This is a genomic window from Bradyrhizobium sp. JR4.3, assembly GCF_040547695.1.
Taxonomy (GTDB): Bacteria; Pseudomonadota; Alphaproteobacteria; order Rhizobiales; family Xanthobacteraceae; genus Bradyrhizobium; species Bradyrhizobium canariense.
In genome coordinates this window covers 1-56,544 of the sequence record NZ_JBEPQF010000003.1, presented here as the reverse complement: position 1 = coordinate 56,544, position 56,544 = coordinate 1, and the positions used below count along the sequence as shown (strand labels likewise).

General features: G+C 64.3%; 52 protein-coding genes and 1 pseudogene (1 of these 53 only partly in view). 21 read left to right on the top strand and 32 right to left on the bottom strand.

Annotation, left to right across the window (positions count from 1 at the left end):
* Positions 1–75 carry the 3' portion of a potassium transporter Kup gene (locus ABIB91_RS06150; protein WP_051058391.1) on the top strand. Its footprint begins 1,779 nt before the window's first position, so 75 of the gene's 1,854 nt are visible here — the last part of the coding sequence; its start codon lies off the left edge, out of view; its stop codon occupies positions 73–75.
* A 137-nt stretch (positions 76–212) separates the two neighbouring features.
* Here ABIB91_RS06150 and gyrA read toward each other — a convergent pair whose 3' ends face one another.
* Both gyrA and ABIB91_RS06140 read right to left on the bottom strand, forming a co-directional pair.
* Positions 213–2,957, bottom strand: a complete 2,745-nt coding sequence (gyrA, locus tag ABIB91_RS06145; protein WP_354160895.1) for a DNA gyrase subunit A — start codon at positions 2,955–2,957, stop codon at positions 213–215.
* Between the two features lie 372 nt (positions 2,958–3,329).
* Positions 3,330–3,827: a single-stranded DNA-binding protein gene (locus ABIB91_RS06140; protein ID WP_354160897.1), complete on the bottom strand. Its 498-nt coding sequence runs from the start codon at positions 3,825–3,827 to the stop codon at positions 3,330–3,332.
* 459 nt (positions 3,828–4,286) lie between these two features.
* Between ABIB91_RS06140 and ABIB91_RS06135 the strand changes: the two genes are divergently transcribed.
* From ABIB91_RS06135 to ABIB91_RS06115, 5 genes are all read left to right on the top strand, one after another.
* The gene (locus ABIB91_RS06135; protein WP_007590725.1) at positions 4,287–5,069 is read left to right on the top strand and encodes an outer membrane protein; all 783 of its coding nucleotides are present in this window, start codon (positions 4,287–4,289) and stop codon (positions 5,067–5,069) included.
* A gap of 227 nt (positions 5,070–5,296) precedes the next feature.
* The gene (locus tag ABIB91_RS06130) at positions 5,297–5,986 is read left to right on the top strand and encodes an outer membrane protein (protein ID WP_035992628.1); all 690 of its coding nucleotides are present in this window, start codon (positions 5,297–5,299) and stop codon (positions 5,984–5,986) included.
* A 278-nt stretch (positions 5,987–6,264) separates the two neighbouring features.
* Entirely contained in the window at positions 6,265–9,246 is a 2,982-nt protein-coding gene (gene uvrA, locus ABIB91_RS06125) for an excinuclease ABC subunit UvrA (RefSeq protein WP_354160900.1), read from the top strand.
* 47 nt (positions 9,247–9,293) lie between these two features.
* Positions 9,294–9,857 (top strand): DinB family protein, encoded by a 564-nt coding sequence (locus tag ABIB91_RS06120; protein ID WP_354160901.1) that lies wholly within the window; start codon positions 9,294–9,296, stop codon positions 9,855–9,857.
* Between the two features lie 18 nt (positions 9,858–9,875).
* Positions 9,876–10,550, top strand: coding sequence for an HAD-IA family hydrolase (locus ABIB91_RS06115; protein WP_354160903.1), 675 nt, complete (start codon positions 9,876–9,878; stop codon positions 10,548–10,550).
* A 48-nt stretch (positions 10,551–10,598) separates the two neighbouring features.
* On the opposite strand, the gene ABIB91_RS06110 is transcribed toward ABIB91_RS06115, so the two are convergent.
* Entirely contained in the window at positions 10,599–11,552 is a 954-nt protein-coding gene (locus ABIB91_RS06110; protein WP_354160904.1) for a YVTN family beta-propeller repeat protein, read from the bottom strand.
* 2 nt (positions 11,553–11,554) lie between these two features.
* Positions 11,555–12,136 (bottom strand): SRPBCC family protein, encoded by a 582-nt coding sequence (locus ABIB91_RS06105; RefSeq protein ID WP_354160906.1) that lies wholly within the window; start codon positions 12,134–12,136, stop codon positions 11,555–11,557.
* A gap of 1,158 nt (positions 12,137–13,294) precedes the next feature.
* Between ABIB91_RS06105 and ABIB91_RS06100 the strand changes: the two genes are divergently transcribed.
* Complete coding sequence (locus ABIB91_RS06100) at positions 13,295–15,367, top strand: DUF1217 domain-containing protein (RefSeq protein WP_354160908.1); 2,073 nt, start codon at positions 13,295–13,297, stop codon at positions 15,365–15,367.
* Between the two features lie 15 nt (positions 15,368–15,382).
* Here the strand turns inward: ABIB91_RS06100 and ABIB91_RS06095 are convergent, their stop codons facing one another.
* Both ABIB91_RS06095 and ABIB91_RS06090 read right to left on the bottom strand, forming a co-directional pair.
* Positions 15,383–16,243 carry a PCC domain-containing protein gene (locus ABIB91_RS06095; RefSeq protein ID WP_354160909.1) on the bottom strand — a complete coding sequence of 287 codons (861 nt, stop codon included), beginning with the start codon at positions 16,241–16,243 and terminating at the stop codon, positions 15,383–15,385.
* Positions 16,244–16,252: 9 nt separating this feature from the next.
* Positions 16,253–17,860 carry an acyl-CoA synthetase gene (locus ABIB91_RS06090; protein ID WP_354160911.1) on the bottom strand — a complete coding sequence of 536 codons (1,608 nt, stop codon included), beginning with the start codon at positions 17,858–17,860 and terminating at the stop codon, positions 16,253–16,255.
* A 179-nt stretch (positions 17,861–18,039) separates the two neighbouring features.
* Here ABIB91_RS06090 and ABIB91_RS06085 point away from each other — a divergent pair, with 179 nt between their 5' ends.
* Positions 18,040–18,396, top strand: a complete 357-nt coding sequence (locus ABIB91_RS06085) for a hypothetical protein (protein ID WP_007590711.1) — start codon at positions 18,040–18,042, stop codon at positions 18,394–18,396.
* 63 nt (positions 18,397–18,459) lie between these two features.
* Here the strand turns inward: ABIB91_RS06085 and ABIB91_RS06080 are convergent, their stop codons facing one another.
* On the bottom strand, positions 18,460–18,675 hold the full coding sequence (locus ABIB91_RS06080; protein ID WP_354160913.1) for a tetratricopeptide repeat protein: 216 nt from the start codon (positions 18,673–18,675) through the stop codon (positions 18,460–18,462).
* Positions 18,676–18,778: 103 nt separating this feature from the next.
* Between ABIB91_RS06080 and ABIB91_RS06075 the strand changes: the two genes are divergently transcribed.
* Complete coding sequence (locus ABIB91_RS06075) at positions 18,779–19,054, top strand: GNAT family N-acetyltransferase (RefSeq protein WP_354160915.1); 276 nt, start codon at positions 18,779–18,781, stop codon at positions 19,052–19,054.
* A gap of 53 nt (positions 19,055–19,107) precedes the next feature.
* Here the strand turns inward: ABIB91_RS06075 and ABIB91_RS06070 are convergent, their stop codons facing one another.
* Complete coding sequence (locus tag ABIB91_RS06070) at positions 19,108–19,497, bottom strand: DUF3597 domain-containing protein (protein ID WP_007590704.1); 390 nt, start codon at positions 19,495–19,497, stop codon at positions 19,108–19,110.
* Positions 19,498–19,830: 333 nt separating this feature from the next.
* Here ABIB91_RS06070 and ABIB91_RS06065 point away from each other — a divergent pair, with 333 nt between their 5' ends.
* The 8 genes from ABIB91_RS06065 (at position 19,831) to ABIB91_RS06030 (ending at position 27,349) form a co-directional block, all read left to right on the top strand.
* Complete coding sequence (locus ABIB91_RS06065; RefSeq protein WP_219685498.1) at positions 19,831–20,739, top strand: DUF2189 domain-containing protein; 909 nt, start codon at positions 19,831–19,833, stop codon at positions 20,737–20,739.
* A gap of 130 nt (positions 20,740–20,869) precedes the next feature.
* Positions 20,870–21,694 carry a lytic murein transglycosylase gene (locus ABIB91_RS06060; RefSeq protein WP_354128846.1) on the top strand — a complete coding sequence of 275 codons (825 nt, stop codon included), beginning with the start codon at positions 20,870–20,872 and terminating at the stop codon, positions 21,692–21,694.
* Between the two features lie 471 nt (positions 21,695–22,165).
* A complete protein-coding gene (locus tag ABIB91_RS06055; protein ID WP_007590701.1) occupies positions 22,166–22,318 on the top strand; it encodes a DUF1127 domain-containing protein in 153 nt (50 codons plus the stop codon).
* A 125-nt stretch (positions 22,319–22,443) separates the two neighbouring features.
* Positions 22,444–23,871, top strand: coding sequence for a methylenetetrahydrofolate--tRNA-(uracil(54)-C(5))-methyltransferase (FADH(2)-oxidizing) TrmFO (gene trmFO, locus ABIB91_RS06050; RefSeq protein ID WP_354160919.1), 1,428 nt, complete (start codon positions 22,444–22,446; stop codon positions 23,869–23,871).
* A gap of 7 nt (positions 23,872–23,878) precedes the next feature.
* A complete protein-coding gene (locus ABIB91_RS06045) occupies positions 23,879–24,973 on the top strand; it encodes a serine/threonine protein kinase (protein ID WP_354160921.1) in 1,095 nt (364 codons plus the stop codon).
* Between the two features lie 104 nt (positions 24,974–25,077).
* The gene (locus tag ABIB91_RS06040) at positions 25,078–25,635 is read left to right on the top strand and encodes a CAP domain-containing protein (RefSeq protein WP_354128849.1); all 558 of its coding nucleotides are present in this window, start codon (positions 25,078–25,080) and stop codon (positions 25,633–25,635) included.
* 92 nt (positions 25,636–25,727) lie between these two features.
* Entirely contained in the window at positions 25,728–26,141 is a 414-nt protein-coding gene (locus tag ABIB91_RS06035) for a GFA family protein (RefSeq protein WP_007590685.1), read from the top strand.
* 29 nt (positions 26,142–26,170) lie between these two features.
* Complete coding sequence (locus ABIB91_RS06030; RefSeq protein WP_354160924.1) at positions 26,171–27,349, top strand: aminotransferase class V-fold PLP-dependent enzyme; 1,179 nt, start codon at positions 26,171–26,173, stop codon at positions 27,347–27,349.
* A gap of 17 nt (positions 27,350–27,366) precedes the next feature.
* Here ABIB91_RS06030 and ABIB91_RS06025 read toward each other — a convergent pair whose 3' ends face one another.
* From ABIB91_RS06025 to yajC, 6 genes are read right to left on the bottom strand one after another with little or no spacing between them, the layout of a single operon-like run.
* Positions 27,367–28,611, bottom strand: a complete 1,245-nt coding sequence (locus tag ABIB91_RS06025) for a threonine ammonia-lyase (protein WP_354160925.1) — start codon at positions 28,609–28,611, stop codon at positions 27,367–27,369.
* A 45-nt stretch (positions 28,612–28,656) separates the two neighbouring features.
* Positions 28,657–29,520 (bottom strand): phytoene/squalene synthase family protein, encoded by an 864-nt coding sequence (locus tag ABIB91_RS06020; protein ID WP_354160927.1) that lies wholly within the window; start codon positions 29,518–29,520, stop codon positions 28,657–28,659.
* Positions 29,517–29,900: an Mth938-like domain-containing protein gene (locus ABIB91_RS06015; protein WP_007590678.1), complete on the bottom strand. Its 384-nt coding sequence runs from the start codon at positions 29,898–29,900 to the stop codon at positions 29,517–29,519. The genes ABIB91_RS06020 and ABIB91_RS06015 overlap by 4 nt, the downstream gene beginning before the upstream one ends.
* 60 nt (positions 29,901–29,960) lie before the next feature.
* On the bottom strand, positions 29,961–30,986 hold the full coding sequence (gene secF, locus ABIB91_RS06010; RefSeq protein ID WP_354160929.1) for a protein translocase subunit SecF: 1,026 nt from the start codon (positions 30,984–30,986) through the stop codon (positions 29,961–29,963).
* Between the two features lie 16 nt (positions 30,987–31,002).
* Entirely contained in the window at positions 31,003–32,607 is a 1,605-nt protein-coding gene (secD, locus tag ABIB91_RS06005; RefSeq protein WP_007590675.1) for a protein translocase subunit SecD, read from the bottom strand.
* Between the two features lie 59 nt (positions 32,608–32,666).
* A complete protein-coding gene (gene yajC / locus ABIB91_RS06000) occupies positions 32,667–33,032 on the bottom strand; it encodes a preprotein translocase subunit YajC (RefSeq protein WP_007590674.1) in 366 nt (121 codons plus the stop codon).
* A 180-nt stretch (positions 33,033–33,212) separates the two neighbouring features.
* On the opposite strand from yajC, the gene ABIB91_RS05995 reads away from it, so the two are divergent.
* Positions 33,213–34,241 (top strand): ATP-binding protein, encoded by a 1,029-nt coding sequence (locus ABIB91_RS05995; protein WP_354160932.1) that lies wholly within the window; start codon positions 33,213–33,215, stop codon positions 34,239–34,241.
* 155 nt (positions 34,242–34,396) lie between these two features.
* Here the strand turns inward: ABIB91_RS05995 and ABIB91_RS05990 are convergent, their stop codons facing one another.
* Both ABIB91_RS05990 and ABIB91_RS05985 read right to left on the bottom strand, forming a co-directional pair.
* On the bottom strand, positions 34,397–35,785 hold the full coding sequence (locus tag ABIB91_RS05990) for a LysM peptidoglycan-binding domain-containing M23 family metallopeptidase (RefSeq protein WP_007590672.1): 1,389 nt from the start codon (positions 35,783–35,785) through the stop codon (positions 34,397–34,399).
* Positions 35,786–35,894: 109 nt separating this feature from the next.
* Positions 35,895–36,545 carry a protein-L-isoaspartate(D-aspartate) O-methyltransferase gene (locus tag ABIB91_RS05985; protein ID WP_354160934.1) on the bottom strand — a complete coding sequence of 217 codons (651 nt, stop codon included), beginning with the start codon at positions 36,543–36,545 and terminating at the stop codon, positions 35,895–35,897.
* 225 nt (positions 36,546–36,770) lie between these two features.
* On the opposite strand from ABIB91_RS05985, the gene ABIB91_RS05980 reads away from it, so the two are divergent.
* Positions 36,771–37,142: a response regulator gene (locus ABIB91_RS05980; RefSeq protein ID WP_007590670.1), complete on the top strand. Its 372-nt coding sequence runs from the start codon at positions 36,771–36,773 to the stop codon at positions 37,140–37,142.
* A gap of 35 nt (positions 37,143–37,177) precedes the next feature.
* On the opposite strand, the gene surE is transcribed toward ABIB91_RS05980, so the two are convergent.
* The 12 genes from surE to ABIB91_RS05920 all read right to left on the bottom strand — a co-directional run bounded on the left by surE (position 37,178) and on the right by ABIB91_RS05920 (position 49,365).
* On the bottom strand, positions 37,178–37,945 hold the full coding sequence (gene surE / locus ABIB91_RS05975) for a 5'/3'-nucleotidase SurE (protein WP_007590669.1): 768 nt from the start codon (positions 37,943–37,945) through the stop codon (positions 37,178–37,180).
* Positions 37,946–38,048: 103 nt separating this feature from the next.
* Positions 38,049–38,411, bottom strand: coding sequence for a hypothetical protein (locus tag ABIB91_RS05970; protein ID WP_354160937.1), 363 nt, complete (start codon positions 38,409–38,411; stop codon positions 38,049–38,051).
* A 93-nt stretch (positions 38,412–38,504) separates the two neighbouring features.
* Entirely contained in the window at positions 38,505–39,836 is a 1,332-nt protein-coding gene (gene serS, locus ABIB91_RS05965; RefSeq protein WP_354160939.1) for a serine--tRNA ligase, read from the bottom strand.
* A gap of 216 nt (positions 39,837–40,052) precedes the next feature.
* Positions 40,053–40,865 carry a twin-arginine translocase subunit TatC gene (gene tatC / locus ABIB91_RS05960; protein WP_247397669.1) on the bottom strand — a complete coding sequence of 271 codons (813 nt, stop codon included), beginning with the start codon at positions 40,863–40,865 and terminating at the stop codon, positions 40,053–40,055.
* Positions 40,862–41,479: a Sec-independent protein translocase protein TatB gene (gene tatB, locus ABIB91_RS05955; RefSeq protein ID WP_354160941.1), complete on the bottom strand. Its 618-nt coding sequence runs from the start codon at positions 41,477–41,479 to the stop codon at positions 40,862–40,864. The genes tatC and tatB overlap by 4 nt, the downstream gene beginning before the upstream one ends.
* Positions 41,480–41,567: 88 nt before the next feature.
* On the bottom strand, positions 41,568–41,804 hold the full coding sequence (locus ABIB91_RS05950; protein ID WP_007610722.1) for a twin-arginine translocase TatA/TatE family subunit: 237 nt from the start codon (positions 41,802–41,804) through the stop codon (positions 41,568–41,570).
* Between the two features lie 166 nt (positions 41,805–41,970).
* Positions 41,971–42,723 carry an SMC-Scp complex subunit ScpB gene (gene scpB, locus ABIB91_RS05945; RefSeq protein ID WP_007590655.1) on the bottom strand — a complete coding sequence of 251 codons (753 nt, stop codon included), beginning with the start codon at positions 42,721–42,723 and terminating at the stop codon, positions 41,971–41,973.
* A gap of 21 nt (positions 42,724–42,744) precedes the next feature.
* A complete protein-coding gene (locus ABIB91_RS05940) occupies positions 42,745–43,584 on the bottom strand; it encodes a segregation and condensation protein A (protein ID WP_007590654.1) in 840 nt (279 codons plus the stop codon).
* Positions 43,581–44,609, bottom strand: a complete 1,029-nt coding sequence (gene nagZ, locus ABIB91_RS05935) for a beta-N-acetylhexosaminidase (protein ID WP_354160944.1) — start codon at positions 44,607–44,609, stop codon at positions 43,581–43,583. The genes ABIB91_RS05940 and nagZ overlap by 4 nt, the downstream gene beginning before the upstream one ends.
* 45 nt (positions 44,610–44,654) lie before the next feature.
* Positions 44,655–46,229: an SPOR domain-containing protein gene (locus tag ABIB91_RS05930; protein WP_354160965.1), complete on the bottom strand. Its 1,575-nt coding sequence runs from the start codon at positions 46,227–46,229 to the stop codon at positions 44,655–44,657.
* Between the two features lie 139 nt (positions 46,230–46,368).
* Complete coding sequence (argS, locus tag ABIB91_RS05925; protein ID WP_354160946.1) at positions 46,369–48,159, bottom strand: arginine--tRNA ligase; 1,791 nt, start codon at positions 48,157–48,159, stop codon at positions 46,369–46,371.
* A 9-nt stretch (positions 48,160–48,168) separates the two neighbouring features.
* Positions 48,169–49,365, bottom strand: coding sequence for a deoxyguanosinetriphosphate triphosphohydrolase (locus tag ABIB91_RS05920; RefSeq protein WP_246649028.1), 1,197 nt, complete (start codon positions 49,363–49,365; stop codon positions 48,169–48,171).
* 146 nt (positions 49,366–49,511) lie between these two features.
* On the opposite strand from ABIB91_RS05920, the gene erpA reads away from it, so the two are divergent.
* Entirely contained in the window at positions 49,512–49,841 is a 330-nt protein-coding gene (gene erpA / locus ABIB91_RS05915; protein WP_007610737.1) for an iron-sulfur cluster insertion protein ErpA, read from the top strand.
* A 6-nt stretch (positions 49,842–49,847) separates the two neighbouring features.
* Here the strand turns inward: erpA and ABIB91_RS05910 are convergent, their stop codons facing one another.
* A complete protein-coding gene (locus ABIB91_RS05910; RefSeq protein WP_354160949.1) occupies positions 49,848–52,178 on the bottom strand; it encodes a hybrid sensor histidine kinase/response regulator in 2,331 nt (776 codons plus the stop codon).
* A 134-nt stretch (positions 52,179–52,312) separates the two neighbouring features.
* Here ABIB91_RS05910 and xth point away from each other — a divergent pair, with 134 nt between their 5' ends.
* Positions 52,313–53,110: an exodeoxyribonuclease III gene (gene xth, locus ABIB91_RS05905; RefSeq protein WP_007590647.1), complete on the top strand. Its 798-nt coding sequence runs from the start codon at positions 52,313–52,315 to the stop codon at positions 53,108–53,110.
* A 15-nt stretch (positions 53,111–53,125) separates the two neighbouring features.
* On the opposite strand, the gene ABIB91_RS05900 is transcribed toward xth, so the two are convergent.
* From ABIB91_RS05900 to ABIB91_RS05890, 3 genes and pseudogenes are all read right to left on the bottom strand, one after another.
* A complete protein-coding gene (locus tag ABIB91_RS05900) occupies positions 53,126–53,947 on the bottom strand; it encodes a tetratricopeptide repeat protein (protein ID WP_007590646.1) in 822 nt (273 codons plus the stop codon).
* Entirely contained in the window at positions 53,934–55,658 is a 1,725-nt protein-coding gene (ilvD, locus tag ABIB91_RS05895; protein WP_354160951.1) for a dihydroxy-acid dehydratase, read from the bottom strand. The genes ABIB91_RS05900 and ilvD overlap by 14 nt, the downstream gene beginning before the upstream one ends.
* Positions 55,659–56,179: 521 nt before the next feature.
* Positions 56,180–56,449, bottom strand: a pseudogene (locus tag ABIB91_RS05890) (IS3 family transposase); the annotation flags it as partial.
* Between the last annotated feature and the right edge of the window lie 95 nt (positions 56,450–56,544).

Genomic DNA, 56,544 nt, shown 5'->3' with positions numbered 1-56,544 from the left:
GCCGAACGCTCCGCCGCGTTCTTCGGCGTGCCGACCAAGCAGGTGGTGGAGTTCGGCACGGAGCTGGAGATTTAGCGCAATTCGTAGCCCGGATGGAGCGACTTGTCCGCCGTAGCTCGGAGAGCGAAGGCGGAAGTGCAATCCGGGACAGCCGTTCGAATGAAGAACCCGGATTTCGCTTGCGCTCCATCCGGGCTACGAGGGGTGACGCATCACTCCCCGTTCGACTCCCCATTCGCCCCGTTTCCGCTCTCGGCCTCTTCCGTGATGTGCTCGACCGAGACGACGTGTTCGTCCTCGGCGGTGTCGAACACGATCACGCCCTGGGTTGAGCGGCCGGCCACGCGGATGCCTTCGACCGGGCAGCGGATCAGCTGGCCCTTGTCGGTGACCAGCATGATTTGATCGGCGTCTTCCACGGGGAACGACGCCACCAGGTTGCCGTTGCGGTTGTTGACGCTCATGGCCACGATGCCTTTGCCGCCGCGGCCCGTGGTGCGGTACTCGTAGGACGAGGTCCGCTTGCCGTAGCCGTTGACGGAGACGGTCAGCACGACCTGCTCGGCCGCCGACATTTCGACATAGCGCTCCTGAGCCAGCTGGAAGCTGCCGGAGGTCTCCTCGGCCTCGGCGTCCGCCGCCGGCTCCTCGGCCGCAGCTTCGCCGGCAACCGCACGACGCATCTTCAGATACGCCGAGCGCTCGTCGGACGTCGTCTCGACGTGGCGCAGGATCGCCAGCGAAATCACCTTGTCGCCCTCGGCAAGCGCAATGCCGCGCACGCCCATCGAGGTGCGCCCGGTGAACACGCGCACGTCGGTGACGGGGAAGCGGATGCACTGGCCGCCGGCGCCGGTCAAAAGCACGTCGTCGTGCTCGGTGCAGATCTGCACGTCGACGATAGCTTCGTTGTCGTCGAGCTTCATCGCGATGATGCCGGAGCGGCGGACGTCGACGAAGTCGGACAGCTTGTTGCGCCGGACGTTGCCGCCTGTCGTGGCGAACATCACGTCGAGATTGCCCCAGGTGGACTCGTCCTCCGGCAGCGGCATGATGGTGGTGATGCGCTCGCCCTGCTCCAGCGGCAGGATGTTGATCAGCGCCTTGCCGCGCGCGTTCGGCGCGGCCATCGGCAGGCGCCAGACCTTGATCTTGTAGACCTGGCCGCGCGAGGAGAAGAACAGCATCGGAGTATGCGTGGACGCCACGAACAGCCGGCTGACAAAATCCTCGTCGCGGGTCTGCATGCCGGCGCGGCCCTTGCCGCCGCGGCGCTGGGCCCGGTAGGCCGACAGCGGCACGCGCTTGACGTAGCCGGCGTGCGAGACGGTGACGACCATGTCCTCGCGCTGGATCAGGTCCTCGTCCTCGACCTCGCCTTCCTGCTCGATGATGACGGTGCGGCGCGGGGTCGCGAACTCGGCCTTCACCTCGGCGAGCTCGGACTTGATGATTTCAAGCACGCGGTCGCGCGAGCGCAGGATGTCGAGATAGTCGGCGATTTCGCCGGCGAGCTTGTCGAGTTCCTCGCGGATTTCGTCACGGCCGAGTGCGGTGAGGCGTTGCAGGCGCAAATCGAGAATGGCCCTCGCCTGCTCCATCGACAGCCGGATCGTACCGTTCTCGCTGATGCGGTGGCGCGGATCGTCGATCAGCGTCAGCATGTCCTCGACGTCCCGGGCAGGCCAGTCGCGCGACATCAGGGTGTCGCGGGCGGTGGTCGGGTCGGGCGAGGTCCGGATGACGCGGATCATCTCGTCGATATTGGCGACCGCGATCGCCAGACCGACCAGGATATGGGCGCGATCACGGGCCTTGGCGAGCAGGAACTTGGTGCGCCGCGTGACGACGCGCTCGCGGAAGTCGACGAAGATCGCCAGCAGGTCCTTCAGATGCATGATCCGCGGACGGCCGCTGTCGAGCGCCACCATGTTGACGCCGAAGCTCGTCTGCAGCGGCGTGAACCTGTAGAGCTGATTCAGCACCACATCCGGCACGGCATCGCGCTTCAATTCGATGACGACGCGGTAGCCGTCGCGATCGGATTCATCGCGCAGGTCGCCGATGCCTTCGATTTTCTTTTCCTTGACCAGCTCGGCGATGCGCTCGACCATCGTCGCCTTGTTCACCTGGTAGGGAATCTCGGTGATGATGATCGCCTCGCGCTCCTTGCGGATGGTCTCGATCGCGACCTTGCCGCGCATCATGACTGAGCCGCGGCCGAGGTGATAGGCGGCGCGGATGCCCTGCCGTCCGAGGATGACGCCGCCGGTCGGGAAATCCGGTCCCGGCACGATGTTGATGAGCTCGTCGATGGTAAGCGCGGGGTTGTCGATCAGCGCAACGCAGGCGTCGATGACCTCACCGAGATTGTGCGGCGGGATGTTGGTCGCCATGCCGACCGCGATGCCGCCGGCGCCGTTGACGAGAAGGTTCGGGAACTTGGCCGGCAAGACCGACGGTTCGGTCTCGTTGTTGTCGTAGTTCGGCTGGAAGTCGACCGTGTCCTTGTCGATGTCGGCCAGCAGAGCCAGCGCCACCTTCGTCAATCGGGCTTCGGTATAACGATAGGCAGCCGGAGGATCGCCGTCGACCGAGCCGAAATTGCCCTGGCCGTCGATCAGCGGCACGCGCATGGAGAAGTCCTGCGCCATCCGGACCATGGCGTCGTAGATCGACTGGTCGCCATGCGGATGATATTTACCGATGACGTCACCGACCACGCGGGCGGACTTGACGTACTTCTTGTCCGGCGTGTGCCCCTGCTCGTTCATCGAGTACAGGATGCGGCGATGCACCGGCTTCAGACCGTCGCGGGCGTCAGGCAGTGCCCGCGCCACGATCACGCTCATGGCGTAGTCGAGATAGGACTTCTTCATCTCCTCAAAGATGGAGACGGGGCGAATATCCGAGGGTTGCGCCGGCTGGTCGCCGGGCTTGTCGTCGTCGTCAGCCAAGGGGAAATCCGATGAGGTTTTATCTGGGAATCATATAGCGCATCCAGCCTCTGATAACCACCCTCGCGGCGATCTGGGAAGCGCTTTTTCTACCTATTTTTCCAACAACTTAAGCCCTTGCGAGCGCTGTCTCGGACAGCCCCCGCACCGACCTCGCAAAATCGCCGCTCGCCCGTGGAAAACCGCGCGGCGAGCTTGCCCCGTCAGCGCGTTTGCCAAGCCGCAATCCGAGCTCACCCCAAACATGAAGCGGGCCCGGAAATCCCGAGCCCGTCCTGCCGATTAGTGGGATTTTTTGACACGAGATGAGAAGCGCCGCCCACGCGGCCGGCGCCTCCGCATCGATATGCCTCGTTCTCAGAACGGAATCGCTCAGAACGGGATGTCGTCGTCCATGTCGCTGTTGCGGCCACCGCCGCCGGCGGCAACGGGTCGCCGCGGCGCGTTGCTGACGGGACCGGAGGAGCCGAAATCGCCGCCCGGCTCGTCGCCGAAGCTGCCGCCTCCCCCGCCGCCGCTACGACCGTCCAGCATCGTCAGGGTGGAGTTGAAGCCCTGCAGCACGACTTCGGTCGAGTACTTTTCGACGCCGCTCTGGTCGGTCCATTTGCGGGTCTGGAGCGCACCCTCGACGTAAATCTTGGCGCCCTTCTTCAGATACTGTTCGGCGACCTTGCAGAGCCCTTCATTGAAGATCACGACGCGGTGCCACTCGGTCTTTTCCTTGCGCTCGCCGGTCGCCTTGTCGCGCCAGGTCTCCGAGGTGGCGACGCTCAGATTGGCGATCGGCCGCCCGTCCTGGGTGCGGCGGATTTCAGGATCCTTGCCGAGATTTCCAACCAGAATGACCTTGTTGACGCTTCCCGCCATCTCCGCTCTCCGCTCCGAATGCCACTGAATTCAAGAAGGCCGGTCCGCTCCCCGCGCTCCACCGTGCCTGTTGAGGCGACCCTATACGCTCGCCGAACGCTTGCGGACGACGATCAGTCCGTCGCCCCTCCGGTTATCCCCACATATAGCATCGACCTCCGGCTTGTTCCAGATTTGTTCTTGGCGAACTTCAGCATCGAATATGTGGCGTCGATCGGCCAATGTACTGCGGGAAGGCACGCGTCGATTGGAACCTTTGTAGGTTCCCAAAAGCGAAGGAAAGAGCTTAACATTCAGCAAGTTATGGGTCCTCGCACGGCCCCGTTCTTGTTGCATTTCGGAGACGGACTTTGCCGCTCCGTAGAGCTACGGTTTCCTCGGACTTAAATCATATGGGCCCTCGTGCCTGATCAACCGCTTCGGGGAAGAAAGAAGCGGACGAACCTGGGGAGACTGGCAATGAATAAGCTTCTTATTGGTGCAATCAGTGCAGTGGCGATGGGCCTGTCGGCTCCCGCGAGCGCGGCGGATCTTGCCGCGCGTCCCTACACCAAGGCTCCGGCGCCGGCGATTGCCACCATCTACGATTGGAGCGGCTTCTACATCGGCATCAACGGCGGCGGTGGCTCGAGCCACACGTGCTGGGACTTCGTCACGCCCGCGACCGGCGTTTTGGTCGGGGAAGGCTGCCATAACGCGGTCGGCGGCACGGTCGGTGGCCAGATCGGCTATCGCTGGCAGTCCACCAATTGGGTGTTCGGCCTCGAAGGCCAAGGCAACTGGGCCGACTTCCGGGGCGACAACGTGAGCACACTTTTCCCCGGCACCGCCCTGGTCACGGGTGATCGCAACCGTTCCCGCATCGACTCTTTCGGGCTCATCACCGGTCAGATCGGTTACGCCTGGAACAACGTGCTGCTTTACGTGAAGGGCGGCGCCGCCGTCGTCGGCGACAAGTACGACATCTACGCTGCGGCGGGCACGCCCGGCGCGGGCGCGCTGCTGGCCTCGGCGCGGGAGACTCGCTGGGGTGGCACGGTTGGTGCCGGTCTGGAGTTCGGCTTCGCTCCAAACTGGTCGCTGGGCTTTGAATACGACCACATCTTCCTTGGCGATCGCACGATCGGCTTCACAACGCCCGCGGGTGCGGTTTTCGGCAGCGACCGGATTCGCCAGGACGTCGATATGGGCCTCGTCCGCTTGAACTATCGCTGGGGCGGTCCGGTCATCGCAAAGTACTGATCGCGCTGGAATAGAGCACTTCGAAGGCCGGCCTCGTGCCGGCCTTTTGCTGTGCGGTTCTGCGATATCAATAGGTCAATAGCCGTTCCGTTTTCCGATCGCTGTTGCTTTTCAGTGACACAACTTGCGGCTTCACCGGTGTATGGACGATATCAGTTGGACCACGGCGTCCGATGCTCTTCCGGAACAGGGAGGGACAACAGAAACTGGGACTGGGATTACTGAAGATGAAAAAGATTTGGTTGGCTTCGGCCTGTTTGTTCGCACTCGCTGCCCCGGCTTCGGCCGCTGATCTGGCGGCGCGCCCCTACACCAAGGCTCCGGTGGCCATGGCTTCGGTCTACAACTGGACCGGCTTCTACCTCGGTATCGTCGGTGGCGGCGCCTGGGAAAATTCCTCGACCGACCCGAAGATGAAGGGCGGCTTCGTCGGCGGTACTGCCGGCTACAACTGGCAGACCGGCAATGTCGTGTTCGGCATCGAGGCCGATGGTTCCTGGGCTGACGTCAGCGCGTCGGTCACCGGCCCCGTTGCCGTCCCCGGCTTCGGCCTCGTCAGCACCACCCTCAGCTCGAAGACCGATGCGATGGGCACCGTGCGCGGCCGCATCGGCTACGCCGTCAACAACGTCCTGTTCTACGGCACCGGTGGTTACGCCTGGATCGACAACAAGCTCAGCATCAGCGCGCTCGGCGTGACCGCTTCCGACAGCAAGTGGCACTCCGGCTGGACCGTCGGTGCGGGCGTCGAAGCGTTCTTCGCTCCGCAGTGGTCGGTCAAGGGCGAGTACCTCTTTCGCAGCCTCGGCGGCGAGACCTACTTCTCGGGCGCCCTGCCCACCGGCACGCTCGAGTTTCACACCGTGCAGGTCGGCGTGAACTATCACTTCGGGGGCCCGATCGTCGCGAAGTACTGATCTTCGCTATCGACGCCATCGTGTTACGAAAGGCCGGCCTCGCGCCGGCCTTTTTGTTTGAACGGGACCGGTCACGCGCAGTTCCGCAAGCCGTGCTCCTGCCAGATGCCGCCAGCGCGCCAACAATCCGTTGACGATTCGCAAACGCCACTGGAAATCCGTCCCTGTTCTTCCTACGTTCGCTTACTTACCCATCGGCGCCGATCCCGGTTCCGGGCGATGCGCGCCTGTCAAGTTGGCGCGATCGCGCGCTTTTGGATTCCCTGAGGACCACCAGGATGGATGAAGTGATCAAGGCGAAGCGCCAACAACAGAACGCGGGAGCACACCTGCGCGCGATTACGATCCGTGGCGCGCGCGAGCACAACCTCAAGAACGTCGACGTCGAAATTCCGCGCGACAAGCTCGTCGTGTTCACGGGGCTGTCAGGCTCCGGCAAATCCTCCCTCGCGTTCGACACCATCTATGCCGAGGGCCAGCGCCGCTACGTCGAATCGCTATCGGCCTATGCCCGCCAGTTCCTGGAGATGATGCAGAAGCCCGACGTCGACCAGATCGACGGCCTGTCGCCGGCGATCTCGATCGAGCAGAAGACGACATCGAAAAACCCGCGCTCCACCGTCGGCACGGTGACCGAAATCTACGACTACATGCGCCTGCTGTGGGCGCGCGTCGGCGTGCCCTATTCGCCCGCCACCGGCCTGCCGATCGAGAGCCAGACCGTCTCGCAGATGGTCGACCGCGTGCTGGCGCTGCCGGAGGGCTCCCGGCTCTATCTGCTCGCGCCGGTCGTGCGCGGCCGCAAGGGCGAGTACCGCAAAGAGCTCGCCGAATGGCTCAAGAAGGGCTTTCAGCGCGTCAAGATCGACGGCGCCTTCCATGAGCTCGCGGAAGCGCCTGTTCTCGACAAGAAATTCCCGCACGACATCGACGTCGTCGTCGACCGCATCGTGGTGCGCCCCGACATCGGCCAGCGCCTCGCCGAAAGCTTCGAGACCGCGCTGAAGCTCGCCGAGGGTCTTGCCGTGATCGAATTCGCGGACGCGCCGGCTGCAGCAGCCCCCGCGGAAGAGAAAAAGAAGACGGCCAAGATCCACGACAAGAGCGGACCCGAGCGCATGCTGTTCTCGGAAAAGTTCGCCTGCCCTGTCTCCGGCTTCACCATCCCCGAGATCGAGCCCCGGCTGTTCTCGTTCAACAATCCCTATGGCGCCTGCCCCGCCTGCGGCGGCCTCGGCGTCGAGCAGCATGTCGACGAGGACCTCGTCATCCCCGACAAGGAGCTAGCCATCGGCAAGGGCGCCATCGCGCCCTGGGCCAAGTCCTCGTCGCCCTATTACATTCAGACGCTGACTGCGCTCGGCAAGCACTACAAGTTCACGCTGACCACCAAATGGAAGGATCTGCCCAAGAAGACGCAGAATGCGATCCTGCACGGCTCCGGCGAGGACGAGATCAAGTTCTCCTACGAGGACGGCGTCCGCTCCTATGACACCAAGAAGCCGTTCGAGGGCGTCATTACCAACATCAACCGCCGCTATCGCGAGACCGAGAGCGAGTGGGCGCGCGAGGAGCTGGCGAAGTACTTCCACGACGTGCCCTGCGAGGCGTGCCACGGCTTTCGGCTCAAGCCCGAGGCGCTCTGCGTCAAGATCGGCGGCAAGCATATCGGCGACATCTCCGAGATGTCAGTGAAGGGCGCCGGCGCGTGGTTCGAGACCGTGCCGGAGGCGCTGAACACCCAGCAGAACGAGATCGCCGGCCGCATCCTCAAGGAGATCCGCGAGCGCCTCACCTTCCTGCTCGACGTCGGCCTCAACTATCTCACGCTGTCCCGCTCCTCCGGCACGCTGTCCGGCGGCGAGAGCCAGCGCATCCGCCTGGCCTCGCAGATCGGCTCGGGCCTGACAGGTGTGCTCTATGTGCTCGACGAGCCCTCGATCGGCTTGCACCAGCGCGACAACGCGCGCCTGCTCGACACGCTCAAGAGACTTCGTGACCTCGGCAACACCGTGATCGTGGTCGAGCACGACGAGGACGCGATCCTGCTCGCCGACCACGTGCTCGACATCGGCCCGGGTGCCGGCATGCATGGCGGCAACATCATCGCCGAAGGCACGCCCGCCGAGATCATGCGCAACCCCAACTCGCTGACCGGCAAATATCTGACCGGCGAGCTTGAGGTCGAGGTGCCGGAGCGGCGCCCGCCGAACCATCGCCGCACCATCAAGGTGGTCAATGCGCGCGGCAATAACCTCAAGAACGTCACGGCCGAAATCCCGCTCGGCCTGTTCACCTGCGTTACCGGCGTCTCCGGCGGCGGCAAGTCGACGCTGCTGATCGACACGCTGTACAAGGCGATCGCCCGCAAGCTGAACAACGCCAGCGAGGGCGCCGCGCCGCACGACCGCATCGAGGGCCTCGAGCACATCGACAAGATCATCGACATCGACCAGTCGCCGATCGGCCGCACGCCACGCTCCAATCCCGCGACCTATACGGGTGCCTTCACGCCGATCCGCGAATGGTTCGCCGGCCTGCCCGAGTCGAAGGCGCGCGGCTACGAGCCCGGCCGCTTCTCCTTCAACGTCAAGGGCGGCCGCTGCGAGGCCTGCCAGGGCGACGGCGTCATCAAGATCGAGATGCACTTTCTGCCCGACGTCTACGTCACCTGCGACGTCTGCAAGGGCAAGCGCTACAACCGCGAGACGCTGGAGGTCCTGTTCAAGGGCAAGAGCATCGCCGACGTGCTCGACATGACGGTCGAGGAAGCGGCCGAGTTCTTCAAGGCGGTCCCGCGCGTGCGCGAGACCTTCCAGACGCTGCATCGCGTCGGCCTCGACTACATCCATGTCGGCCAGCAGGCCACGACGCTCTCCGGCGGCGAAGCCCAGCGCGTCAAGCTCGCAAAGGAGCTGTCAAAGCGCGCCACCGGCCGCACGCTCTACATCCTGGACGAGCCGACCACCGGCCTGCATTTCCACGACGTCAAGAAGCTCCTGGAGGTGCTGCACGAACTGGTCGCGCAGGGCAACACGGTCGTCGTCATCGAGCACAATCTCGAGGTCATCAAGACCGCCGACTGGGTCATCGACCTCGGCCCCGAAGGCGGCGACGGCGGCGGCGAGATCGTCGCCTGGGGCCCGCCCGAAGACATCGCGAAAGCACCGCGGAGCTACACGGGGAAGTTTCTGGCCCCGGTGCTGGCGAAGGCGCGGAAGCCGAAGCGGAGACGCACGGCGAGCGAGGCGGCGGAGTAGGTTACGCAGCGGGAGCGTGCCGACACATTGTCTGAGGGAGGTCGCTTTTGCCTGCAGGACTTGTGCAAACCTATCGTGCGTTCGCCCACAATAATGCTTGGGCGAACCACCGGCTGCTCACTGCTTGCGCAGCGCTGTCTCAGGCTGACTTCGAAGCCGCACGAACCGGCTTCTTTCCAAGCTTGCAGCGCACGCTCAACCACATCTATGTCATAGACCTCTTCTATGTCGACGCGCTGGAGGGCGGATGGCTGGGACCGGCGGCTTGGAAGAACCAGATGCCCCACCTTTCACTCGCCGCGCTAAAGCCTGCGCAATCCGCGATCGACAAGCGCTTGATTGCCGTCTGCGATGGACTGACGCCCGAGCTTCTCGACGGTCTCGTGCGGATCAACCGCGACACCCGCGTGCAGATCGAACGTCGCGACCGGCTGCTCATGCATCTGTTCCAGCATCAAATTCATCATCGCGGACAAGCCCACGCGATGCTGTCCGAAACGCACCTTACCCCGCCCCAGCTAGACGAGTTCTTCGCCGAGGGAGAGGCGCCGCTCAGGGCCACCGAATTCGACCAACTCGGATGGACCGAGGAAACGGTGTGGAAAGCCTAGCGGTGTAGCTTCGCCTCCATGCCCTACTCCCTCGCCATCTTCGATCTCGACGGCACGCTGGCTGACAGCTTTCCGTGGTTCCTGCGCACCATCAACGACGTCGCCGACCGCTTCGGCTTCCGCCGCGTCGCGGATGAGGATGTCGAGGGGCTGCGGCATGCTTCGTCGCGCGAGATCCTCAGCCGGCTCGAGGTGCCCTTGTGGAAGCTGCCGGCGATCGCGCGGCATGCGCGGCGGCTGAAGGCTGAGGCGGCCGCCGAGATTTCGCTGTTTTCGGGCGTCGATGCGATGCTGCGGACGCTGGCGGAGAACGGCGTGCAGCTCGCGCTGGTGACATCGGACAGCGAAGCGAACGCGCGCGAAAAACTCGGCGAGGCCGCCGCGCTGTTCGCGCATTTCGACTGCGCGGCCTCGCTGTTCGGCAAGCCTTCGAAATTCCGCCGCGTCATGCGGCGCGCCGGCGTGGAGCCGGGCAAGGTCATCGCGATCGGCGACGAGGTGCGCGATATCGAGGCGGCGCGGGCTGTCGGCATTGCCTGCGGCGCGGTGAGCTGGGGTTATGCGGCGCCGGCGGCGCTGCGGGCGCTGGCGCCGGATCACATGTTTGAGCAGATGGATGAGATTGTATGGACGCTGTGCCCCGGTGCAATAGCCCGGATGAGCGAGGCGATACCCGGGAACGCCGGTGGATGAGGAGAGCCCTGCCCCGCATGTCGCTCCGCTCATGCGGGCTACGGCAGCCTACTCCGTCCTGCGCAAGAATGCCCCGAACGCGCGTGGGCCGTCGCCGGTCTTGACCTCACCGATCACCTTCATCTCGGTCGCGTCGATGATGCTGAGCGTATTGCTCTCCCAGCACGCGACGACGATACGCTTGCCGTCGGCGGTCGCGGCAATGCCTTCGGGATAATCGCCGACAGTGATGCGCTTCACCGGCTTCAGCGTTGCCAGATCGAACACGCTGACGGTGCCGCCATACTGGTCGGTGACGAAGCCGCGGCCCTGCGTCAGCGCCACCGCATAGGGACGCATCCCGACCGGCACGCGGCCGATCTCGCGCGCTTCGGCGATGTCGATCACGGAGACGTCGTTTGAGCCGACATTGGCGGTGTAGGCGCGCCTGCCGTCGGCATCGATGGTGACGCCGAACGGACGGGTGCCGACCTTGATTGTCGCCCTGCGCTGGCGCGTCGCGGTGTCCACCATCGAGACGCTGTCGTCGTCGCGGTCGGCCGAGAGCAGCAGCTTGCCATCAAGCGTCACTGCGAGCCCCGACGGCGAGGCGCCGACCGCGATGCTGGCCGTGACGCTGCGGCTCGCAGCGTCGATCACCCGCACGGCGGCTGCGTACCAGTCCGCGACATAGACGGTGCGGCCATCCGGCGCGACGGCAATGCCAAGCGGCCCGCCGCCGACCTCGATCCGCCCTGCAATCTGCCGCGTTGCTGCGTCCACCACCGTCACGGCCTTGGCGTCCGGGCTCGTGACATAGGCAAAGCGCCCGTCCGCGCTAACGGCCACGCCCGCCGGCTTGCCGCCGATCGGGATGGTCGCGACGCTGCGCGCGGTGGCGAGGTCCACCACCATCAAATCGTCGCTGAGCTGGTTGGTCACGAACGCCTCGTCGGCGCACGCGCTGCCGAGAGCGGCACGGTAAAGGCTGGCAGCGAGCGCCGCCAGGACCAACGCCCGCACGGTCAGCTTCCGCTCTCGATCTTCTTCTTCAACGACTCGAGGCCGGCCTTGTAGAGCCCGCTCACCGCAGTCTTAGCCGCCTCGTCGCTCAGCTCCGGCGGCGGATCGTTGTTGGGAAAGCCGCGGTAGAACGCGCCGGCCCATTCCAGGGTCGAGGCCTTGCCGTCGGCGCTCGGCGTGACGGTGAGCGTCGAGGAATAATTGGTGACCGGCAGCACCTTCACGTCCACATTGGTGATCCGGTAGGAATAGCTCATCGCGGCGGCGTCAAACTTGTAGAGCTCTTCGTCGACGGTCGCGCCTCCCGTCAGCGTCAGCTTCCGCGTCGCGCCGATCTCGTTGCCCTTCTCGCCCTCGGTCTTGGTAACAGGCGGCAGCCAGCTCATGTCCTGGAAATTGCCCATTGCGGTCCACACCTTGGCCGGGGCGGCGTTGATCTCGATGGATTCGCGGACCTTCTGCCGGGTCGGCCCGTGGGCCCAGGCCGATGTCGAAGCCGGGCCAAACGCCGCCGTCAAAGCTGCCGCGCCCGCAGCGGTCAGTACTACGCCCAAGACCGTGCGGCGTCCAATCGTCACCCTCATCTCGTTTCCTCATGCGTCTCATTGATCATGCGCGACTTGATGCGCGCTGGGATCATGGTAGCGCATTTTGCGGCCGAGGGGAGACCCGTTCGTGGCCACGTTGCGGCAGGCGTCCGCGCGCCCCACAACCCCTTGCTGCCCGGCGGGCAAAACACCCAATAAGCGGGTCAACCACGATCGGCAAAAATATTTCTCTTTATCCGTATTTCGGATTATCGTATAGAAAGCCATCCCAACCCGGCCGAGGGGCGGATCGCGATCGTCACGAACGCGGGATGGGACGTGGTGGACGTGGGCCACACCGGCGCGAAGGCTTCGCAGGGCGGGCAACCGTGAACGAAGGCGTCGCGCACACGACCGGTGTGATCCGCGTACGGCAAAATCGTGTGGTCCTGACGCCCGGGGTCTGTGCGTCAAGTCTTGTGGTGATGTGGGCGGCCCGACCGGGCATCCGCATCAGCCATCCGCAAGGCGACGGGGGCAATAGTGCATCGCTCCCCGGGGAGATCACGACATAAGCCGTAAAACCACTGCGCAGGGAAGGCCGTGTGTTGGGCTTCACCTGTATGCCGCTGTGCAGCCTCTTGTAGCGCAACCTTCGCACAGTGGACCGTGGGTGCCAGCCGGCACCCGGCCTTTCCTGCGCCCTCGGCATTTTTGGGGGCTAAGAATACCGCAAAGCTCGGGCCGCACAGGCCGCGAGAAGGCGAAGGTGCGCGGACTCTGTGGATTGAAATACGAAGATGGATTTTGGGCGCGTGCCCCGGACGCGGCGCAACGCCCCTTCGGCGGTGCGCCGCAGAGCCGGGGCCCACGCAGCGGCAAATGCACGGCTTCTGGGTCCCCGCTCTACGCCGCAACGCTTACGCGTTGCAGCTTGTCCGGGACACGAGCGTGGAACTTTATCTGGCGCGCTGGCGACCGCAACATGCCAAGCACGAAAGCCTCGCGAAAGCTGCATCTGGGAAACAGACAGAAACAAACGGCAACAAAACTCGTCATGCAGCATCGGACGCAAATTGTAACCTCAGCTTGTCAAACGGAATCGTCCTGGGAAGACGCAGCTCAGACAGTTTGCCGGCATGAGGCCAGCCCGACCTCACGACCCCGCAATGATTGACGGACGTCCGGGACCGCAAGAGCCGCGAGGAGTGCGCGATGGTATCAACCTATTTCAGCTACAGCTACATCACGCGCAATCTCAAACAGTCCCTGACGCGGGTCGAACAGCAGCAGGACGTGGCGCGAGAGGCCGCCTATTACAAAGCCCACATCGGCAAGGTGAAGTCCGTCGACGACTTCATGAAAGACTATCGCCTTTATCATTATGCAACGAAGGCGTATGGCCTGGAAGACATGGCCTACGCCAAGGCCTTCATGAAAAAGGTGCTGGAGAGCGATCTCTCCGACGCAAACAGCTTTGTCAACAAGCTGGTCGACAAGCGCTACCGCGAGTTCGCCGCGGCATTTTCCTTCAATGGCAGTGCAACGCCGGTTGCGCAATCGGAGAACCAGACCGACGAGATGATCGGTCTGTACACGGCGACCAGGAAGAGCCAGGTCGATGCACTTGCCGGCGACTCGAATTATTACAGTGCCGAAATCGGCAACATCAGCAGTTCAGACCAGCTCCTGAACAACGAGCGTCTTCGCAACTACGTCTATTCGGCGTACGGGATCGATCAAAGCAAGTGGTCGCGTGACACGATAAGCCAGGTCTTGCGCAGCGATCCATCCGATCCCAACAGCTACGTCAACACCACTTTCGCCTCTCAGTTGAGTGGCCTCAACGCCGACCTTGCTCAAGCCCGATCGGATGTCACCGCGGCCAATTCGAGGATCGCCGACTACACCGCCCAATTATCGCAACCGGGCGCGAATGTGACCCAGTTGAACGTCCAGATCCTGGTCGAAAAGCATCATTTGGAGTCATATGCGAGCAGCATTTCCAGCCTCAGCGACCAGATAGGATCGATCGGCGGGTTCGTCGACCTGGCTGGTGCGTTCGAGTTTTCCTCCGACGGGTCGCTTCCGTCAGGCGTGTCGGCGCAGACTGCCGCAAATGTCACGATCACGAAACAGAGGTTCGACGACAGCAAGTCCGCCGTCTATTCGGCGGCAAGCCCATTGAACGAAGCCTTTGCAATCAGGCAATTCAGAACCGCCATCCTCAAGATCAATTCAGTCCAGGCGTTCGTATCGACACCGGGCGTTTATGATTTTGCGCTGGGAGCCGTCGGCCTCGATCCCGCAAACGTGTCGCCGGCGACTGTCAAGGCCGTGCTCGAAAGCGACATCAACGACCCCAAAAGCTACGTCTATACCCTCAAGGACAATCGATATCTGGAGCTGGCCCGCGCCTTCAACTTCGACGCAAAGGGCAATCTGACCACCCCCTTGGTGGCTCAGGACTCGGCTGAAGTCCTCCAGATCGCGAAGGACTACGTCATTGGAGCGGTGAAGAGCGCCAGCACGGCAACGCCCCAGCAGCAGGCCGCAGTTCGGGCCCAGGCCACGAAGGATGCGTCGGAATATCAGCAGGCCATCGCCGGCATCGACAGTGTTTCCGATCTTCTCGCAAACAGGCCGATGGTCGATTTCATTCTCCTGGCCAAGGGTCTGGATCCCAGGAAGGTCAGCACCGAATTTCTCAAGAAGATCTTCAGCTCCAATCTGAACGATCCAAAGAGCTTCGCGAACACCGAGAGCGATCCTCGCTTTGCCGAAATCGCGGCGTCGTTCAATTTCGACAGTCAAGGCAACGTCGCGCGTCTTCCGATGATGGGTCCGCAGAAGCGGGATCAGTTTCGGGAAACACAAGCGAACTATGTCGAGCAAAGCCTGGAGCAGCAGCAAGGCGATGCGAATCCCGGCGTGCGCCTGGCGCTCTATTTCCAGCGAAAGGCGGGGGACATCACATCTGCGTACGACATCCTTGCCGACAAGGCTCTTTCGGAGGTGTTCAGGACCACCTTCGATCTGCCTGACTCGATGGCGGCGATGCCGATCGACCAGCAGGCCAAGTTCGTGGACAGATTCATGAAGATCAAGGACCTGTCCGATCCCGCGAAGGTTACAAAGCTGCTGAACCGTTTCTCCGCCATGTATGACATCAGAAACAGCCAGAGCACCGGTCAGGGTCAATCCCCCCTGCTCAACCTCTTTCAGGGATCCGGTTCGGGGATCAGTGACTCCACATACCTGGCCATTGCCAAGCTACGCACTCACTGACGATCGCCGCCGGGACTAGTCCAACACCTCGAGCACCAGCTCCATGGTCATGAGCACGGGATTGTCGCCACGGACCAGACGGCCCTCCGCCATGCCGCCGGTGTAGTCGATCAAGGCGACGTCGAGTGCGGCTTCGAGCGCGCCGGAGGAGCCGGCCGCAATCGTGCCGCCGGTGACCGCAAGCTCGGTCGCGAAGGGCTCGGTCACGCCGCCATGGCTGAAGCGGGCGCCGATGGTCGAGCCGACGCCGCCGTGGATCCTGGCGCGCGCGATGCCTTGCGCGCGGCAGAAGTCTTCGAGACAGAAGGCGAAATCCTGATTGGGGCGCAGCCGCAGCGCGAAAGCGCGGCTGGTCGTGCGTGCGCCGGTGCTCGCAGCCGGCACCGGCCCGAACAGCTTGAAGTTGGTCTCGGGATCGGGCTCGGCGGCAAACATCGCACCATCGATGCCGAAGGCCTCGACCTCGAACGGCTCGGCGACGTCAGTCTCGTCCGGCAGCATGTGGCCGCCACTGTCGCGGCCATCGGGCTCCGTCCACAGCCCATGGCAATGAAAGAACGGCGCGCCATCGCGCGTGCCCAGCGTCATGCTGCCGAGCCTGGTGCGCGTCACGCCGCCCGGCCGGAAAGTGTCGCTATAGAACGCGGCGTTCTCGCTGGTCTTCGACAGCGCCGGCATGACATAGGCGAACGGCCCGAGCGCGCCGCGCCCGAAGCTGAGCACGCCGCCGGCGAATCCCTCCGCGGCAAAACCGCGGCGCGCCGCCTCCAACAGCGGCAGACCTGCTCGAAGCGTGAAGGAGAAAGCGCGTCCCCTCGCCTCCACCCATTGGATGCGTTCGGCGACCGGCGCGCCGGGCTGCTTGATGCTGCGCATGACTTTCGCTCAGCCCGCCCGCGTCTTGTCGAGATCGAGCAGCCCGCGCGCCTCGAGCTCGTCGCGAACCATCCGTTTGGGAATCTTGCCGTAGCCGGATTTCGGCAAGGCCTCCCAGAAGAAGAACCGCTTCGGCATCTTGTAGCGCGGCACCTTGGGGCTGAGGAATGCCGCCATCTCCGCTTCGCTCACCGGCTTTGCGCCTTCGCGGGCGACGCAGACGGCAACGCCGACCTCGCCCCAGGTCGCATCGGGCACACCGAGCACCGCGACCTCGCCGACGCAAGGATGGGTCAGGATTTTCTCCTCGATCTCCCGTGGATAGATGTTGGAGCCGCCGGAGATGTACATGTCGGAGGCTCGTCCGGTGATGTAGACGAACCCCTCCTCGTCCATGTGACCGAGATCGCCAGTGCGGAACCAGCCGTTGCGGAACGCCTTCGCATTGGCATCGGGGTTGTCGTAGTAGCCGGCAAGCACGGCGGGGCCGATCACGCAGATCTCCCCGCTCTGGTTGGCGCCGAGTTCGCGGCCCTCGTCGTCCTGGATCGAGACCTGCATGCCGGTACGCTCGAAGCCACAGGTGCCGATCTTCGCGTGCGGCCCGTCCTCGGGATCATGCAGCGCCGCCGGCAGCACGGTGATGTTGCCGGTCACCTCGCCGAGACCGAAATACTGCACGATGACCTTGCCGAGCTTCCTCAGCGCAGCCTTCTGGTCCTCGCGATACATCGGCGCACCCGCATAGATCACCTGGCGCAGCGAAGAATGATCGTATTTGTCGGCGGCGGGATGCTCGACCATCATCTTCAGAATGGTCGGCACCACGAAGAGATTGCTTACCCGATGCGCCTCGATCAGGCGGAACGCCTCGTCGATGTCGAATTTCTCCGTCGGCAGCAGCACGGTGCACACGCCGCGCGCGGTCTGAACCAGCTGATGCACGCCGGCGCCATGCGACAGCGGCGCCACCACCAGCGAAGCATCCGCTTCGGTGACGCCGGGCGTGAGATCGGCGAGATGGTTGGTGACGACAAAACCCATCTGCCCGTGGGTGAGCACCGCAGCCTTGGAGCGGCCGGTGGTCCCCGACGTGAAGAAGAACCAGCAGGGATCGTCGTGCTCGACCGCGACGTTCTCGACCACGCTGCCAGCGCGCGACGCGACGGCATCCGCAACCGACGTCTCGGCAAATGGCGCCCGACCGTCGATGCTCCAGGTGAATTCCAGCGCGCCACCGCTCACGGCCGCGGCGTGTTCAGGAAAATCGACGTGGCACAGAAACGCCTTCGCGCCGGAGGCCTGCGCAAGATAAGTCACCTCGTCCGGCATCAGTCGGAAATTGGTGGGTACCCAGACCGCGCCGAGCCGGAACGCCGCGAACATCGAGAAGAACATCTCGTCGCCGTTCTTGGAATGGACGAGGACGCGGTCGCCCTTGGCGATGCCCTGCGCCGCGAGCGCCGCCGCCAGCGCCGAGACCTGCGCGTCGATCTCCCGCCAGGTCCAGGATCTGTCACCCCAGACGAAACCGGGACGCGCCCTATGCCGCCGCGCATTCTGGGTCAGCATGTGAGCGAGATTCATGACGCGGCGGGACATGCGCAGGGGCTGCATCGGGCTTCCTCTTCGGCGGCGGACGGCACGCAAGCCGCCCGCTCATTGCAGCCCATTTATCGCCATCGCCACGACCCCTGCAAGGCTGCCGGGCGCAGCGCAGCCCATCCCACCGTTCAGGAAATTTTAAACATGATCGGCGCAACCTCGCTCAGTTCTCGCGTACAGAGTGCCGCATCATGGTCAAAGCGCCCGCCCTCCTCCTGTTGTCGTTGGCGCTTGCCGGATGTGCCGTGGGCCCACAAGCGCACCTCGCCTCCGGTCCCGCCTTCACGCCTGCGCGCTATGCCTGGGACGGCGCTGGCGAAAATCCCAATCACCCGCGCGCTCCCTCAGGACCAGCACGCACGGCCCGATCCGAGCGCAACAGCTCGCAAGCCGGGCTTAAGCCCTACTCGAAGGAATGGTGGCAGGCGCAGGACGGCATCGAGGCGGAACAGGACGCCAGGGTCAACCGTTCCCTCGTCATCTGCCAGGGATGCCTGCGCCCGCAGGCGCAGTCCGAGGATTCCAGGCTCGCCAAGGCGACCGATTGAAACATCCGGACGATCAGGACCTGGTGGAAGTCCGGCCCCGTCGTCGCGAGAAGCGACCGGGAGCTACAACGCCCCGAGCTTCCGCAATGACTCCTGTGCGGTCGGCAGGCCCGGCTTCAATTCCAGCGCCTTCCTGAAATCGGCAATCGCGCCCTGTTTGTCGCCGAGCCGCGCGCGTCGGTCGGCGCAACACGGACCGCCTCGCCATAGTCGGCGCGGATCGAGCTTGATGGCTTGGTCGTTCGGCGATGGCACGATGAGGCTGAGCGGGACACGCATTTTCCGGATATCTCCCCTGCGGCAATCCCTCTTGGTCGCACCTTGGCAAGGGCCGGTTCAGGCGCCTAGATCAGAGGCAAGCAGCAGGTCGGAAGGATTTTGCATGGCGCCATCGGTACGGGACAACAAGGACAAAAGCCGCTTCGAGCTCGATGTCGGCAGCGAAATCGCCTTCGCCAATTACCGGCTGACGCCGTCGGCGGTGATCATCACCCACACCGAGACGCCGCGCGCGCTACGCGGCCGCGGCATCGGCTCCGAGCTGGTCAAGGGCGCGCTGGGATTGATCCGCCGCGACGGCAAGAAGGTGATCGCCGGTTGCGGATTCGTCGTCGACTATCTCGACAGGCATCCGGAAGATGCGGATCTCGTCGCCTGAATGCAAAAGGGCCCGCGCGATCGCGGGCCCTTGGGTTACGACCGGGCGACCGGTCAGTGCTTGATCTCCGGCGGCAGCTTGCCGCCATTGGCGGCGAGCTTGGACATCACCTGCTTGTGCAGCCAGACGTTCATGGTCGCGGAATCGTTGGTGTCGCCGCTGTAGCCAAGCTCCTTGGCGAGGTCCTTGCGCGCGGCGAGGCTCGAATCGATGTCGAGCGCCTTCATGAGGTCGACGATCGAGGTGCGCCATTCCAGCTTCTCGCCCTTGTGCGCGGCGGCCGCCGCGTCGACGATCGAGGCAACGTCCACCGTCGCCGCGGGCGCCGATCCGCCCGGCGCGGCCCCTGCGGGCGCGCTGCCCGACGGTGCGCTGCCTGCGGGCGCGGCGGAAGCTGGCTGGCTACCGAAGATCGCGCCCATAATTTTCCCGAAAATGCTCATGTCTGCTCCCCGAAAAGGACCCGCTGGAGGGCCTTGAGTGGCACTTATAGACCAAGTTGCGTCGTTGCGCCCGCAAAGTTCCGCGGACCAGCACGCAGCATCAGCTTATCTGCGGCGAAATGACGACCGAACGACATCATCGGGGTTGCGCTGCGGCATCGAATCTCACCCAAGCGTGAGGGACAGGACTCGCAAATGGGCGTAGGCTTGACGTTCAGTTCGCGATGCCATCCGGAATTCGCGTCTGGTTGGGGATCGTGAAACTCAGAATAGCGGCCGCTTGCGCCGTTTGCTGGCGCCAGATGCGGCTGCATGGCAAGGGAGCTAGCGACCATGGCCACACTCTACCAGGGCAATGTCCCCACCTTGGCCCAGACCGCAGAAGCGGCTGGACCGGTGATCCGAACCATCCAACTCTCCGATCTGCACGATGCGCTCAAGCGCGGCTGGGACGATTTCAAGGCGGTGCCGAGCCACGCCATCATCCTCTGCGTGATCTATCCTGTGCTGGGCCTCGTGCTTGCCCGCGTGGTGATGGGCTATTCAGTGCTGCCGTTGTTATTTCCGCTGGCCGCTGGCTTCGCGCTGATCGGCCCGTTCGCTGCTCTCGGTCTCTACGAGCTCTCCAGCCGGCGCGAGCGCCATGAGGAGGCCAGCGCCTGGGATGCCATGGAGGTGCTGCGTTCGCCCTCCTTCGGCGCGATGCTCGGTCTCGGCGCGCTGCTGCTGGCCCTGTTCGTGACCTGGGTTGCGACCGCGCAGGCGATCTACGTTGCCGCTTTCGGCTATGAAGGCGCATCCGGGATCTCGGATTTTCTGACGCGCGTGCTCACGAGCCGGCAAGGCTGGTGGCTGATCGTGGTCGGCTGCGGCACCGGCTTCCTGTTCGCCCTTGCCGCGCTCTGCATCAGCGCCGTGTCGTTCCCGCTGATGCTCGACCGCCATGCCGGCGCGTTCGAGGCAATGGTGACGTCGCTGCGCGTTGTCGCGAAGAACCCGGTGCCGATGGCGGCCTGGGGCCTGATCGTGGCCGTCCTGCTGGCGCTGGGCACGATTCCCGCCTTCCTCGGCCTTGCCGTGGTGGTCCCCGTGCTCGGCCATGCCACCTGGCATCTCTATCGCAAGGTAATCGCAGCCGATCCGGGCGCGCGTCCGGTGCCGCCTCCGCCGCATCGTCCACGCAAGCCGGCCGCCGACTTCCCCGCCAACCTATTCCCCTGGCGCAATCGGACCGACGGCTGACGATATCGTGACATGCGATCCTGCTCCGGCGCGGGCAGGATCGCGCACAGTCATACGCCTTGCTTTGGCCGCGGTTTCCATCGAGATTGCACCCGCCGTTCAGATCACTTCACGGAATTTATTTGCTCGAATGACCCCGACGATTTCTCGTCTCGCCCTCGCAGCCTTAGCCCTCACCGCGTCCATCCTATCCGCCCAGCCAGCGCTCGCCGCTGTTGCCTGCGGTTCGGGCAATTTCGACGCGTGGCTTGCAGACTTCAAAACGGACGCCGCGGCCAAAGGCGTCTCGCAACAGGCCATTTCCGCCGGGCTCGCCGGTGTGACGCTCGATCAGAACGTGCTCAACCGCGATCGCTCGCAGAAGGTCTTCAGCCAGACCTTCGAGGAGTTTTCCGGCCGCATGGTGCCGCCGCGCCTGACGCGCGGCTCCAACATGATGAAGCAATACGGCTCGGTGTTGTCGCGGATCGAGCAGACTTACGGCGTGCCTGGCGAGGTGCTGGTTGCGATCTGGGGTCTCGAGACCGATTTCGGCGTCAATACCGGCAAGTTCGCGACCATCCGCTCGCTGGCGACGCTGGCTTATGACTGCCGCCGCGCCGAGCAGTTTCGCGCCGAGCTGTTGGATGCGCTCCGCATCGTCCAGCGCGGTGACCTCGCACCGGCCGACATGAAAGGCGCCTGGGCCGGCGAGCTCGGACAGACCCAGTTCATGCCGTCGTCATGGATGAAATACGCTGTCGATTTCGACGGCAATGGCAAGCGCGATCTCCTGCACAACGCCCCCGACGTGCTCGCCTCCACCGCGAACTATCTCGCCGGTTATGGCTGGCAAAAGGGTAAGGATTGGCAGCCGGGCAGTCCGAATTTCGCGGTGCTACAGCAGTGGAACAAGAGCGAGGTCTACTCGAAGACTGTCGCTTATTTCGCCACCCAGCTCGCGCGCGCCCCTTAGAAGCCCCACGGTTCGGCGTGTGTGCACTGCACCAGCGCTCGCGTGATGTCGATCCGCCAGGTTCCAATCGCACTGCTGGCCAAGGCTGGCAAAAGTGCACTTGCGCGCCAGTTAATGAATCTAAGTTCACTATTGATACCCGATCATCATGCGATTCGCGCATGCGAGACTTGGGTATAGAAGCTATTCGATCAACTTGTGGACGAGCGCGAAGCAACCTATTTGGCCCTGAGTGGAACCGCCTCATCTGCAGTAAACCGTGAATTCACGGGCATTTTCAGCACTCTTTTTCCCGTTCCGCCTACCCTTTGGGCGGGAGTGCTCCTGGGTTAATCGACCGTTACCAATGCCATGCACCCAGCGCTTAGCTGCATCGCAACATCGGAACTTTCGCACTGCACCACTCTCACTTATATTCATTTCAACGATGAGGCTCGGGCAAGAGCTGAATCGAACTACAGGAGACTACCAATGCTGCTCTCGCTCATCCGCATGATCCAGGCTTTCCGGGACTATCAGCGCAATGTTGCCGAGCTGTCCCAGCTTAGCGATCGCGAACTGGCCGATATCGGCCTCGATCGCTCGGACATCCCGCGCGTTGCCGCCGGTCAGTATCAGGGCTGATATCGTTCAGCCCTAACCGGACGAACCGATAGCGCCCGCCTTGTGCGGGCGTTGTCGCATCCGGAGGCAGAAAACTCGATCTCGGCGATTCCACTGACCGCCGAAAAGCGCTACCTGTCCGCCCCATGACAGGACCCCAATCAAATACCGTGCACGTCATCGGCGCAGGCCTTGCCGGCTCCGAAGCCGCCTGGCAGGTGGCCAAATCCGGCGTGCCCGTGGTGCTGCACGAGATGCGGCCGACCCGCATGACCGAGGCACATCGCACCGACGGGCTTGCCGAGCTCGTCTGCTCCAATTCGTTCCGCTCGGACGATGCCGCCAACAACGCCGTCGGCCTGCTGCATGCCGAGATGCGCCGCCTCGATTCGCTGATCATGCGCGCAGCCGACGCCAACCAGGTGCCCGCCGGCGGCGCGCTGGCGGTGGACCGCGACGGCTTCTCAGCGGCCGTCACCAAGGCGCTGAACGATCATCCCCTGATCGAGATCGCCCGCGGCGAGGTCGCAGGCCTGCCGCCGGCCGATTGGAGCAACGTCATCGTTGCGACCGGCCCCCTCACTTCGGCGCCGCTGGCGGATGCGATCCGCGAGTTGACCGACGAGAACGCCCTCGCCTTCTTCGACGCGATCGCGCCGATCGTGCACCGCGAATCCATCGACATGTCGGTGGCCTGGTTCCAGTCGCGCTACGACAAGGTCGGTCCCGGCGGCACCGGCGCCGACTACATCAACTGCCCGATGACCAAGGAACAGTATGACGGCTTCGTCGCAGCGCTGGTCGCCGGCGAGAAGACTGAGTTCAAGGAATGGGAGACCAACACTCCCTATTTCGATGGCTGCCTGCCGATCGAGGTCATGGCGGAACGCGGCCCCGAGACCCTGCGCCACGGGCCGATGAAGCCGGTCGGCCTCACCAATCCGCACGATCCCAGCACCAAGGCCTACGCGATCGTGCAGCTGCGCCAGGACAACAAGCTCGGCACGCTCTACAACATCGTCGGCTTCCAGACGAAGCTGAAATATGGCGAACAGCAACGTATCTTCCGCACCATTCCGGGGCTGGAGAAGGCCGAATTTGCCCGCCTCGGCGGCCTGCATCGCAACACCTTTCTCAACTCGCCAAAGCTGCTCGACGGCCAGTTGCGCCTGCGCGCGCAGCCGCGGCTGCGCTTTGCCGGCCAGATGACGGGCTGCGAGGGCTATGTGGAATCCGCCAGCGTCGGACTGATTGCCGGCCTCTATGCGGCAGCGGAGGTGCGCGGCGAGACGCTTGCGGGTCCGCCTGCTACGACGGCACTCGGATCCCTGCTCGGCCACATCACCGGCGGCCATATCGAGACCGTCGAGCCCGGCACGCGCTCGTTCCAGCCGATGAACATCAATTTCGGCCTATTCCCACCGCTCGCCAGTGTACCGACGAGGAAGCCGGACGGAAGCCGACTGCGCGGCAACGAGAAGACGGTGGCCAAAAAGCAGGCGATGAGCGCGCTGGCGCTCGCCGATCTCGATCGCTGGATCGCCGATCACCTGCGCATTGCCGCCGCGGCGTGAGTTTTCGATGAACCTTCCCAAAGACGACGCCGCAACACTCTCGGCGCGCTGGACCGAGGGCGTGCTGCTCAAGCGCGACGTGTTCTCGACCGTCGAGCGCGGCCGATTCCGCGACGATGACGGCGAGGTCGACGCGGTGCTGCGCCGCCTCGACGAGGTGCCGTGGTGGTCATTCCTTTTGGCGCGCCATCTGTTCGCCCGCGAGACGCATGCGCTGGCACTCGCCAAGGGACTCGATGTCGGCCCGGAGCTGCTGTGGGCCGGACGCCGCGCGCTGGTGCGCAGCTTCGTCGATGGTGTCGCACTGCATCTGGCGAAACCGCATGGCGACCTCGCTTATTTTCGCTCGGCGAAGGCCGCGCTGCGACGGCTGCGCCGCGCCGGCATCTGCCACAACGATCTTGCCAAGGAACAGAACTGGCTGGTCGGCCGCGACGGTCGCGCCTATGTGACCGACTTCCAGCTCGCGGCCTGCTTCGACCGTCGCGGCCGGCTTTACCGGATCCTGGCGTATGAAGATCTCCGGCATCTGCTCAAGCACAAGCGATCCTACGCGCCCGAGGCGCTGACGCCGCGCGAGCGCAAGATCCTGGCGAAGAAGTCGTTCGCCGCCAGCCTGTGGCTCGCCACCGGCAAGAAGGTCTATCGGGCAATCACGCGCGGCCTGTTCAACTTCACCGACCGTGAAGGCGGCGGCCGAAGGCTCGTCAACGACGCGCCGGTGCTGGCGGAATTGATCCGCAAGAACCCCGCCGTGCGCGACACCGCCATCGTCGCGTTTGCCGACCGCCGCTCCGGTGTCGGCCTCTATGCCTTCGTCGAAGCCGATCAGGCCGCGCTCGAAGGCCAATTGCGGAACGAACTCACCGCCGCCAAGGGGCCGAAGCCCCCGGAACACATCCAGGTCGTGCACGCACTGCCACGCAACGCCGACGGCAAGCCGCGCACGGAGATCCTGCAACTGGTCGCCATGAACCAGCTCGACCTGATCGAGCCGATGATGAAGAACGACCAGGACCGTGCTTTCCTCAAGGACATCCTGGAGCAGCGCAAGAACTTGCGCGACCGCTTCAATTTCGAGGCCGACCTGCCGGCGGGCTAGCGTGGATCACGCCTTGAAGCGTCCACATTGGCGATAGAGAAGCGATCCGATAATTCGAGCTTGGTGGGGGACTTGGCGGGGTCATGGGCACTCGGGGGACGGTGATGCATCGTGTGGTAGGCGGCCTGATCGCCGGCCTTCTGCTGCTCGCCACCACGCCCGTAATGGCCGAGTCTCCCGCCGAACTGATCTCCAGCTTCCGCCTCAAGCATGGCGAGGTCCGCGTCGTCCGCGATTCGACCCTCGACCGCATCGCCATGGACCAGGCGCACGCGATGGCGACAAAGGACGACCTCAGTCACGACGCCCTCGGTCCGTTCAACCGCCGGGTCGCACCTGCCGGCGCAGGCCGCGCCGCCGAGAATATTGCCTACGGCTACGACAATTTCGAGAAGACTCTGGGGCAGTGGATCGACTCGTCCGGACACCGCAAGAACCTGCTGCTGCACAACGCTTCCCGCGTCGGGATCGCGAGCGCGAAAAACGCCAGCGGCAAGCGCACCTATTGGGCAATGGTGATCGCCGGCGACTACGAGCCGAAGGGCAAAGGCAAAGGCAAGAAAGACGGAGAGCCCCTCGTTGCCGTGAAACGCGAAGCCGTTCCTGCAAGCAAGCCGAAATCCGGCGGCTGCCACATCAAGCTGCTCGGCCTCTGCATCTGAGGCGTGACGCCGCGCCGGAAGCATTGTTGCGCGCGCTTCTCCGACCGGCCATTATGATCGCGCCGCTATCCTCAACCAACCTGAGGCGATCAATGGCCAAGAAGTACACCGCTCAATGCGCCTGTGGCGCCATCAAGTTCGAATTCAGCACCGATCCGTCCTTCATCGCCAATTGTCATTGCAACGACTGCAAGCGCGCTTCGGGCGGCGAGATGGCGACCTTCTTCGCGGTACCCGAGGACGATTTCACGCTTCTCTGCGGCAAGCCGAAGGCGTTTCACTACATCGCCAATTCCGGCAAAGGCCTGGATCGCAATTTCTGCCCGGAATGCGGTTCGCGGGTCTTTACCACTAATCTCGATAGCTTCCCCAAGACGGTCTTCGTCCAGTTGGGCAGCCTCGACCGGCCCGACCTCGTGGCACCGAAGCTCGAGATGTTCACCAAGCGTCGCATGTCGTGGAACATGCCGCTCAACCTGCCGCAGTTCGAGGAAATGCCGCACTGACGCGACGATAGTCCGAGCCGGAGATTTAGTTGATCAACATCGAGCGAATACGTGCCGACACGCCAGCCACCTCCCGGCTGGCGTACCTGCACAACGCGGGAGCTGCTCTCATGCCCGTTGCTGTCGTCGAAGCCATGAAGCAGCATATCGATCTGGAGTGCGAGATCGGAGGCTATGCGGCAGCCGATCGGGAGTCGCGCCGGCTTGATTCAGTCTACAGCTCTGTGGCCCGCCTGCTGAATGCCGCACCTGATGAGATCGCCCTCATGGAGAACGCGACGGTTGCCTGGCAGATGGCTTTCTACGCGCTTCCATTTAGCAAGGGCGACTGGATCCTGACCGCCGAGGCGGAGTACGCGGCCAACTATGTCGCTTTTCTTCAGGTCGCCAAGCGAACAGGCGCCGCGATCGACATCGTGCCGAGTGATGCCAACGGCGAACTCGACGTCGACGCGCTCGAACGCATGATCGACGAGCGCGTGAAGCTGATTGCGATCACCTGGGTTCCGACCAATGGCGGACTGGTCAATCCCGCAGCAGCCGTCGGCAAGATCGCGCGGGCGCACGGCATCCCCTATCTGCTCGACGCCTGCCAGGCGGTCGGACAGATGGTGGTCGACGTCGAGGCCATCGGCTGTGACATGCTGTCGGCGACGGGCCGTAAATTCCTCCGCGGCCCGCGCGGCACTGGCTTCCTGTACGTCCGCCGGGCGATGCTGCAGCGGCTCGAACCGCCGATGATCGACCACTACGCCGCACCCTGGGTCTCCCGGGACGCTTATCGGCTGCGTGACGATGCGCGCCGTTTCGAGACCTGGGAGAACAACTACGCAGCCCGGCTTGGGCTCGGCGCGGCTGTCGATTATGCCCTGGACATCGGGATCGGCCCGATCGAGCAGCGGTGCCGCATGCTGGCGGACCGCCTGAGGGGCAGCCTTGCGTCCATTCGCGGCATCAGAATTCGCGACCTCGGACGCACTCCGGGAGCCATCGTCAGCTTCACGGTGGACGGCTACGAGGCGGAGGCGGTCGTCAGCGGCGCGGCCGCAGCCAGCATCACGATCGGCGCCTCAGATCCGTCGAGCACGCGCATCGATGCCGAAATTCGCTCGCTGCCGCCGGTGGTGCGCGCCTCCCCCCACTACTACAATACGGAAGCCGAGATCGATCGGCTGATCGCCCATTTGGCGGGTTTGACGCCGCGATAGCGGCGGGCGCGCACAGCTCAGGTACAGCGCGCACTCAATCCGGATGCGCCAAGCTTCGCCATGACCTCGTCGAGATGGGCGCTGTCGCGGGTCTCGATCACCAATTGCAGCAACGTCGCCTTGGCCGGAAGATCCGAGAAGGTGCGCTGGTGCGAGACCTCGATGATATTGGCGCCGGCCTCCGCCAGCAGTGCCGCGACAGCAGCCAGTTGGCCGGGCCTGTCGGGGATGTCGAGCGACAATTGGGTGAGCCGCCCCTCGCGCGCCAACTCGCGGGTCAGGACCGATGCGATCAGCCGTGTATCAATATTGCCGCCGCTCAGCACCAGCCCGACCTTCTGGCCGGCGAAACGGGACGGGTCGGACATCAGCGCGGCGAGGCCGGCGGCACCGGCGCCTTCCACGACCGTCTTCTCGATCGAGATCAGGGTCGCGACCGCGCGCTCGAGTTCGGCTTCGTTGACCAGCGCAATGTCGTCGACGAGGCGGCGGACGATTTCGGTTGTGATCTTGCCCGGCGTTTTCACCGCGATGCCTTCGGCGAGCGTGTCGCCACGTGCCGGCAGATTGCCGTCGTGGATGGCGTTGTACATCGAGGGGTAGAGCCAGGCCTCGACGCCGAGGATCCGCAGCGACGGCTTGATCGATTTCGCGGCAATCGCGATCCCGCTGATCAGGCCACCGCCGCCGATCGGGACGACCAGCGTATCGAGCTCCGGCACGGCCTTGAGTATTTCCAGCCCGACCGTTCCCTGCCCCGCGATGACAAGCGGATCGTCATAGGGATGGACGAAGATCATGCCGCGCGCTTCGCCGTGGCTGCGCGCATACGCGGCCGCCTCCTCCAGCGTGGCGCCCGTCACCACCACCTCGGCACCGTGATGCCTGGTGTTCTCGACCTTCACCATGGGCGTGCCGACCGGCATGACGATGGTGGCGGGAATGCCGAGCCGCTTGGCGTGATAGGCGACGCCCTGCGCGTGGTTGCCCGCCGACATCGCGACGACGCCCCGCACGCGCTCCTCCGGCGTCAGCGCCGTGAGGCGGTTGAGCGCGCCGCGCTCCTTGAACGAGGACGTGAACTGGAGGTTCTCGAATTTCAGCCAGATATCGCAGCCGCAGATATTGCTCAGCGTACGACTGTAGCTACAGGGCGTCTCGACGACGGCGCCGCGGATCGTCTCGGCGGCGGCATGGATGTCATCAGGTGCGACCGGAAGGCCGCCCAGATCGGAAGATATGGTTTGGGACAACTCAGCCATAGGACAGCATAGAGCATTTGCCCGGCTCCGGCGATAAGCCAACCGCTATTTGGTAAATTCCCGCGAACGTGAAGCCCGCCAAAGCGTCCACAGCGTACGCAGCCGCGATGACGGTTGCGGCGCAAATGGATTGCGCCCGGGTTGCGACAGGCGCTTGAGGTCGGCCCTTACCTGGCTCAGCGGCAGAAACGCTGGCCGAGCCGACACCGGCACCTCGGGCAACAGCGACAAGGCCGTGGTCAAATGCTGCCCGGCCTCGCCCACGAGCTGGTCCAGGACGGCGCGCAAATTCGGCGTCTCCTTGCCGGCGAACACGTCCTCCATGTTGCAATCGTGGCTTGCCAGAACTTGCTGCGGCAGGAACAATTGCCGGTGCGCCGCATCACGCGGCAAGTTCGTGATGACTTGCGCGATGCCTTGAGCCAACCCCGCATGCCGCGCGAGATGCTCGGCTGGGTCCAGGGGTGACGCCATGATCCGCGCCGCAAGAGTAAACAACGCCGAACAGGTCGCGGCCAGATAGCCTTCGAGAGCCGTCATGGTCGGCATTGGGTCGTTGTAGAGATCGAATTGATGCTCGTCGACGAGCAGCGACAGCGGTTCGACCGGCAGGTCGAAATCACGGATTGCGCGGAGCAGCTCCGCCGCCACCGGATTGCCCTCGGCGCTGCCATGGACTTGGCCCGACAGCATGTCGGTCCACCATTGCAGGCGGATTTCACCAGGCAAGGGCTGGCTTACCTGGTCACGGACGCGGACGATCTCGACATTGAAAGCATAGAGCGCCAGCAGCGCGCGGCGCTCGGCAGCGGGCGCGAACAGGGTCGCGGCATAGCGAGCAAAGTCGTGGCTGCGCACGAGGTCAGCACAGAACGCGGCAGAATCCGGCGGCGGCGCGGAGCCACTCATGGCACGGCGATCAGCGCGGCCGCCACGCGCCGCCGTTCGCCGATCATGATGTTGTAGGTACGCACGGCGGGACCGGTCTGCATCGTGTCCAGAACCACCCTCGCCGCTTTAAGCGCCTGGCGCAGTTCCGCCGGCGGCAGCCAGACCCCGGTTCCGGTGCCGATCAGGAGCGTGTCGATGCTGTTGGCGGACTTGAAGACTCGATCCAGCGAATAGCGGTCGATCTTCGCGGGGTCGGTTATGTCCCAGGCCCAGATCGCGTCGGGCAGGCAAAGCAGCGATCCCCGATGCGACATGCCGGCAAAGGCAAAGCCGCCCTTGCCATAGGCTTCGATCGGCGCCGAGCGGGGGAAATGCGGTGCGTTGGGATCGCCGGCCATGAGCTTCGTCCGAATGAGCTTACTGCCCTCGCAAACTCCTGCGAGGGCATGCGGTTCGGATCATGCCTTGCTTTTCTTCGCCGGCGTAGCCTTATCGACCGCATCTTCGCGATGCTCGCCGACGCCGAGATAGATCAGGATCGGGGCTGCAATGAAGATCGAGGTATAAGTGCCGACCAGCACCACGCCGAACATCATGACCGCGGTGAAGCTGTGGATGGCATGGCCGCCGAACAGCAGCAGAGCCAGCAGCGCCAACGTCACGGTGAAGTGGGTGATGATCGAGCGCGACAGCGTCGAGTTGATCGATTCGTTGAGGAGCTGCGGCATCGGCATCTTCTTGTAGCGCCGCAGCATCTCACGGATACGGTCGTAGATGACAACGGTGTCGTTGAGCGAATAGCCCAAAATCGTCAGAAGCGCCGCGATGCTGGTCAGGTCGAAATCGACCTGACTGATCGACATGAACCCGATTGTCAGCACGATGTCGTGCACGTTGGCGATCATGGCGCCGAGCGCGAACTGCCACTCGAAGCGGAACCAGAGGTAGACCAGGATCGAGACGATCGCGAGCATCAGGCCGAGCATGCCCCAACTCAGCAGTTCGCCGGAGACACGCGGCCCCACCACCTCGACGCGGCGATACTCCACGGACTCGCCGAGCGCAGTGCGGACCTTGTCCACGGCTGCCTGCTGCGCCTTGTCGCCGCCCGGCTGCTCGGCAACGCGAAGCAGCACGTCAGCGGGGCCACCGAATTGCTGCAGCTGGATTTCGCCGAGTCCCAGGCTGCCAAGGGTCGTGCGCATCTGCGCAAGATCGGCGGAGCCCGACTTGGCCCTCACCTCCATCAAGGTGCCGCCCTTGAAGTCGATGCCGAAGTTCAGGCCATGGGTAAAGAACAGCGTGATGGCGACGATCGACAGCGCCGCCGAGATCGGGAAGCTGATACGGCGGAAGCGCGTGAAGTCGAAATGCGTCTCGTCTGGCACGATGCGCAGCGACGGCAGGAGGCCAAGCACGCTGACCACGGTCAGCACGGCAATCAGGACGCCGAGAGAAATGAGAACGAGTTGAGTAGTGGTCACAGCCGGCCTCGAATGATCAAATCGGCACAGTTTTCGGCCGCGTCCACTGCACCCACCATGCGACGATCAGGCGGGTCATGGTGAAGGCGGTGAAGACCGTGGTGATGATTCCGATGCCCAACGTCACTGCGAAGCCGCGCACCGGTCCGGTGCCGATCATGAACAGCACGGCAGCGGCAATGAAGGTCGTGATATTGGAATCGAGAATGGTCGCAAGCGCCCGCTTGAAGCCTGCATCGATCGCCGAGATCGGGCTTCTCCCGCCGCGCAACTCCTCGCGGATGCGCTCATATATCAGCACGTTTGAGTCCACCGCGATGCCGACGGTGAGCACGATGCCGGCGATGCCGGGAAGCGTCAGCGTGGCACTGAGCAGCGACAACAGGCCGAAGATCATTGCGACGTTGATGGCCACCGCGATGTTGGCGAACACCCCGAACAGCCGGTAGGTCAAGAGCATGAAGATAACGACCAGGATCGAGCCGACGTAAGCCGCAAGCTCGCCCTTCTCGATCGAGTCCTGGCCGAGACCCGGACCGACGGTGCGTTCCTCGACCACCGTGAGCGGCGCAGGCAGGGCGCCGGCGCGCAGTAGAATCGCGAGGTCGTTGGCCGACTGCACGGTGAAACTGCCGGAGATCTGGCCCTGGCCGCCGGTGATCGGCTCGCGAATGACCGGCGCCGAGATCACCTTGCCATCGAGGATGATCGCGAAGGGCACCCCGACATTCTCCTGCGTGGCCTGCGCAAACTTGCGCGCTCCAGAGGTATTGAACGTGAAGCTAACGACCGGCTCGTTGGTACGCTGGTCAAAGGTCGCCTGGGCGTTGGTCAGGTCGCCGCCAGCAACCAGCACCTGCTTCTTGACCACATAGTTGGGCGGCGGCGGCGTGGCCGCCGGCAGCAGTTCGGAATCCGGTGGAATCCGGCCCTGCTGCGCCTGGTCCGGCGGCACCGAGGGATCGACCATGCGAAATTCCATTTTCGCGGTCTTGCCCAACAGTTCCTTCAAATGGGTGGGATCCTGCAAGCCCGGCACCTGCACCAGGATGCGGTCGTTACCCTGACGCTGGATGATGGGCTCGACAGTGCCGAGCTCGTTGACGCGCTTCTCAACGATCTGAATCGACTGCTCGATGGTCTTGCGCATGCGGTCGAGCATCGCGGCCTCTGGAATACTGAGGCGGATCAATCCGCCACCAGCATCGGCGACCTCAAGGTCGCGCTGACCGCTGGACCCCATCAGGCCGCCAATCGGCTGCGCAAGCTCGCGCAACTTGGCGAGCGCCGGCTGCGCGTCGGTGTCCTTGGTGATGCGAACCTCGACCGCGTCGTTGCGCACGGTGACGCCGCCGGTGAACCCGATCTTGGCCTCGCGCAGCACGCGACGGACGTCGTCGCGGATCTGGTCGAGCTTTTCCTTCTTTACATAGTTGGAATCGACCTCGAGCTGCAGAGAGGAGCCGCCCTGCAAGTCGAGACCCAACACCAGCCGCCGCTGCGCCCAGGCGGGCCAGGTCTTGACCTGCGCTTCGGGGAAGAAGTTCGGGACCGCGCAGAGGCACACGATCAGCGCCGTCAGGATGATCCCGAGCGCCTTCCACCGCGTGAAATACAACATCGACTGGACCTGTCAGATCAGGAGACTTGCAGGAAGACTTGAGAGACTCGCGGAAGCACTCACTTCGCCGCGGCGTCGTCCTTGGCGCTTTCCTTGGATTCCTTGGCCGGCTCGCCCTTGGCGCGCACGCCGGAGACCATCGAGCGCATCTGCCGCACGCGCACGCCATCGGCGATCTCGAACTCGATCTGGTCGTCGTCGACGACCTTGGTGACCTTGCCGACGAGACCGCCCGAGGTCACGACGGTGTCGCCGCGGCGGATGTTCTTTACGAGGTCAGCGTGGTCACGGACCTTCTTCTGCTGCGGACGCAGAATCAGGAAGTACATGATCACGAAGATCAGGGCGAATGGCAGCAGCGACATCAGCATGCCGCTGGTGTCGCCGGCGCCCGCAGCCTGGGCATACGCAGGGGTAATCAACATTCGGACGATCCTCGTGAGAACGGGGGAAAACCGGTCAGGCCCAAATGGCGACCGGTTCGGTCAAATTCGCGCGGACTATAGCGGCCATTGCCCCAATTGCAACGCTGCCAGACCGCCCTTTTAGCCACCTTGCGGCGCGCGCTCAGGCCCGATAAGGCTGCATTCTCAGGAACTTCGGACATGCCCCAAAAACCAAGCAAAAGCCCGGCCCGCAAAGGCCCCCGCACCCCTGCCGCGAAGCCAGCCCGCGTCGCGGCAAAACGTCCCAAGGCAGCCCTCAAAGCTGCTTCCAAAGCGACTTTCAAGACGATTTCCAAGGCGACTTCCAAGGCCAACCAAAGCGTCTCCCAGGAGCGCATCGTTCGCGCGCTGGAGACGATTGCGGCGCACCTCTCCGCTCAAGGCAAGCCCGCCGTCGAACGCGAGTCGTTCAAGCAGGCGGATGCTTTCGTCTGGCACCCGGACGGCCGTCTTGCCGCGGTGCCGCGGGTCAGCCGCGTCGAATTGTTCCTGCTCAAGGGCGTCGACCGGATGCGCGACATCCTGATGGAGAACACGGAGCGTTTCGCCAACGGACTGCCCGCCAACAACGCACTGCTCTGGGGCGCGCGCGGCATGGGCAAGTCGTCGCTGGTGAAGGCGGCGCATGCCAGCATCAACGCGGAGCGCAAACCGGCCGACAGACTGAAGCTGATCGAGATCCATCGCGAGGACATCGAGAGCCTGCCCGCGCTCATGGAGCAGCTTCGCGCCTCATCCTTCCGCTTCATCGTGTTCTGCGACGATCTCTCCTTCGACGGCAATGATGCGTCCTACAAATCGCTCAAGGCGGTGCTCGAAGGCGGCATCGAAGGTCGGCCGGAGAACGTCATCCTCTACGCCACCTCGAACCGCCGCCATCTGCTGGCGCGCGAGATGATCGAGAACGAGCGCTCGACCGCGATCAATCCCGGCGAAGCCGTCGAGGAGAAGGTCTCGCTGTCGGATCGCTTCGGTCTCTGGCTCGGCTTCCACCGCTGCAGCCAGGACGAATATCTCGCGATGGTGCGGGGCTATTGCAGCCATTTCGGCGTCAAGGTCGACGATGACGCGCTGGAGCGCGAGGCCCTTGAATGGTCGACGACGCGCGGCTCGCGCTCCGGCCGCGTCGCCTGGCAGTTCGTGCAGGAGCTTGCGGGACGGCTCGGCGTCAAGCTGACGGCGACGTAGCGGGAGCTAAGAGCCGCACTCACACCTGTCGTTCCCCGCGCAAGCGGGGAATCCAGTATTCCAGAGACAGTTTTGATCGATCGAGACGTTGCGGCGTACTGGGTCGCCCGGTCAAGCCGTGCGACGACAGCTTTCGTGCCGAGGCAACGCTGGCCTCACGCCCCGTTCAGGAATTGAAGCGGGTCAACCGGGCTCGATCCCTTGCGGATCTCGAAGTGGAGCTGCGGCGACGCCACCTCCCCGGATTGACCCGACTTGGCAATGACCTGGCCGCGCTTGATGGTATCGCCGCGCTTCACCATCAGCTCACTCGCATGGGCATATGCAGTGACGTAGCCGTTGGAGTGCCGAACCAGGACGAGATTGCCATAACCTTTCAGCTCGTTGCCGGAATAGGCAACGACTCCGTCTTCAGCCGCCTTGACCGGCGTACCCTCGGGCACCGCGAGATTGATGCCGTCGTTGGACTTGCCATTGGTCTTGGCGCCGTAGCTCGTGACCACCTTGCCGCGCACCGGCCAGCGGAAAGTCGGCAGCGCGCTGGTAGTCTCCGCAGCTTTCGCCGGAGCTTCAGCGGTCTTCTCTTCGACATTGGCAGTGGCCTGGGCCAGGCGCGCGCTTTGCACCGGCGCGACGGCCGCCATCTTGGTGGCGGGCGCAGGCGCGGCCGCAACGGGTTGCAGCGTTCCGGCGACGGGAGCGGCTCCAACCGGAGCCGCGGCAAGCGGTGCTGCGACGGCGGCGGTCTTGGCGCCGGGCACGGCCAGCCTGGTGCCGAGCTTCAGTTTCGCAGAGGGATCGAGCCCATTGGCGCGGGCCAGTTCAGCCGCCGAGATATGGTTCTTGCGGGCAATGCTGGCGAGCGTGTCGCCGTGGTTCACGAAGTGCGTGCTTGACGGCGCGGCAACGGCTGCAACCGGCTTCGCAGCAGGCGCCATCGCGGGGGCAGCGGCAACGGGAGCCATGAGCGGCGCGGGCGCAGCGGCCGTAGCCTGGTGCGGAATGATCAGTTGCTGGCCGGGCGAGAGCGCGCGCGGCCCCTTATAGCCGTTGGCGGCGAGAATCGCCTGCGGCGTAACGCGATAGCGTTTGGCAAGCAGGTCGAGCGTATCGCTGGTGCCGACGATGATTTTGGTTCCACCGACCGGCTGGGCGGCTGCGACCGAACGCGGCGGCACGGTGGCCGTGGTCTCCAGATGCGGCTGCGCCGGGGGTGCGTAGGAGCCGACACCGCGACCACCTCCGGACACGCCGCCTGCCGCAACGGGGTAGGATTGCGGCGCGGACACGGCCGGCGGCAAAGGCTGCGACTGATAATAACCCGACTGCGTCTGCGGCCGCGAATATTGCGGCAGCTCACGCTGGGGCGGCGGTGCCTGTTGCACCGAACCGGTCGATTCCTGCGCGAAGGGATTGGAGAAGTTCGACTGGGACATGCGCGACGACATGTCGGCGCTGCATCCTGCGAAGCTGAAGGAGATCAGCGCCAGCACCGCGACCTGCGGCACACGGCGCGAGTAAAGCAACTCGGCGGCAACGGACATGGTTACTCACTCGTACGCAACAGAACTGGTGTTTTAAGTAAACACGCGCCGAGTAAATAACGGCTTAACCCTCCCAATAAGATGTTGGCAGCACAGCCAATCCGGAATTCTACAGCTCCCGCGCCACACCGGGCAGCGCCGGCACGAAGCGGACCTCGACGAGTTCCTTGCGCTCGATCCCGGCTTCCGTCCGGCTCAGGCGGATCAGCGTCTGCACCCCCTGATGCGGACCGACGGGCGCGATCAGGATGCCGCCCACCTCCAGCCGCTCGATCAGGTTCTCCGGAAGCTGCTCCATCGCGGCCGTGACAATGATGCGGTCGAACGGGCCGATATTGGGGGGCAGATTGAGCCCGTCGCCCAGCATCACCTCGACGTTGTGGTAGTTGAGCTTTTCAAGCCTGATCCGTGCGGCATCCGCAAGCTTGCGGTAGCGCTCGACCGTCAACACCTGGCCGGCGAGCCGCGACAGCACCGCCGCCTGGTAGCCCGAGCCGGCACCGATCTCGAGCACGCGGTGCCTCTTCTGAAGCTGGAGCTGCTCGGTCATGTAGGCGACGACGAAGGGCTGGCTGATGGTCTGCCCGCAGGCGATCGGCAGCGCGCTGTCGCGATACGCGCCGTCGCGATCGGCGTCGTCGACGAATTGATCGCGCGGCACCTCCTCCATGGCCCGCAGGACCGCCTGGTCGCTGATGCCCCGACGCCTCAGCGTGAGCTGAAACATCATCTTTTCCGGCGGGTGCTGATGGGAAGTCATTGCCTGCTTGTGCTGTCTTTGCGGTCCGGGACGCCGAGCTGGGGCGCTAGATTCTTGTTCCGGCCAGGGAACCCATGATAGGCTTCGGATGGGAGTAGTTGACCACAAATTGGCTTGCAACGGGCAAGCCGCGACGGCCATTTTCATGCATCCGTTCGTCAAAACGCGCATTGCGTCGATTCATGTTATCTGCGAACGTTTTTGACAATGGGCAAGGACTCGACCATGACCGCGACGGGGCTTACCGGCCGCTCTGTATTCCTCGTCGAAGACGAGGTGATGATCAGGATGATGGTCGCGGACATGCTCGAAGAGCTTGGCTACAAGATCGCAGCCGAGGCTGGCGACATCACCGAAGCCATGCGGCTCGCCCAGGCAACCGAGTTCGACATCGCCATTCTCGACGTCAACGTCAACGGCAAGGTCATCTCGCCGGTCGCCGACGTCATCAAGGCAAAGGGCTGCCCGTTCATCTTCGCCACCGGATACGGTTCCTCCGGCCTGCCCGAGCAGTACCGCGATCGGCCGGCGCTTCAGAAACCATTTCAGCTCGACGCCCTCGGCAAGACCATCGAAGCCGCGCTTCGCGGCGGCTAGGCCCCGTTCCAAGTCGGATTACTTCAGCGTCGGACTTACTTCAGCGTCGCACTCAGCGCCTCCGAAAACGCCTCGTTGGTGCGGTCGAGCCGGAGCGGCGTGACGGAGACATAGCGTTCGCGCAGCGCCGCGAGATCGGTGCCATCGGCGGGTGTATCAATCATCGCGGTGCGCTCGAAGCCGATCCAGAAATAGGGATTGCCACGGCCGTCCTTGCGCTCGTCGATCTTGAGGAAGCCGAGATTGCGCTTGCCCTGCCGCGTCACGCGAATGCCCAGCACATCCTCCGGCGCGCAAGCCGGGAAGTTGACGTTGATGACGGTGTCCTTCGGGATGCCGGCAGCGATCACCTTGCGCAGGATGTCGGGCCCGAATTTGCGCGCGGTGTCCCACAGCGGCCGGTCGCGGGTCTCGACGCTGAACTCCTGCGACAGGGCGAAAGACGGTAGTCCCAAGATGGTTCCCTCCAGCGCGCCGGCGATGGTGCCGGAATAGACCACGTCCTCGGCGACGTTGCGGCCCTTGTTGACGCCGGACAGCACGACATCGGGCAGCTTGGCGCCGAGGATGTGGCGCGCGCCCATGATGACGCAGTCGGTCGGCGTGCCGCGCACCGCAAAGTGCCGCGGGCCGACCTCGCGCAGCCGCAGCGGATCGTTCAGCGACAGCGAATGCGACACGCCGGACTGGTCGAGTTCAGGCGCGACCACCCAGACGTCATCGGACAATGCGCGCGCGATCTCCTCCAGGACCTTGAGGCCGGGGGCGTGGATACCGTCGTCATTGGTGCAGAGAATGCGCATGGGAAAGGTCGATTCCTGAAGCGGGTCTCAGCCGTCTTATCCGGCCGGGGCCGATCAGGCAAACCGGCCGATCGGGGCCGGCTGCCGGTACCGGCTTGGCCGGCTATCGGCGAACGCGCCATTGCGGCAGGAAGCGCGCCAGCCGGCCCTCGGCGTGCAATTTCATCGCCGGCACGACCGGGTTCACGATCGGCGCCTCGATGACGCCGAGCGCCTCCAGCTGTGCGACGAACGGGTCCGCTACCGACGCCTGCGGAAAGCGTTCGCGTGCCAACGTCAGCGCCTGGTCGAAATCGGCTGCATTCACACCGGGCTTGGCCCGCCGGCTCTGGACCAGATCGTCGTCCCAGAGCCGCGTGATCGCGATGTCGAGCACGCCACGCAGCCGCTGATCGACAGCCTGGATGCCGGCACCCGTCACCGCCCATTGTCTGCCGACCCAGAAGATGTCGCGGTGCAAGGCCATGAACGATGAGTTCGCGTTGTCGGGTGGCCGGCAGGATAACCGGCCGCCCGATCTTCGCAACCAAACGTTTCTCCGTTTCAGATCGCAGCACGCCTAGTCGCGTGCGACCACCTTCAACCCGCCCATATAGGGCTGGAGCACGCTGGGGACCGCAATCGAGCCGTCCTCCTGCTGATAGGTCTCCATCACGGCGATCAGCGCGCGGCCGAGCGCGGTGCCGGAGCCGTTGAGCGTGTGCACGAACCGCGGCTTGCCATCGGGGCCGCGCGAACGCGCGTCCATCCGGCGAGCCTGGAAATCGCCGCACACCGAGCAGCTCGATATCTCGCGGAATGCCCCGCCGTCGCCCTGACCCGGCATCCAGACCTCGATGTCATAGGTTTTTTGCGACGAGAAACCCATATCCCCGGTGCACAGCGTCATCACGCGGTAATGCAGCTCGAGCCGCCGCAACACTTCCTCGGCACAGGCGAGCATGCGCTCGTGCTCGTCCTTGCTCGTCTCCGGCGTCGTGATCGAGACCAGTTCGACTTTGGTGAACTGGTGCTGCCGGATCATGCCTCGGGTATCGCGCCCAGCGGCGCCCGCCTCCGCGCGAAAACACGGCGTCAGCGCAGTCAGGCGCATCGGCAGCTGCTTTTCGTCGAGGATGGATTCGCGGACGAGATTGGTGAGCGCCACCTCCGCGGTCGGAATGATCCCGAGACGCTCGGTCCGGAGCCGCTCAAGGTCGGGCGCGGCGAGCAATTCGCCCTTGATCGCCCAGAACTGGTCGTCCTCGAATTTCGGCAATTGTCCGGTGCCGAACATGATCTCGTTGCGCACGAGCAGCGGCGGATTGATCTCGGTATAGCCGTGCTCGTCGACGTGTAGATTGAGCATGAACTGGCCGAGCGCGCGTTCGAGCCGCGCCAGTCCCTTCTTCAGCACGACGAAGCGCGCGCCGGAGAGCTTTGCCGCGGTCTCGAAATCCATGTCACCGAGCGCGGCGCCGAGATCGTCATGGGGTTTTGGCGCGAACGCGTAGTTACGCCTGTTGCCGAAGACATGGCGCTGCACATTGCCGTGCTCGTCGACACCATCGGGCACCTCGCCGAGCGGCAGATTGGGGATCGCCGCCAGCTCCCTGGCTAGCTCCTCGTCTGCAGCCTTCGCGGTCGCCTCGAGCTCCGGCATGGTGGTCTTGAGCTCGGCGACTTCCGCCATCAGCTTCGCCGCGCGCGCCTCGTCCTTGGCCTTCTTGGCATCGCCGATTTCCTTGGAGGCCGCATTACGCCGCGCCTGCGCCTGCTCGGAAGCCAGGATCGCCGCACGCCGGGTCTCGTCGATCGCAAGCAGCGAGGCCGACATCGGCTTCAGGCCGCGCCGTGCGAGGCCGGCGTCGAAGGCTTGCGGGTTGTCGCGGATCGATTTGATGTCGTGCATGGCCGAGGTCCTGGGGCTTGTTGCAACCCTGCAAATCCTGGATTTGCATTCATGCAAATGGCTGCTTCCCCTAGCACGGCTGTCATCGCCCGCGAAAGCGGGCGATCCAGTATTCCAGAGACATCACTGATTCTCCGATAGGCCGCGGGGTACTGGATTCCCCGCCCCAGGGCGCAATTGTGCACAAGGCGGGGAATGCCAGCGAGGGGTGTCGCCCTACTCCGCCGGATTAGCCGGCGTCGATACGTCAGTGCCGGTGGTGGCCTTTGAAGCTGCCGCCTTCTTCTCCACAATTCCCACCGCGATGATCGAGCCCTCGTAGAGCGCGAGCAAGGGGATCGCGAGCGAGCACTGGCTAAGCACGTCGGGCGGGGTCAGAACGGCCGCGATGACGAAGGCGACGACGATGAAATAGCGGCGCTTCTCGCGCAGCATTTTTGACGTGACGATGCCGATGCGCCCGAGCAGCGTCAGGATCACCGGAAGCTGGAAGGCGATGCCGAAGGCGAAGATCAGCGACATCATCAGCGACAGGTATTCACCGACCTTGGGCAGCAGCTGGATCTGCGCGGTCTCGTCGCTGCCAGCCTGCTGCATGCCGAGCGAGAAGCGGACCAGCATCGGCAGCACGACGAAATAGACCAGTGCTGCGCCCAGCACGAAGAAGAACGGGGTCGCGACCAGATAAGGCAGAAAGGCCTGCTTCTCGTGCTTGTAGAGGCCCGGAGCGACGAACTTGTAGATCTGCGTCGCAACGATCGGGAACGAGATGAAGCCGGCGCCGAACAGCGCGAGCTTGAGCTGAGTAATGAAATATTCCAGCAGCGCAGTGTAGATGAATTTCGAGTTCTCGGGACCCGCGACCCACACGAACGGCCAGACCAGCACGTTGTAGATCTGCTTGGCGAAGAAGAAGCAGAAGATGAAGGCAATGCCGAAGCCAAGGAGCGCTTTGATCAGCCGCGAACGCAGCTCGATCAAATGGTCCATCAGGGGAGCTTTGCTGGCCTCGATATCGGCGGCGCTCATGACGCTTTGGCGTCCTTGATCGCCTCGGCCGGCGCAGTGTCCTGGATGACCGAATCTTGCGTGACCGAACCTTGAGCGACCTGCGCCTGCTCGACCTCACGGGTGATGGCGAGCGGCTCGTTCACCGCCGCATGTGCCTCGGCCTCCACGAAGGTCTCGGGCGTCGGCGCTTCCGGCGTGGTAGGCGTCGCCGGCAATTCGCTTGAAGTCGCCAGCGCTTCGCTTGAAGTCGCCAGCGCTTCGCTTGAAGTCGCCAGCGCTTCGCTTGAAGTCGCCGGCGGCTCAACAGCGGCGGTGGTCGAGGTCTCGGCCGGCTTGTCCAGCGCATCGACGCGGAGCGCGTCGCTGACGTCTTTCTGAAGCGAGGTCATCAGATTGTTGCCGGCGAACCCGGAAGCCGCTTCCTTGACCTCGTCGAAGCTCTTCTTCAGGTCGGCCATTTCGGCCTCGCGCATCGCCTCCTGGAACTGGCCCTGGAATTCGGCGGCCATCTTGCGCGCCTTGCCCATCCACTGCCCGACCATGCGCAGCACGCCCGGCAGCTCTTTCGGGCCGATGGCGATCAGGGCCACGACCCCGATCAGGACCAGTTCACTCCACCCGATATCGAACATGAGGTCTTCCGTTCACGCCAGCCGCAGCCGGCCCAATCCCTCGCGCGCAGGATCGGGTCCGCTACCCGCGTCTCGCGTGCTCTCTGGCTCAGACGGCCTTGCTGCCGACGTCGGACCGTGCCGCGGTCGGCGCAGCATTGTTGTGCTCGATGGACTTGGCCGGCTCGGGCTTGTCGGCGACCTTGTCGTCGTCCTGCATGCCCTTCTTGAACGCCTTGATGCCCTGCGCCACGTCGCCCATCAGATCCGAAATCTTGCCGCGACCGAACAGCAGCAGGACCACTGCGATCACCAGGACCCAGTGCCAAATGCTGAGTGAACCCATCCTGCAACCCTCCAAACGCGCATGGCCGGGACCCGGCCGATCTTCACCGAAACCTAGGCTTGGCAGGTGTCAAAAACAAGGACCAAGGCAGCGCCAATTCGCTGTTGGCGCTACGTAATTTTGCTAGTGTTAACTGGTCGCAGGTGGCCGGTAGAAGGCCGGGACGTCAGTCCTCGCTACCGCCCTCGCCGCCCTCATTGCCGCCTTCCGGCGGCGTCTCGGGCTCGACCGCAGGCGCCAGCGCGAGATCAAGGTCCTCGCCTGGTTCCAGCGGATCCTCGTCCTCACGCAAAGTCGGGTCATCCGACGGCGTCGGCACGCTGAATCCGGTCGGCAGACGCGAATCCAGAAGGCCCGTGCCCTTCAGCTCCTCCAAACCCGGCAGATCGCCGAGCTGTTCCAGAGTGAACTGCGACAGGAAGTCCTCGGTGGTTCCGAAGGTCAAGGGACGGCCCGGCGTCTTGCGACGGCCGCGCGGCTTGATCCAGCCGGTTTCCAGCAGCACGTCCAGCGTGCCTTTCGAGGTGACGACGCCGCGGATCTCCTCGATCTCGGCGCGCGTCACCGGCTGGTGATAGGCGATGATTGCGAGCACCTCGATCGCGGCGCGCGACAGGCGGCGGGTTTCGGTGCTCTCGCGGGTCATCAGCCAGGCGAGATCGCCCGCCGTGCGGAAGGTCCATTTGTTGGCAACCCGGACGAGATTCACGCCGCGCAGGGAATAGTCGGCCTGCAACTGCTCAAGCGCGGCCTTCACGTCCACGCCCTCGGGCATGCGCTTGGCCAGCGTCGCGGTGTCCAGCGGTTCATTCGAAGCGAACAGCAGCGCTTCCAGCAGCCGCAATTCTTCGGGACGTGCCTGGGACTCGTTCTCCATCGGCTCGGCCTCTTCTACCCGCACTTCAGCCAGGCTTGCCATGGCAGATTCTCCTTGTTGCACTTAAGCGACCGGCGCATCGGGCGCAGGAGCTGCGTCCATGACCGGCTTGGGGCGCCCCTTCCGGAAATAGATGGGCGCAAACGCCTCTTTCTGATTCAGCTCGAGCTGACCTTCGCGCACCAGTTCGAGCGCAGCCGCGAAACTCGAGGCGAGCACCGTCGCGCGCTGCGTCGGATCGGCGACGTGCTGCAGCAGAAAATCGTCGAGAACGCCCCAATCGTCTTGCTCGCTGATGCTGCCGACCAGCCGCTCCAGCGTGGCGCGCGCCTCCGCAAGCGACCACACCGTGCGCTTGGCGAGATGCACGCTCGCCAGCACGCGCGACTGGCGCTGCGCGGCATAGGCGGTAAGCAGGTCATAGAGCGTTGCGGTGTATTTCGGATGCTTGATCTCGGCGATCTGCTCGGGCTCGCCGCGCGGGAAGATGTCGCGCAGCAATTGCTGCCGGTTCATCAGCCGGTTGGCGGCTTCGCGAATGGCCTCCAGCCGGCGCAGGCGGTTGGCGAGCGCCGTCGCCATCTGCTCGGCGCTCGGGCCTTCCGCACTCGGCGGCTCCGGCAGCAGCAGGCGCGATTTCAGAAAGGCGAGCCAGGCCGCCATCACGAGATAGTCGGCGGCAAGCTCGAGGCGGATCTTTCGCGCGGCTTCGATGAAGTGGAGATACTGGTCGGCGAGCGCCAGGATCGAGATCTTGGCGAGATCGACCTTCTGCTGCCGCGCCAGTGCGAGCAACAGGTCGAGCGGACCCTCATAGCCCTCGACGTCCACCACCAACGCCGGCTCACCCTCGGCGAGCTCTGCGGGCCGCCCGGTTTCAAACGATAGGATTTCTGCGGTCATGCCGATGCCGTGTTTGCCCGTGCGATCAATGCGTCCAGTTCGGCGCGTGCGGCCGCGCGATCGAACGGTTGCGGTCCTCGACGCGCGGCGAGCGCGGCGTTCGCCCGCTCCAGCGCCCTGCCCGCCAGTTCGGGTGTCTGGCCGGCGACCTCACGCATCTCCGCGATCTTGCCGTTGCAATGCAGGGCCATGTCGCAACCGGCCGCAAAAATCGCGCGGGTCCGCTCGGCGATATTGCCCGACAGCGCGTTCATCGACACGTCATCACTCATTAACAAACCCTGGAACCCGATTGTGCCGCGAATCACCTCAGCGATCATTGTCGCAGATGTCGTCGCCGGATGGGCGGGGTCGACCGCGCTAAACACAACATGTGCAGTCATGGCCATCGGCAAATCCGCTAAAGGCTTGAATGCCGCGAAGTCGGTGCGCTCCAGTTCGTCTCGCGACGTGTCGACGGTCGGCAGATTGAAATGGGTATCGGCCGTAGCTCGGCCATGGCCGGGGATGTGCTTGAGCACCGGCAACACGCCCCCCTCTTCCAGGCCCTCGGTGACCGCGCGGGCGATCGCGGCGACTTTTCCCGGTTCGGTGCCGTAGGCCCTGTTCCCGATGACGGCGTTGGCGCCAGCCACCGGCACGTCGGCCAGCGGCAAGCAATCCACGGTAATGCCGAGATCTGCGAGATCGGCCGCGATCAGCCGTGCGCTGAGGCGCGCCGCGGCCAGCCCGAGCGCCGAATCAGTATCGTAGAGGCCTGCGAAAATAGCGCCCGGCGGATAGACCGGCCAATGCGGCGGCCCTAGGCGCTGCACCCGTCCACCCTCCTGGTCGATCAGGACAGGGGCATCAGCGAAACCCGCGACCGCCCGCAATTCCGCAACGAGTGCAGCAACTTGAGACGGCGTCTCGATATTGCGCTTGAAGAGGATGAAGCCCCACGGGCGTTCGCTGCGGATAAACTCCCGCTCGGCGGCGGTTAGTTCCGTTCCGGAAACGCCGGTAATGAAGGCCCGCGTGCTCATACGGCCGATTAACCCTGACCCGCGAGACGGTCAAGGAAACGGCCGTTAATTCCTCTGGACGAAGCAGGCCGACAGGCCCGCGGATTTCAAACTGTTGCAGGCCTGGTTCGCCTCTTCGAGCGATCCGTAGGGCCCAGCGAAGGCGCGGTAGACGATTCCCTTGCCCTTGTCGGTCAGGTCGACCCGCTTGACCACCGGAGCGCGGGAGCCCAGCACGCTGCCGTACTTGCTCTGAAGCACCCGGTAGGAGGCGTGGGCGCTATCCTCGGTCTGCTGCGAGGAGACCTGCACGACGTAGCCACCGCCACCGCTGCTCGCGGGCGCAATTTGCGTCGGATTGGTCGCAGCCATCCGCTGCGGCGGCTCCGCAGCCGGCGCCGATTGCGGCGCCAGCGAGAGCGGCTGATTGGCACTGGCATTGGCCGAGGTCGGCGGCGTGCGTGGTGCAGCGGGTGCCGCAATGGGCTTCGGTGGAGCTGCCGGCTTCGCGACGGCGGCGGCTTGCGACGCGGTGGCGTCGGTCTGATCGCCCTTCACGGCCACGGTCCTGATCGCGCGCGGCGAATTGTTCGGCAGCGTGCCGTTACTCGGATTCGGGCCCGCACTCGACAGCGGAATGCTGGACGGCGACACGCTCGCGACCGGCGGCGGGTTCGCGTTCTGGTTCAGCGGCGGGAACACCACGCGGGGACCTCCCGCCTTGGCGTTGACGTCGACAGGCGCCTCCTCGCGCGGCACGATCTTCTCAGCGCCATCACCGGTGACCATGCGGTCCGGCACCTTGGCCGAGGAGTCCGACGGAGCCGGCACGATTTTGGTCGGCGTGTTGTCGGCCTTGATGATGGGCGGCTCGCCGCTGCGGGGCGAGCCCACATAGGTCTTGTAGGCGAACGCAGCGCCGGTCCCGACCACGGCAAGCGCCAGGATCGCCGCGACCGTCATCATGCCGCCGCGCTGCTTCTTGGGCTCGTCGAGATCGGCCTCGGGATAGTCGCTCTGGAATGCGTAAGGATCGTCGGGATAGGCGGCATCGCGCTGGTAGTCTTGTTCGCCCGCCTCCAGCCGTCCGTAGAGCGCATCGTCGTAGCGCGCCGGATCGGGCTGCTGCTGATAGGCTTGTTCCTGATAAGCCTGATCGTGCTGCTGGTAGGCCTGATCCTGATAGGCAGGAGCTTGATAAGCAGGAGCTTGATAGCCCTGATCCGGATAGGCCTGCGGCTGACGAAAATCAGGTTCGGGCTCGGGCGCAGTCGGCTGGGCTGAATAACGATGCAGTGGATGAACCGGGTTTACGGAAGCGGGATAGGCAGGCTCAGCTGGCGCCGTCTGCGGCTGCACATTGGCGCGCCGCATCCATGAGGGCGGTCCGGGCGGCGGCGGAGGAGCCTGCTCGGCATAGTCCTGCGGGTCATCGTCCTGGCGATAGTCGTCGTCCTGATAGCTCTGGGCAGGCGCGGGCGCTGCTGGCGGGTGCGCACCCGGCCGCCCTTGCGCCGCAAACGGATCGGTCTGCCCGATCAGGCGAGCGAGTTCGGCCAAGGGATCGCCGCTCCCATGCTGATCGCCACCGCGACCATAGTCATCGGAAGGAAACGGTCTGTCCTGATATCGTTCGGCCATCGTGATGATGCGTCCCTTCGGGAAAGCCGCGCGCCCCTCGACCAAGGCACGGCTTTCGACCCACAAGGCTTTCAACCAAGTCTAAGCGATCCGGCTTCTGCCGGTTACCCCCGAAATCCCTTAAGTAGTTCGCCCCAAACTACCGCATCTCGTCCGGAGCATGGACGCCGAGGATGGCGAGGCCCGATGCCAGGACAGAGACGACGCCCTGGACCATGGCCAGCCGCGCCTTCGTTAGATCTGCATCATTATTGATAATGAAGCGTAAATAGGGCAAATCGCGACCCTTCGTCCAAAGTGCGTGAAATTCGCTCGCTAAGTCATAGAGATAGAAAGCAATTCGGTGCGGCTCGTGGGCGCTTGCCGCCGCTTCAAGCATGCGCGGAAAAATTGCGAGCCGCTTAAGAAGGTCGAGCTCAGCCGGGTCTGACAGCCGTTCCACCGCCGACTCACCGAGCCAGGCGATGCGCTTCTCGGTTTCCTCGGGGAGTTCCGGGAACACCTCGGCCCGGGCGTTGCGGAAGATCGAATGGCCGCGGGCGTGGCCGTACTGGACATAGAACACGGGGTTGTCGCGCGACTGTTCCATGACCTTGGCAAGGTCGAAGTCGAGCACCGCGTCGTTCTTGCGGTAGAGCATCATGAAGCGGACGGCGTCCTGGCCGACTTCATCTACCACCTCACGCAAGGTGACGAAGTCCCCGCTCCGCTTGGACATTTTCACCGGCTCGCCGTTGCGCAGCAACTTCACGAGCTGGACGATCTTGACGTCGAGCGCCCCCTTGCCGGAGGTCGTCGCCTTCACCGCCGCCTGCATGCGCTTGATGTAGCCACCATGGTCGGCGCCCCAGACGTCGATCATTTCCGCAAAACCACGGTCGAACTTGTTCTTATGGTAGGCGATATCGGCGGCGAAGTAGGTATAGGAATTGTCCGACTTGATCAGCGGGCGATCGACGTCGTCGCCATAAGCAGTCGCCTTGAACAGCAACTGCTCGCGATCTTCCCAATCCTCGGCCGGGGCCCCTTTTGGCGGCGGCAGACGGCCCTGGTAGACATCGCCCTTGGCCTTGAGGAAGTCGATGGTCTCGGCGACCTTGTTGTTGCCGGCGTCCTGCAGCGAGCGCTCCGAGAAGAACACGTCGTGGCGGATGTTGAGCGCGCCGAGATCTCCCTTGATCTCGTCCATCATCATCGCGATGGCCTTGGCGCGTACCGTCGGCAGCCACGCGCCCTCGCTCATGGCGAGGAGCTTGTCGCCGTGTTCGTTGGCCAGCGCCTGCCCGACCGGCTTCAGATAGTCGCCGGGATAAAGGCCTTCCGGAATCGCGCCGATGTCCTCGCCGAGCGCCTCGCGATACCTGAGGAACGCGGAACGTGCGAGCACGTCGACCTGCGCACCGGCGTCGTTGATGTAATATTCGCGCGTGACGTCACGGCCTGCGAACTCGAGCAGGCTCGCCAGCGCGTCGCCGAACACGGCGCCGCGGCAATGGCCGACATGCATCGGTCCGGTCGGGTTGGCCGAGACATATTCAACGTTGACCTTGGAGCCGCCGCGGACGCGGCCGTAATCGGCGCCCTCGCGCAGCACGGTCCGTAGCGCCTCCGCCCATGCGGCCGGCTTCAGCGTCAAATTGATGAAGCCGGGACCGGCGACGTCGACCTTGGCGATCAGCGCATCCGCGCGCAGCCGTTCGGCGATCTGCTCGGCGAGATCCGGTGGCTTTGCCTTTGCCTCTTTCGCAAGCACCATGGCCGCGTTGGTCGCCATGTCGCCATGGGAGGTATCGCGCGGCGGCTCGACCACCACGCGCGAGAAATCGATGCCCTCGGGCCAGTTGGCGTCCGCCGCAAGCGCGCGGCAGACCGCGTGCACGCGTGCGAGCACGTCGGCGAACAGGTGCAGTGCTGAGGATGTGTCGGGCATGGGCGCCGCCTAACGCAAATCCGGGGTCGAGTCAAAGAGCCGCTGGTGCTCGGTCAGGGCGAAACGGTCGGTCATTCCGGCAATGAAATTCCCGATCCGTCGAGCCCGGTCGCCCTCATTGTCCGCCTCCGCCCCGACCAGCCATTCCGGCGGCAGTTCGCCGGGCGATGTGAGGTATTTCGCGAACAGGTCGAACAGGATCTGTTCCGCCTCGCTCATCACCCGCATGACCCGCTTGTGGCGGTACATGTGCTGATAGAGAAAGCGCTTGATGGCGGCCTCCTCCTCGGCGACCGCGGCGGGGAACGCGATCAGTGCCCGGCTCTGCTGGCGCACGTCCTGGGCGGATTGCGGTTTCACGGCGGCAAGGTTTGTCTGCGCCTCGGCGAACACGGCACCGATCAGGTGCGAGATCAGCTCGCGCACCAGCTCGGCGCCGCGCCTGACGTCTTCGAGATCGGGGTAATGCGCAGACGTCTCGGCGATGATCTCCGCGGTCAGCGGCATGACCTTGAGGTCGTCGAGGTGAAACAGGCCGGCGCGCAGGCCGTCGTCGATATCGTGGGCATCATAGGCGATGTCGTCGGCGATCGCGGCGACCTGTGCCTCCAGCGAGGCGAAACTCCACAATTCGAGATCGTAGGTCTTGATGTAGTCGGCGATGCCGACAGGAATGCCGTGCTCGCGATAACGCCCGACCGGCGCACCGCTGCGATCGGTCAGCGGGCCATTGTGCTTGACGATGCCTTCCAGCGCTTCCCAGGTCAGGTTGAGCCCGTCGAATTCGGGGTAGCGGTGTTCCAGCGCCGCGACGACGCGGAGCGTCTGGGCGTTGTGGTCGAAGCCGCCGAAATCCGTCAGGCAGGCGTCCAGTGCCCGCTCGCCGGCGTGCCCGAACGGCGGATGGCCGAGGTCGTGGGCGAGCGCCAAGGTTTCCGTTAGGTCCTCGTCCAGCCCGAGCTGCCGCGCCAGCGCCCGGGCAATCTGCGCCACCTCCAGCGAATGGGTCAGCCGGGTCCGGTAATGGTCGCCCTCGTGGAACACGAACACCTGGGTCTTGTACTTCAGTCGGCGGAACGCGGTGGAATGGATCACCCGGTCGCAATCCCGCCGGAACGGGCTGCGGGTCCGGCTCGGCGGTTCCGCGACCAGCCGGCCGCGGCTGCGATCGGGATCGCAGGCATAGGGCGCGTGGGGGGCAGCCATTCCGACGGACACGGCGAATTTAGTCCCTATCCATTTGATTCTGCGTATGGTGGCACTTAACTATGCCGGACGCGGGATACCAACTGAATTGGGCAACCGACCTTCGGGCGACCTTGGTGTGACCGCGGGGCTATCGGAGACGAACGATGACGACTGACGTGACCATCAGTGACAAGGCCGCACGCCGGATTGGGGAGATCCTCAAGGGCGAAGGGTCTGGCGCGATGCTGCGGATCTCGGTCGAGGGCGGCGGCTGCTCCGGCTTCCAGTACAAGTTCGACATTGACCGTGCCCGCACCGACGACGATCTCGTGATCGAGCAGGACAATGCTGTGGTGCTGGTCGATTCCGCCTCGCAGCCGTTCCTGGCGGGCTCGCAGGTCGATTTCGTCGACGATCTGATCGGCGCCTCGTTCCGGGTCAACAATCCCAACGCCACGGCGTCCTGTGGCTGCGGGACCAGCTTCTCGATCTGACAGGCTTTAGGCGCCAGTCATCTGCCTTTCCTCGTCCGTCCACTCCACGTCGACAGACGTGAGCTCCGGCTGAAGTGGTGCGTCTTCCGCCATCACATGTCCATCGAGCGCACGCAGCAGCGCCGCCACCAGCGCAGGCTTGCGTAGCGGCTTGGCCAGGAAGTCCGACATCCCCGCCTCGCGGCAGATCTTGACGTCCTCGGGGAAGGCATTGGCGGTCAGCGCGATGATCGGTAGGGCCGCGAAGCGTCCGCCCTCGGCGCGGATCGCGCGGGTCGCGGCAAGCCCGTCCATCTCGGGCATGCGCACGTCCATCAGCACGATATCGTAATCGCCTTCGGACACGGCCGCGACGGCCTCGACACCGTCGGTCACGACGCGCAACTCGACGTCGAAGGCACCGAGCATCTTGCTCACGACCATGCGGTTGACGGCGTCGTCCTCGGCGACCAGCACCTTCAGCGGTCGGTCGAGGCCCGCGATGCGCGCCTTGAGATCGTCGGCTTCCTCGCGGCCAGCGTCGTGATCGGACGTTTGCACCTGACTCCACGGCAGTACCAGCGTGAAGCGGAAGGTCGAGCCTTCGCCGGGCGTCGAGGTGACGCCGATGGTGCCGCCCATCTGCTCGATGATGCGCCGGGAGATCGCTAGGCCCAGCCCGGTGCCGCCGAAGCGGCGGCTGATCGAGGCGTCGGCCTGGGCGAAGTCGGAGAAGAGCTGGCCGAGCTTCTCGGGGGCGATGCCGATACCGCTGTCGGTCACGCTCCATTCGACGGTGGCGAGCAGATCGCGGCGGGCCTGACAGATAGCTGCGATCGTGACTTCGCCTCCGTCAGTGAACTTCACCGCGTTGGATGCGAGATTGAGCAGGACCTGGCGGATACGCGCGACATCGCCGCGCAGCGTCGGCGGCAGGTTGGGATCGAGCTCGACCTTGACGGCGAGCCCCTTGCTCTTGGCGCTCGCGCGCACGATGGTCGCCACGGCTTCGACCATCGCCTGCGGCGCGAAGTCGATCACCTCGAACGCGAAGCGTCCGGCCTCGAGCTTGGACAGGTCCAGGATGTCGTTGAGGATGCGCTGGAGATTGTCGCCGGACTCGCGGATCGTGGTGACAGCCTCGCGCTGCTCCGGATCGAGTTTTGTCTCCAGCAGCACGCTGGCAAGCCCGAGCACGCCGTTCATCGGCGTGCGGATCTCGTGGCTCATCACCGCGAGGAAATCCGATTTGGCACGGCTCTCGGCCTCGGCCTTTTCGGCGCGCCAGCGCTCGGTCACGTCGCGGCCGAAGCCGCGATAGCCGAGGAATTGACCGTCGCGGTCGTAGGCCGGCTTCGCAGTGAGCGACCACAGCCGCGCCTCGCCGCCGGCGACGACCTTGAGGTTCATTTCGTGCAGCGGTTCGGCGTGCTCCATCAGGCCGACGACATTGTAGGCCGCGCTCTTGTCTTCGGGGCACAGCATGTCGAGCACGTCGGCGAAATGCGAGCCCTTCAGCAACGGCAGTGGCAGCTGTGCGACGGCGGCGAAGCGCTCGGGCACGTCGACCAGATGCCCTTCGGCGTCGGTCTGCCATAGCCAGTCGCTGGCGTTCTCCTGAAAATCCTTCAGCAATAGCGAAATGATCTCGGTCTGGCGCTCGAGCTCGAGCCGGGCCTTGAGATTGCCGAGGAACAGATTGCCTTGCGAGACGATGTTGCGCGCCATGAAGAACGCGAACAGCAGCAGAAACACCGCGGTCAGGAGGTAAGGCCCGGTGCCGCACAACAGCAACGCCGCGGCGCAGGCAATCGTCGTCGTCGCGAGATAGACAAGGCCCGCGCGCGGGAAGGTCGAGAGCATGAAGGCGCCGCCGGACATCGTGCCGACCATCAGGCAGGCCAGGACGAGCTGGCTGGTCGGCTCGATGCGGCTGAACAGCGCGATCGGCAGCGTGCCCCAGATTGCGGCGAGGAAAAACGCCTGCCGCAACATCTGCCGCGCGGCGCGGGGCGAGGCTTCCTGCGGCGGGCTCCGGTGGGAGCGCCGCCACGCGCGCACCGCGAGCGAGGCGGCGGTCGCGAGGGTCATGCCCCAGATCGCGAGAAAGTCGTTCCAGCCACGGCCCCAGAACAGGACCAGCACGACTGCGACGTTGAGCATGGTGACGGCCATCGTCACCGGGATCAGGCGTATCACCGCGTCGATCTGCTTGGCGCGGATGCGGCTCAGCTCGCGCTCGCTGAGACCGGCGGTCAGGCCGTCCTCGATCTCGTAGCCGCCGAGCCAGTACAGGAACGCGCCGATCAACCCGTCGCGGGGCTCGGTTCGCTTCATGGATTTGTCCGGCCGTCCCATTCGAAAAACCTTTTCACGATCAATGACCCAGGCCCGACTTAAGCCGGGTTAATTTTGTGGGAGATTTCGCAGCGTCCTTGACGGGCGCGTTTGCATTTTGTTCTAACCATGGCCCCTGCCCGGAGCCCGTCGAAATGCCCATCAGAATAGCCACCTGGAACGTGAACTCGGTCCGGCAGCGGATCGACCTGTTGCTGACCTGGCTGAAGGAGTGCCAGCCGGACATCGTCTGCCTCCAGGAGATCAAATGCGTCGACGAGGCCTTCCCGCGGCTGGAGATCGAGGCGCTCGGCTACAACGTGGTCACCCATGGGCAGAAGACGTTCAACGGTGTCGCCCTGCTCTCGAAGCTCCGGTTCGACGAGACCAAGTCGGGGCTGGCCGGCGACGACGAGGATGCGCATGCCCGCTTCCTCGAAGGCGTGGTGACGCTCAAGAGCGGCGTGCTGCGCATCGCCTGCCTCTATCTGCCCAACGGCAATCCGGTCGGCACCGAGAAATATCCCTACAAGCTCAAATGGATGTCGCGGCTTCTTGAGTATTCGAAGGAGCGCCTCAAGACCGAGGAGCCGCTGATCCTCGCAGGCGACTTCAACGTCATCCCGCATGCCCGCGACGTCCATAATCCCGCCGCCTGGACCGAGGACGCCCTGTTCAAGGCCGAGACGCGGGAGAGTTTTCAGTCCCTGCTCGGCCTCGGCCTGACCGATGCGCTTCGGGCCGTCACCGACGAGCCCGGGCTCTACACGTTCTGGGACTACCAGGCCGGCGCTTGGCAGAAGAACCACGGCCTGCGGATCGACCATCTGCTGCTGTCGCCACAGGCCAGCGACCGGCTCGGCAATGTCGGCATCGACAGTTATGTGCGCAGCTGGGAGAAGCCGTCGGACCATGTGCCGGTGTGGGCGGATCTCGACCTCGAGGCGGCGTGAGGCCGCCTCAACCCATCACTCCCGGCGACCCTGGACCCATTGCTCCAGCATCTGCAGGCACATGGCGCGATCGTCGTCGGAGGCCTTTGCGAAGGCGCGGTTGTAGTTTTCCTTGATCCAGGTCTCGTCGCTACCTGCGCTGTCGCGCGCCAGCGTCAGCCACATCAGGCCGCGCGCGGCCTGCCGCGGCAGGCGGTCGCCGTTGAACAGCATCTGACCGAGCAGCGCCTGGGCCTCGTGCTGGCCCTTCTGCGCGGCGAGCCCAAGCCAGCGCGCGCCGTAGCGGAAATCCTCGCGCGAAGCGTCTGGTGTCTTCAGGTACAGGCGGGCGAGATCGTATTGCGCATCCGCGTTGCCGAAATAGGACGCGGCATAGGAGAACATCTCCCGCGCCCGCTCCTGGTCCGGCTTGACCTTCGAATTCGGGATGCCGCTGAGATAATAGCGGCCGAGCGCCACAAAGGCGTTGGCGACGATCTGCGCCTGCGGCGCCGACGGGCTGTCCTCGGCGTGCGCGTTGGCGATCCGGGTGAAATACTCGAACGCACGAACATCGTCCTGGGCGACGCCGTCGCCATTGGCATACATGCGGCCGAGCTTCCACTGCGCGATGGGGTGGCCCCCTTCCGCGGCATATTGCAGGGCGCTGAGCGAGGTTTCCTGGGGCACGACTGGCGGTACATTGCGCACCTTGCCTGCTGCGCCCGGCAAGGTCGTGACCACCGGGATGGTCGCATCCTTCTGGCTGACGGGTGCGCCGTCAAAGGCGAGCGCCGGCGCGGCCAGCGCGGTAGCCCCCAACACAAACGCAACGATGGTACGCCTAGATGTCCGCATAGCACTGTTTCTCGTGCGCGCCGCCCGGATGGGTCACTGCCCCACCGACCGCTGGTCCAACCTGCTGAGCATATTTCCAGAGCGCGCCCGTCGTGTGGTTAGTCGCGCGAGCGGTCCATTTGGTCTTGCGCTGGGCAAGCTCCTGGTCGCTCAATTTTACGTTAAGGGTACCGGCGACCGCGTCGATCTCGATGATATCGCCGTCCTCGAGCAGCCCGATGGGGCCGCCGATGGCGGCTTCCGGCCCGACATGGCCGATGCAGAAGCCGCGGGTGGCGCCCGAGAAGCGGCCGTCGGTGATGAGCGCGATCTTGCCGCCCATGCCCTGGCCGGTCAGCGCCGCGGTGGTCTGGAGCATTTCCCGCATGCCGGGACCGCCCTTGGGCCCCTCGTAGCGGATCACGATGACTTCGCCTTCGCGGTAGGTGCGCTGCTGGACGGCCTCGAAAGCATCCTCCTCACGGTCGAAGCACCTGGCCGGACCGGTGAACCTGAGGTTGGACATTCCCGCGACTTTCACGATCGCACCTTCTGGCGCCAGATTGCCCTTCAGACCGACCACACCGCCGGTGACGGTGATGGGTTTGTCTGCCGGGTGCACCACGTCCTGGTGCGGATTCCACTTCACGCTTTTGAGGTTTTCGGCGATCGTTCGACCGGTGACGGTCATGCAGTCACCGTGGAGAAATCCGTTGTCGAGCAGCGTCTTCATCAGAAGCGGTATGCCACCTACTTCAAACATGTCTTTGGCGACATAACGGCCGCCCGGCTTCAAATCCGCGACGTACGGTGTCTTTTTGAAGATTTCGGCGACGTCGAACAGGTCGAACTTGATGCCGCACTCGTGCGCGATTGCTGGCAGGTGCAGTGCAGCATTGGTCGAGCCGCCCGACGCGGCGACCACGGCGGCGGCATTCTCCAGCGCCTTGCGAGTGACGATGTCGCGTGGCCGGATGTTTTGGGCGATCAGCTCCATGACCTGCTCGCCCGCGGTCATGCAGAAGGCGTCGCGAATTTCATAGGGGGCCGGAGCACCGGCCGAGTACGGCAGCGCCAGCCCGATCGCCTCGGAGACGGTCGCCATCGTGTTGGCGGTGAACTGCGCGCCGCAGGCACCCGCCGAGGGGCACGCCACGCGCTCGATCTCGTCGAGGTCCTCGTCGGACATTGCGCCGACCGAGTGCTTGCCGACGGCTTCGAACATGTCTTGCACGGTGACCTGCTGGCCCCGGAAATTGCCGGGCAGGATCGAGCCGCCATAGATGAAGATCGAGGGCACGTTGAGGCGGACCATCGCCATCATCATGCCCGGCAGCGACTTGTCGCAGCCGGCCAGGCCAACGAGGGCGTCATAGGCGTGACCGCGGATCGTCAGCTCGACGGAATCGGCGATGCATTCGCGCGACGGCAGCGAGGAGCGCATGCCGTCATGGCCCATGGCGATGCCGTCGGTCACGGTGATGGTGCAGAATTCGCGCGGCGTGCCTCCGGCGGATGCGACGCCCTTCTTCACCGCCTGCGCCTGGCGCATCAGGGAGATGTTGCAGGGCGCGGCCTCGTTCCAACACGAGGCGACGCCGACGAAGGGCTGGTGGATCTGGTCGGTGGTCAGACCCATGGCGTAGAGGTAGGACCGATGGGGCGCGCGCGCAGGGCCTTCCGTCACGTGACGGCTCGGCAGCCTCTGCTTGATGTTGCTCTTCGCGTCCATCGCAAACCAGTTTCCCCGGCGAACCCTTTCAGACCCGAAAAATCAGTGCCAAGATTTGAATCGACCTTTTGAATCGACCTTGGGGATTTCCGTCGCCTTCCAGGACCACCGCTGCCGCTAAAACATTCGAGTGATTTTATTCATGTTCGGGTGTGGCCAAAAAGCGGCGTTGATGGGAACGGACAGAGATGATGGTTAAATCCGTGACGGGTGTTGCGCGGACGGCACAATCGTGGCCTGGAGGACACGATTTAGCTTACTGCGATACCCCCGGCGGGAGGACAATCCACAACTTCAGGCCAGTCGATGCCCGCACCGCAACTCAGGCGCGACGACGAGGCGCAGCCAAGGTGAGTCGGCGCCTTCATCATCCCCCGCGCGTGCCCCTACGCGCTGCAAAGGCCTCTGCGCTGCGCATCGGAGACTCAAGGGTTGAGTGTGGCGCACACTCTCTCAAAGCGTCATTGCGAGCGAAGCGAAGCAATCCAGAATTGATCTTCCCCCAAAAAAGTGGACATGGATCAAGCCGATTTTAGCTCCATCTCGACCGGGCTGATATAGCCGATGGCCGAGTGTCTTCGGGTCTGATTGTAGAAGCCTTCGACGTAAGCGAAGATGTCGCGCTCGGCTTCATTGCGGGTCTCATATTGACGGTGATGGATCAGTTCGGTCTTGAGGGTGTGGAAGAAGCTTTCCATCGGGGCATTGTCGTAGCAGTCGGCTCTGCGGCTCATTGAAGGCCGGAAGCCGGCGGCTTGCAGTGCTTGGCGGTACTCGGTTGAAGCGTATTGGGCGGATTCAAACGGTCGTCGCAACACCAGTTACTTTCACTCATAACAGAAGATCGTCAAGCGCCTCCGCCGGCGTTTTCCAGCCTAGTGTCTTC

Excerpts from the sequence above, each read along its gene's own strand:
- ABIB91_RS06140 (WP_354160897.1), bottom strand. The coding sequence starts at position 3,827 with ATGGCGGGAAGCGTCAACAAGGTCATTCTGGTTGGAAATCTCGGCAAG.
- ABIB91_RS06135 (WP_007590725.1), top strand. The coding sequence starts at position 4,287 with ATGAATAAGCTTCTTATTGGTGCAATCAGTGCAGTGGCGATGGGCCTG.
- ABIB91_RS06130 (WP_035992628.1), top strand. The coding sequence starts at position 5,297 with ATGAAAAAGATTTGGTTGGCTTCGGCCTGTTTGTTCGCACTCGCTGCC.
- uvrA (WP_354160900.1), top strand. The coding sequence starts at position 6,265 with ATGGATGAAGTGATCAAGGCGAAGCGCCAACAACAGAACGCGGGAGCA.
- ABIB91_RS06115 (WP_354160903.1), top strand. The coding sequence starts at position 9,876 with ATGCCCTACTCCCTCGCCATCTTCGATCTCGACGGCACGCTGGCTGAC.
- ABIB91_RS06105 (WP_354160906.1), bottom strand. The coding sequence starts at position 12,136 with ATGAGGGTGACGATTGGACGCCGCACGGTCTTGGGCGTAGTACTGACC.
- ABIB91_RS06100 (WP_354160908.1), top strand. The coding sequence starts at position 13,295 with ATGGTATCAACCTATTTCAGCTACAGCTACATCACGCGCAATCTCAAA.
- ABIB91_RS06095 (WP_354160909.1), bottom strand. The coding sequence starts at position 16,243 with ATGCGCAGCATCAAGCAGCCCGGCGCGCCGGTCGCCGAACGCATCCAA.
- ABIB91_RS06090 (WP_354160911.1), bottom strand. The coding sequence starts at position 17,860 with ATGCAGCCCCTGCGCATGTCCCGCCGCGTCATGAATCTCGCTCACATG.
- ABIB91_RS06085 (WP_007590711.1), top strand. The coding sequence starts at position 18,040 with ATGGTCAAAGCGCCCGCCCTCCTCCTGTTGTCGTTGGCGCTTGCCGGA.
- ABIB91_RS06080 (WP_354160913.1), bottom strand. The coding sequence starts at position 18,675 with ATGCGTGTCCCGCTCAGCCTCATCGTGCCATCGCCGAACGACCAAGCC.
- ABIB91_RS06075 (WP_354160915.1), top strand. The coding sequence starts at position 18,779 with ATGGCGCCATCGGTACGGGACAACAAGGACAAAAGCCGCTTCGAGCTC.
- ABIB91_RS06070 (WP_007590704.1), bottom strand. The coding sequence starts at position 19,497 with ATGAGCATTTTCGGGAAAATTATGGGCGCGATCTTCGGTAGCCAGCCA.
- ABIB91_RS06065 (WP_219685498.1), top strand. The coding sequence starts at position 19,831 with ATGGCCACACTCTACCAGGGCAATGTCCCCACCTTGGCCCAGACCGCA.
- ABIB91_RS06060 (WP_354128846.1), top strand. The coding sequence starts at position 20,870 with ATGACCCCGACGATTTCTCGTCTCGCCCTCGCAGCCTTAGCCCTCACC.
- ABIB91_RS06055 (WP_007590701.1), top strand. The coding sequence starts at position 22,166 with ATGCTGCTCTCGCTCATCCGCATGATCCAGGCTTTCCGGGACTATCAG.
- trmFO (WP_354160919.1), top strand. The coding sequence starts at position 22,444 with ATGACAGGACCCCAATCAAATACCGTGCACGTCATCGGCGCAGGCCTT.
- ABIB91_RS06045 (WP_354160921.1), top strand. The coding sequence starts at position 23,879 with ATGAACCTTCCCAAAGACGACGCCGCAACACTCTCGGCGCGCTGGACC.
- ABIB91_RS06040 (WP_354128849.1), top strand. The coding sequence starts at position 25,078 with ATGCATCGTGTGGTAGGCGGCCTGATCGCCGGCCTTCTGCTGCTCGCC.
- ABIB91_RS06035 (WP_007590685.1), top strand. The coding sequence starts at position 25,728 with ATGGCCAAGAAGTACACCGCTCAATGCGCCTGTGGCGCCATCAAGTTC.
- ABIB91_RS06025 (WP_354160925.1), bottom strand. The coding sequence starts at position 28,611 with ATGGCTGAGTTGTCCCAAACCATATCTTCCGATCTGGGCGGCCTTCCG.
- ABIB91_RS06020 (WP_354160927.1), bottom strand. The coding sequence starts at position 29,520 with ATGAGTGGCTCCGCGCCGCCGCCGGATTCTGCCGCGTTCTGTGCTGAC.
- ABIB91_RS06015 (WP_007590678.1), bottom strand. The coding sequence starts at position 29,900 with ATGGCCGGCGATCCCAACGCACCGCATTTCCCCCGCTCGGCGCCGATC.
- secD (WP_007590675.1), bottom strand. The coding sequence starts at position 32,607 with ATGTTGTATTTCACGCGGTGGAAGGCGCTCGGGATCATCCTGACGGCG.
- yajC (WP_007590674.1), bottom strand. The coding sequence starts at position 33,032 with ATGTTGATTACCCCTGCGTATGCCCAGGCTGCGGGCGCCGGCGACACC.
- ABIB91_RS05995 (WP_354160932.1), top strand. The coding sequence starts at position 33,213 with ATGCCCCAAAAACCAAGCAAAAGCCCGGCCCGCAAAGGCCCCCGCACC.
- ABIB91_RS05990 (WP_007590672.1), bottom strand. The coding sequence starts at position 35,785 with ATGTCCGTTGCCGCCGAGTTGCTTTACTCGCGCCGTGTGCCGCAGGTC.
- ABIB91_RS05985 (WP_354160934.1), bottom strand. The coding sequence starts at position 36,545 with ATGACTTCCCATCAGCACCCGCCGGAAAAGATGATGTTTCAGCTCACG.
- ABIB91_RS05980 (WP_007590670.1), top strand. The coding sequence starts at position 36,771 with ATGACCGCGACGGGGCTTACCGGCCGCTCTGTATTCCTCGTCGAAGAC.
- surE (WP_007590669.1), bottom strand. The coding sequence starts at position 37,945 with ATGCGCATTCTCTGCACCAATGACGACGGTATCCACGCCCCCGGCCTC.
- ABIB91_RS05970 (WP_354160937.1), bottom strand. The coding sequence starts at position 38,411 with ATGGCCTTGCACCGCGACATCTTCTGGGTCGGCAGACAATGGGCGGTG.
- serS (WP_354160939.1), bottom strand. The coding sequence starts at position 39,836 with ATGCACGACATCAAATCGATCCGCGACAACCCGCAAGCCTTCGACGCC.
- tatC (WP_247397669.1), bottom strand. The coding sequence starts at position 40,865 with ATGAGCGCCGCCGATATCGAGGCCAGCAAAGCTCCCCTGATGGACCAT.
- tatB (WP_354160941.1), bottom strand. The coding sequence starts at position 41,479 with ATGTTCGATATCGGGTGGAGTGAACTGGTCCTGATCGGGGTCGTGGCC.
- ABIB91_RS05950 (WP_007610722.1), bottom strand. The coding sequence starts at position 41,804 with ATGGGTTCACTCAGCATTTGGCACTGGGTCCTGGTGATCGCAGTGGTC.
- scpB (WP_007590655.1), bottom strand. The coding sequence starts at position 42,723 with ATGGCAAGCCTGGCTGAAGTGCGGGTAGAAGAGGCCGAGCCGATGGAG.
- ABIB91_RS05940 (WP_007590654.1), bottom strand. The coding sequence starts at position 43,584 with ATGACCGCAGAAATCCTATCGTTTGAAACCGGGCGGCCCGCAGAGCTC.
- nagZ (WP_354160944.1), bottom strand. The coding sequence starts at position 44,609 with ATGAGCACGCGGGCCTTCATTACCGGCGTTTCCGGAACGGAACTAACC.
- ABIB91_RS05930 (WP_354160965.1), bottom strand. The coding sequence starts at position 46,229 with ATGGCCGAACGATATCAGGACAGACCGTTTCCTTCCGATGACTATGGT.
- argS (WP_354160946.1), bottom strand. The coding sequence starts at position 48,159 with ATGCCCGACACATCCTCAGCACTGCACCTGTTCGCCGACGTGCTCGCA.
- ABIB91_RS05920 (WP_246649028.1), bottom strand. The coding sequence starts at position 49,365 with ATGGCTGCCCCCCACGCGCCCTATGCCTGCGATCCCGATCGCAGCCGC.
- erpA (WP_007610737.1), top strand. The coding sequence starts at position 49,512 with ATGACGACTGACGTGACCATCAGTGACAAGGCCGCACGCCGGATTGGG.
- ABIB91_RS05910 (WP_354160949.1), bottom strand. The coding sequence starts at position 52,178 with ATGGGACGGCCGGACAAATCCATGAAGCGAACCGAGCCCCGCGACGGG.
- xth (WP_007590647.1), top strand. The coding sequence starts at position 52,313 with ATGCCCATCAGAATAGCCACCTGGAACGTGAACTCGGTCCGGCAGCGG.
- ABIB91_RS05900 (WP_007590646.1), bottom strand. The coding sequence starts at position 53,947 with ATGCGGACATCTAGGCGTACCATCGTTGCGTTTGTGTTGGGGGCTACC.
- ilvD (WP_354160951.1), bottom strand. The coding sequence starts at position 55,658 with ATGGACGCGAAGAGCAACATCAAGCAGAGGCTGCCGAGCCGTCACGTG.